50 protein-coding genes and 3 pseudogenes (2 of these 53 cut by a window edge) are annotated in these 57671 nt (G+C 37.7%); 18 read left to right on the forward strand and 35 right to left on the reverse strand.

The genetic code is table 11. The features are described from left to right. Both GCWU000282_RS05835 and GCWU000282_RS05840 read left to right on the forward strand, forming a co-directional pair. Positions 1 to 818, forward strand: partial view of a glycogen/starch/alpha-glucan phosphorylase gene (locus GCWU000282_RS05835; protein WP_023354110.1) — the final stretch only. 1681 nt of this gene lie to the left of the window's left edge; the window shows 818 of its 2499 coding nt (coding positions 1682–2499); the start codon falls outside the window, past its left edge; its stop codon occupies positions 816 to 818. A gap of 8 nt (positions 819 to 826) precedes the next feature. Then, positions 827 to 1096, forward strand: a complete 270-nt coding sequence (locus tag GCWU000282_RS05840) for a hypothetical protein (RefSeq protein WP_023354111.1) — start codon at positions 827 to 829, stop codon at positions 1094 to 1096. Between the two features lie 183 nt (positions 1097 to 1279). On the opposite strand, the gene GCWU000282_RS05845 is transcribed toward GCWU000282_RS05840, so the two are convergent. The 9 genes from GCWU000282_RS05845 to GCWU000282_RS05885 all read right to left on the reverse strand — a co-directional run bounded on the left by GCWU000282_RS05845 (position 1280) and on the right by GCWU000282_RS05885 (position 13478). After that, a complete protein-coding gene (locus GCWU000282_RS05845) occupies positions 1280 to 1975 on the reverse strand; it encodes a 5'-methylthioadenosine/adenosylhomocysteine nucleosidase (protein WP_023354112.1) in 696 nt (231 codons plus the stop codon). Between the two features lie 9 nt (positions 1976 to 1984). Next, positions 1985 to 2575 carry a hypothetical protein gene (locus GCWU000282_RS05850; protein WP_023354113.1) on the reverse strand — a complete coding sequence of 197 codons (591 nt, stop codon included), beginning with the start codon at positions 2573 to 2575 and terminating at the stop codon, positions 1985 to 1987. A gap of 18 nt (positions 2576 to 2593) precedes the next feature. Then, entirely contained in the window at positions 2594 to 4822 is a 2229-nt protein-coding gene (locus tag GCWU000282_RS05855) for a diguanylate cyclase (RefSeq protein WP_023354114.1), read from the reverse strand. A 217-nt stretch (positions 4823 to 5039) separates the two neighbouring features. Further along, entirely contained in the window at positions 5040 to 6854 is a 1815-nt protein-coding gene (gene thrS, locus GCWU000282_RS05860; protein ID WP_023354115.1) for a threonine--tRNA ligase, read from the reverse strand. A gap of 243 nt (positions 6855 to 7097) precedes the next feature. Further along, the gene (gene typA, locus GCWU000282_RS05865; protein ID WP_023354116.1) at positions 7098 to 8930 is read right to left on the reverse strand and encodes a translational GTPase TypA; all 1833 of its coding nucleotides are present in this window, start codon (positions 8928 to 8930) and stop codon (positions 7098 to 7100) included. Between the two features lie 393 nt (positions 8931 to 9323). Next, positions 9324 to 11159: an ATP-dependent zinc metalloprotease FtsH gene (ftsH, locus tag GCWU000282_RS05870; RefSeq protein ID WP_023354117.1), complete on the reverse strand. Its 1836-nt coding sequence runs from the start codon at positions 11157 to 11159 to the stop codon at positions 9324 to 9326. A 33-nt stretch (positions 11160 to 11192) separates the two neighbouring features. Beyond that, on the reverse strand, positions 11193 to 11720 hold the full coding sequence (gene hpt / locus GCWU000282_RS05875; protein WP_035039834.1) for a hypoxanthine phosphoribosyltransferase: 528 nt from the start codon (positions 11718 to 11720) through the stop codon (positions 11193 to 11195). Positions 11721 to 11731: 11 nt separating this feature from the next. Then, positions 11732 to 13126 (reverse strand): tRNA lysidine(34) synthetase TilS, encoded by a 1395-nt coding sequence (gene tilS / locus GCWU000282_RS05880; protein WP_035039637.1) that lies wholly within the window; start codon positions 13124 to 13126, stop codon positions 11732 to 11734. A 55-nt stretch (positions 13127 to 13181) separates the two neighbouring features. After that, a complete protein-coding gene (locus GCWU000282_RS05885; RefSeq protein ID WP_023354120.1) occupies positions 13182 to 13478 on the reverse strand; it encodes a hypothetical protein in 297 nt (98 codons plus the stop codon). Between the two features lie 276 nt (positions 13479 to 13754). On the opposite strand from GCWU000282_RS05885, the gene GCWU000282_RS05890 reads away from it, so the two are divergent. Continuing rightward, entirely contained in the window at positions 13755 to 14993 is a 1239-nt protein-coding gene (locus tag GCWU000282_RS05890) for a transglutaminase domain-containing protein (protein ID WP_023354122.1), read from the forward strand. 228 nt (positions 14994 to 15221) lie between these two features. On the opposite strand, the gene GCWU000282_RS15850 is transcribed toward GCWU000282_RS05890, so the two are convergent. The 5 genes from GCWU000282_RS15850 to GCWU000282_RS05915 all read right to left on the reverse strand — a co-directional run bounded on the left by GCWU000282_RS15850 (position 15222) and on the right by GCWU000282_RS05915 (position 18958). Next, entirely contained in the window at positions 15222 to 15878 is a 657-nt protein-coding gene (locus GCWU000282_RS15850; protein WP_023354123.1) for a hypothetical protein, read from the reverse strand. Beyond that, positions 15871 to 16470, reverse strand: a complete 600-nt coding sequence (locus GCWU000282_RS05900) for an RNA polymerase sigma factor (protein ID WP_023354124.1) — start codon at positions 16468 to 16470, stop codon at positions 15871 to 15873. Before GCWU000282_RS05900 ends, GCWU000282_RS15850 begins: the two co-directional genes overlap by 8 nt. A 169-nt stretch (positions 16471 to 16639) precedes the next feature. Next, on the reverse strand, positions 16640 to 17254 hold the full coding sequence (locus GCWU000282_RS05905) for a hypothetical protein (RefSeq protein ID WP_023354125.1): 615 nt from the start codon (positions 17252 to 17254) through the stop codon (positions 16640 to 16642). A gap of 101 nt (positions 17255 to 17355) precedes the next feature. Beyond that, entirely contained in the window at positions 17356 to 17712 is a 357-nt protein-coding gene (tenpIN, locus tag GCWU000282_RS05910) for a type III toxin-antitoxin system TenpIN family toxin (RefSeq protein WP_023354126.1), read from the reverse strand. Positions 17713 to 18097: 385 nt separating this feature from the next. Continuing rightward, positions 18098 to 18958 carry a hypothetical protein gene (locus tag GCWU000282_RS05915; protein WP_023354127.1) on the reverse strand — a complete coding sequence of 287 codons (861 nt, stop codon included), beginning with the start codon at positions 18956 to 18958 and terminating at the stop codon, positions 18098 to 18100. Between the two features lie 260 nt (positions 18959 to 19218). Between GCWU000282_RS05915 and GCWU000282_RS05920 the strand changes: the two genes are divergently transcribed. Beyond that, complete coding sequence (locus GCWU000282_RS05920) at positions 19219 to 20586, forward strand: MATE family efflux transporter (protein ID WP_035039639.1); 1368 nt, start codon at positions 19219 to 19221, stop codon at positions 20584 to 20586. Between the two features lie 125 nt (positions 20587 to 20711). Here GCWU000282_RS05920 and GCWU000282_RS05925 read toward each other — a convergent pair whose 3' ends face one another. The 11 genes from GCWU000282_RS05925 to GCWU000282_RS05975 form a co-directional block, all read right to left on the reverse strand. Further along, positions 20712 to 21593, reverse strand: coding sequence for a nucleoside hydrolase (locus GCWU000282_RS05925; RefSeq protein ID WP_035039641.1), 882 nt, complete (start codon positions 21591 to 21593; stop codon positions 20712 to 20714). A gap of 1 nt (position 21594) precedes the next feature. Continuing rightward, a complete protein-coding gene (locus tag GCWU000282_RS05930) occupies positions 21595 to 22626 on the reverse strand; it encodes an ABC transporter ATP-binding protein (protein WP_023354131.1) in 1032 nt (343 codons plus the stop codon). A gap of 7 nt (positions 22627 to 22633) precedes the next feature. Then, positions 22634 to 23443 (reverse strand): ABC transporter permease, encoded by an 810-nt coding sequence (locus GCWU000282_RS05935; protein ID WP_023354132.1) that lies wholly within the window; start codon positions 23441 to 23443, stop codon positions 22634 to 22636. Further along, positions 23430 to 24305: an ABC transporter permease gene (locus GCWU000282_RS05940; RefSeq protein ID WP_035039643.1), complete on the reverse strand. Its 876-nt coding sequence runs from the start codon at positions 24303 to 24305 to the stop codon at positions 23430 to 23432. Before GCWU000282_RS05940 ends, GCWU000282_RS05935 begins: the two co-directional genes overlap by 14 nt. Then, on the reverse strand, positions 24302 to 25615 hold the full coding sequence (locus GCWU000282_RS05945; RefSeq protein ID WP_023354134.1) for an ABC transporter substrate-binding protein: 1314 nt from the start codon (positions 25613 to 25615) through the stop codon (positions 24302 to 24304). Before GCWU000282_RS05945 ends, GCWU000282_RS05940 begins: the two co-directional genes overlap by 4 nt. 119 nt (positions 25616 to 25734) lie before the next feature. Continuing rightward, complete coding sequence (locus tag GCWU000282_RS05950; protein WP_023354135.1) at positions 25735 to 26754, reverse strand: aminoglycoside phosphotransferase family protein; 1020 nt, start codon at positions 26752 to 26754, stop codon at positions 25735 to 25737. 1 nt (position 26755) lies between these two features. Beyond that, complete coding sequence (locus GCWU000282_RS05955) at positions 26756 to 28093, reverse strand: TIGR04283 family arsenosugar biosynthesis glycosyltransferase (protein ID WP_023354136.1); 1338 nt, start codon at positions 28091 to 28093, stop codon at positions 26756 to 26758. A gap of 198 nt (positions 28094 to 28291) precedes the next feature. Continuing rightward, entirely contained in the window at positions 28292 to 29269 is a 978-nt protein-coding gene (locus tag GCWU000282_RS05960; RefSeq protein WP_023354137.1) for a (Fe-S)-binding protein, read from the reverse strand. A 24-nt stretch (positions 29270 to 29293) separates the two neighbouring features. Then, positions 29294 to 30007: a TVP38/TMEM64 family protein gene (locus tag GCWU000282_RS05965; protein ID WP_023354138.1), complete on the reverse strand. Its 714-nt coding sequence runs from the start codon at positions 30005 to 30007 to the stop codon at positions 29294 to 29296. After that, positions 29994 to 30428 carry a hypothetical protein gene (locus GCWU000282_RS05970; protein ID WP_035039648.1) on the reverse strand — a complete coding sequence of 145 codons (435 nt, stop codon included), beginning with the start codon at positions 30426 to 30428 and terminating at the stop codon, positions 29994 to 29996. The genes GCWU000282_RS05965 and GCWU000282_RS05970 overlap by 14 nt, the downstream gene beginning before the upstream one ends. Positions 30429 to 30525: 97 nt before the next feature. Further along, the gene (locus GCWU000282_RS05975) at positions 30526 to 31662 is read right to left on the reverse strand and encodes a sulfurtransferase (protein WP_023354140.1); all 1137 of its coding nucleotides are present in this window, start codon (positions 31660 to 31662) and stop codon (positions 30526 to 30528) included. Between the two features lie 280 nt (positions 31663 to 31942). Here GCWU000282_RS05975 and GCWU000282_RS05980 point away from each other — a divergent pair, with 280 nt between their 5' ends. Together GCWU000282_RS05980 and GCWU000282_RS17495 are read left to right on the forward strand one after the other, a co-directional pair. Continuing rightward, positions 31943 to 32674, forward strand: coding sequence for a YdjY domain-containing protein (locus tag GCWU000282_RS05980; RefSeq protein ID WP_035039650.1), 732 nt, complete (start codon positions 31943 to 31945; stop codon positions 32672 to 32674). A 723-nt stretch (positions 32675 to 33397) separates the two neighbouring features. Next, positions 33398 to 34123 carry a TVP38/TMEM64 family protein gene (locus GCWU000282_RS17495; RefSeq protein WP_408605496.1) on the forward strand — a complete coding sequence of 242 codons (726 nt, stop codon included), beginning with the start codon at positions 33398 to 33400 and terminating at the stop codon, positions 34121 to 34123. A 141-nt stretch (positions 34124 to 34264) separates the two neighbouring features. Here GCWU000282_RS17495 and GCWU000282_RS05990 read toward each other — a convergent pair whose 3' ends face one another. The 4 genes and pseudogenes from GCWU000282_RS05990 to GCWU000282_RS17500 form a co-directional block, all read right to left on the reverse strand. Then, a complete protein-coding gene (locus GCWU000282_RS05990; protein WP_035039654.1) occupies positions 34265 to 35299 on the reverse strand; it encodes a M42 family metallopeptidase in 1035 nt (344 codons plus the stop codon). A gap of 197 nt (positions 35300 to 35496) precedes the next feature. Then, positions 35497 to 36408, reverse strand: coding sequence for a DMT family transporter (locus GCWU000282_RS05995; protein WP_023354144.1), 912 nt, complete (start codon positions 36406 to 36408; stop codon positions 35497 to 35499). Between the two features lie 69 nt (positions 36409 to 36477). After that, entirely contained in the window at positions 36478 to 37752 is a 1275-nt protein-coding gene (locus GCWU000282_RS06000) for a hypothetical protein (RefSeq protein ID WP_023354145.1), read from the reverse strand. A 66-nt stretch (positions 37753 to 37818) separates the two neighbouring features. Beyond that, positions 37819 to 37989 (reverse strand): annotated as a pseudogene (locus GCWU000282_RS17500) (IS5/IS1182 family transposase); the annotation flags it as partial. An 842-nt stretch (positions 37990 to 38831) separates the two neighbouring features. Here GCWU000282_RS17500 and GCWU000282_RS06005 point away from each other — a divergent pair. The 10 genes and pseudogenes from GCWU000282_RS06005 (at position 38832) to GCWU000282_RS06040 (ending at position 47909) form a co-directional block, all read left to right on the forward strand. Further along, the gene (locus tag GCWU000282_RS06005) at positions 38832 to 39425 is read left to right on the forward strand and encodes an MptD family putative ECF transporter S component (RefSeq protein WP_023354148.1); all 594 of its coding nucleotides are present in this window, start codon (positions 38832 to 38834) and stop codon (positions 39423 to 39425) included. Next, positions 39422 to 40147, forward strand: coding sequence for an energy-coupling factor transporter transmembrane component T (locus GCWU000282_RS06010; protein WP_023354149.1), 726 nt, complete (start codon positions 39422 to 39424; stop codon positions 40145 to 40147). The genes GCWU000282_RS06005 and GCWU000282_RS06010 overlap by 4 nt, the downstream gene beginning before the upstream one ends. Further along, on the forward strand, positions 40144 to 41547 hold the full coding sequence (locus tag GCWU000282_RS06015; RefSeq protein WP_023354150.1) for an ABC transporter ATP-binding protein: 1404 nt from the start codon (positions 40144 to 40146) through the stop codon (positions 41545 to 41547). The genes GCWU000282_RS06010 and GCWU000282_RS06015 overlap by 4 nt, the downstream gene beginning before the upstream one ends. Before the next feature lies 1 nt (position 41548). Then, positions 41549 to 42571, forward strand: coding sequence for a helix-turn-helix domain-containing protein (locus GCWU000282_RS06020; RefSeq protein WP_023354151.1), 1023 nt, complete (start codon positions 41549 to 41551; stop codon positions 42569 to 42571). Positions 42572 to 42590: 19 nt separating this feature from the next. Further along, positions 42591 to 44366 (forward strand): ABC transporter ATP-binding protein, encoded by a 1776-nt coding sequence (locus GCWU000282_RS06025; RefSeq protein WP_035039656.1) that lies wholly within the window; start codon positions 42591 to 42593, stop codon positions 44364 to 44366. Beyond that, positions 44363 to 46099 (forward strand): ABC transporter ATP-binding protein, encoded by a 1737-nt coding sequence (locus GCWU000282_RS06030; RefSeq protein WP_023354153.1) that lies wholly within the window; start codon positions 44363 to 44365, stop codon positions 46097 to 46099. The genes GCWU000282_RS06025 and GCWU000282_RS06030 overlap by 4 nt, the downstream gene beginning before the upstream one ends. A gap of 77 nt (positions 46100 to 46176) precedes the next feature. Beyond that, positions 46177 to 46309 (forward strand): annotated as a pseudogene (locus GCWU000282_RS17630) (cysteine-rich KTR domain-containing protein); the annotation flags it as partial. Next, positions 46257 to 46385: pseudogene (locus GCWU000282_RS17680) on the forward strand (integrase DNA-binding domain-containing protein); the annotation flags it as partial. The pseudogenes GCWU000282_RS17630 and GCWU000282_RS17680, both read left to right, overlap by 53 nt. A 146-nt stretch (positions 46386 to 46531) precedes the next feature. Beyond that, entirely contained in the window at positions 46532 to 46651 is a 120-nt protein-coding gene (locus tag GCWU000282_RS17030) for a tyrosine-type recombinase/integrase (protein WP_023354155.1), read from the forward strand. A gap of 262 nt (positions 46652 to 46913) precedes the next feature. Then, positions 46914 to 47909 (forward strand): LacI family DNA-binding transcriptional regulator, encoded by a 996-nt coding sequence (locus tag GCWU000282_RS06040; RefSeq protein WP_035039657.1) that lies wholly within the window; start codon positions 46914 to 46916, stop codon positions 47907 to 47909. 155 nt (positions 47910 to 48064) lie between these two features. Here the strand turns inward: GCWU000282_RS06040 and GCWU000282_RS06045 are convergent, their stop codons facing one another. Then, entirely contained in the window at positions 48065 to 49237 is a 1173-nt protein-coding gene (locus tag GCWU000282_RS06045; RefSeq protein WP_023354157.1) for a WG repeat-containing protein, read from the reverse strand. A 200-nt stretch (positions 49238 to 49437) separates the two neighbouring features. On the opposite strand from GCWU000282_RS06045, the gene GCWU000282_RS06050 reads away from it, so the two are divergent. Together GCWU000282_RS06050 and GCWU000282_RS06055 are read left to right on the forward strand one after the other, a co-directional pair. Next, positions 49438 to 49716: a type II toxin-antitoxin system RelB/DinJ family antitoxin gene (locus tag GCWU000282_RS06050; protein ID WP_023354158.1), complete on the forward strand. Its 279-nt coding sequence runs from the start codon at positions 49438 to 49440 to the stop codon at positions 49714 to 49716. Then, positions 49713 to 50003, forward strand: a complete 291-nt coding sequence (locus GCWU000282_RS06055; RefSeq protein WP_023354159.1) for a type II toxin-antitoxin system YafQ family toxin — start codon at positions 49713 to 49715, stop codon at positions 50001 to 50003. The genes GCWU000282_RS06050 and GCWU000282_RS06055 overlap by 4 nt, the downstream gene beginning before the upstream one ends. A 65-nt stretch (positions 50004 to 50068) precedes the next feature. On the opposite strand, the gene GCWU000282_RS06060 is transcribed toward GCWU000282_RS06055, so the two are convergent. From GCWU000282_RS06060 to GCWU000282_RS06080, 5 genes are all read right to left on the reverse strand, one after another. Then, on the reverse strand, positions 50069 to 51862 hold the full coding sequence (locus GCWU000282_RS06060; protein ID WP_023354160.1) for a heme NO-binding domain-containing protein: 1794 nt from the start codon (positions 51860 to 51862) through the stop codon (positions 50069 to 50071). 86 nt (positions 51863 to 51948) lie between these two features. Continuing rightward, positions 51949 to 52812, reverse strand: coding sequence for a DMT family transporter (locus GCWU000282_RS06065; RefSeq protein ID WP_023354161.1), 864 nt, complete (start codon positions 52810 to 52812; stop codon positions 51949 to 51951). Then, on the reverse strand, positions 52809 to 53381 hold the full coding sequence (locus tag GCWU000282_RS06070) for a phosphatase PAP2 family protein (protein ID WP_023354162.1): 573 nt from the start codon (positions 53379 to 53381) through the stop codon (positions 52809 to 52811). Before GCWU000282_RS06070 ends, GCWU000282_RS06065 begins: the two co-directional genes overlap by 4 nt. A gap of 18 nt (positions 53382 to 53399) precedes the next feature. Next, on the reverse strand, positions 53400 to 54902 hold the full coding sequence (gene galT, locus GCWU000282_RS06075) for a UDP-glucose--hexose-1-phosphate uridylyltransferase (RefSeq protein WP_023354163.1): 1503 nt from the start codon (positions 54900 to 54902) through the stop codon (positions 53400 to 53402). A 378-nt stretch (positions 54903 to 55280) separates the two neighbouring features. Beyond that, on the reverse strand, positions 55281 to 57671 hold the 3' portion of the coding sequence (locus tag GCWU000282_RS06080; protein WP_035039658.1) for a S8 family serine peptidase. 2322 nt of this gene lie beyond the right edge of the window; the window shows 2391 of its 4713 coding nt (coding positions 2323–4713); the start codon falls outside the window, past its right edge; its stop codon occupies positions 55281 to 55283.

Consider the following 57671-nt stretch of genomic DNA (forward strand, 5'->3'; position numbering starts at 1 on the left):
CCATCTTTGATGTGCATGTAAAACGTCTCCATGAATATAAACGCCAACTCCTCAATGCATTGCAGATAATAGCACTTTATCTTGACCTTAAGGAAAACCCTAACTTAGATATAGTGCCACAGACCTATCTCTTTGCTGCAAAGGCTGCTCCCGGCTATGACAGGGCGAAGTCTATTATCCGCCTCATAGTCAACCTTGGAGAAGAAATAGCTAAAGATCCTGTAATCAGTCAGAAATTACAGGTGGTTTTCCTTGAGAATTACAGGGTTACTATGGCAGAGCATATTATGCCTGCAAGCGACATATCCGAACAGATTTCTCTTGCCGGTAAGGAAGCTTCCGGTACAGGCAATATGAAACTTATGATAAACGGAGCAATCACTATAGGAACCCTTGACGGTGCAAATGTGGAAATATCTGAGGCTGTCGGAAAAGAGAATATCTACATCTTCGGTATGACAGATAAAGATGTAGAGGATAGATGGCGTGAAGGTTATAATCCTTACAAATACTATGAGGATAATCATCGCCTGAAGAGGGCTGTGGATTATCTAAAGCATGGGATCAATGGCAATGACTTCTCTGATATCCACCACTATCTGCTGGTAGGCGACCATGGAATAGCCGATCCGTATATGTGTCTGGCTGATTTCGGCGACTACTGCAGAGCCAGATATGATATGATTAATGACTATAAGATTCAGAGAGACTGGAATAAAAAGTCCCTTGTGAATATAGCTTCTGCCGGAAGATTCGCTGCTGATACAGCTATAAGAAAGTACGCAGAAGAAATATGGGGCATCAATCCGATTGAGTAAGGTGAGTTATGTTTAGACTTTGGGCAAAAATGATAGTTTCGGGGAAGATGGTTAAGAATATGACAATCGGAAACTCCGATTCTTCCCTGAACCGTACTAAAAAGATTTTTAGTGCAATAGATGAGGTATGCTATGCTTATGACTTAAGCAAGCCTATTTGGCTGGATAAGAACATAAATGAATTCAAGAAAAACAGCAAAACCCGATTTACAAAAGACAATTTTGTGGATGATATCGACTTTGATTCCTTGGATATTGAAGTTATCGAAGAAGATTAAAAACAGCGTAGGTATTAAATAATGTGGGGCTACACACTAAGATGAGATACACAAAATACAATGGTAATTTGATATCAAATTCACTGTATTTTGTTGTACTTTTACTTATTGTGCCGGCCCCATTTATATAGGATTGCTGCGGCTCCACTTATCGCAATCCTTGTATCATTATATTTTTCAGTCTTATAATTCTTTAATTAACTCAGTCATAAGCTTCACAGTATGCTCTATTGCCTTCATTTCAAATTCGCTATAATCCACCTTGGCACTGCCGTCAGCCTTGTCTGAGATTGCCCTGACTATAATAAAAGGGACGTGGTTTAGGTAAGCTGCATGAGCTATGCCACAGCCTTCCATTTCAGTACAGTATCCATTAAATTTTTCTACCAGCCATTCTTTCTTATCCTTTTTATTTATAAACTGGTCACCGCTAACCACCCTGCCTATAAAGCATTTGATATCAGGATTTACTCTTTCACAGATTTCTTTAGCTTTTGTGGCTAATTCACCGTCTGCAACAAAGGTTGAGGTTTTCATTCTCGGTATAACACCTTCTTCATAGCCAAAACCCGTCACATCAAAATCGTGGTAAAGTGCATCATTTGAAATAACAATATCTCCTACATTTAATTCACTGTATAGACCTCCCGCAACTCCCGTATTTATAACTCTGTCCACCTTATAATCATCAATCAGAATCTGGGTGCAGACTGCGGCATTTACCTTGCCTATTCCGCTTCTGACCACCACTACATCTTTACCACAGAGTTTCCCATTTAGGAAGTCCATACTTGCTTTAGAAGCTTTCTCTGCTTTTGTCATTTCAGCTTTCAACTTAGCTACTTCCTCTTCCATAGCCCCGATTATACCTATAACCATTATCTCTCCTTATTTCTGCTTAAATGCCTTATTGAACCATCCGGCTCTTCCTTTAGATTCTTTATAGCTTTCTGACGAAGCATTATTCAAGAAGGATATTATATCCTCCGTTAGTTCTATTTTATAGAGTTTTGTACTTCCTCCCTCTTCAATAATACTGAGATAGTTTTCATCAGCGGTAGTAAAACAGGTGAGACGGGAAACTCCGGGATAAAAACGATCCATACTGTCTACAAACTCAACCATATAGCCATAACTGTCTCTCATAGCTGTATCATTATAATCTGACTGTTCTACCTCTATGCCTCTTATATCTTCCTTCTGAAAAAGATTTATCAGTTTTTCGGTCTCTTCCTGTTCCAAAGAATAACTGAGAGAGGCACCTTTCTTGTCAGCACTTAAAGCAGAAACCTTCACTTTAGAAATTTCACTTGCAAATAAAATATTGTCTAACTTAACTGCTCCGTCAAGTTCTTTACTTTCAACAGTAAATTCATTTGAAAGCTTTATGCTTTCACTTTTATTCGAATCCTTACTCCCACAGGCAGCAAAAATACCCATGGATAGAATAAGACAAAGTGTGATTATTTTACTTTTCATACACCATCCTTTTCTGTTTCAACCCATCAGCTTCATAGCCACTTTATTTTTTCCGGTTTTCTTTGCTTCGTAAAGCATTTCATCCGCCAAACTCATAATTTCAGACTTGGTGATAATATTATCCGGTTTTGCAATAGCAATACCTATACTTATACTAAGTATCCCTAATTCCGTCTTTTCGTTTTTTATTCCCATTTCAAGAATTTCTTTTCTTATCTTTTCTCCTAATTCAAAATTTTCTTCAGAAGTAAGACCTATGCAGGCACTTATAAATTCTTCTCCTCCAAAACGGGCTGCTATACCTCCACAGGCAATAATATTATTATTAATAACTCCCGCAACCTTCTTAAGTGCCTCATCACCCTCAAAATGTCCGTAAGTATCGTTATATTTCTTAAAATCATCTATATCGAACATAAATACACTGACAGTCTTTGATGATTTGTTCGCTTCTTTACGAAGCTCATGAAATTTTTCGGTAAATTCCCTTCTGTTACTTATCTGAGTAAGCGCATCAAGACCGGCTATCTTACTGAGCATATTGTTTGCTTCCTTCAGTTTTTCCTGTATTTCCTTATTCCTGTCTATCTCATCCTGCAACTTCTGAGAGTGAACAGCATTATTTAAAGCTATTACAAGATAAGGACGCAGTTCCCTCAAGAAATCTAAGGTTTCCTGACTGTAAGCTTTTTCATATCTGCTTTGAACTGAGTAAGCTCCTATAACCTTATCTCCGATACTAAGAGGAATGAAGAGGGCAGATTTCATATCTTCTTCGTCATCTGCGTGATAACCATCATCTATAGATTCAAATAAAGGTTTAAAGTCACTGTCTTCAGTACTGATTATCCGGTTATAAATACAACATCTTACAAGCGCACTTTCTTTTCTTGTCAGACTGATAGTAAATCCTGAGCCAATTACTCCCATATTATAGCTAAGAAGTGAACGTAACTGATTCTTTTCATGCTCTGCAGCCAAAAATATGAACACATCTGTCGGAATCTTCTCCCTGATATTGTTATAAATAATGTTTACAACTTCATTTAAATCTGTTGAGGAAGTGAGCTTAATTCCTATCTCATGTATCATCTTTATTCTGTTATAGGCTTTCTGAAGCTCATCCTTATTCCTTATGGCTTCTTCTGCAACCAGCTTAAATTCCTCATTCTTATCTCCTTCAATATCTACTCTGTCACTGGCCTTAAGCAGATTTTCAATTATCTGAACCGAGTCTGCCTGCGCATTACGGCTCATCCTCATATTATTTTCAAGATATTCCCTGTATTTATTTTCTACTTCTTCTATCTTTTCAGTATTTCCCTTAGAAACATAATATTTTTTAAGACCGGTATATATTACAGCCTCATCCATTGAATTCTCGTCTTTTTCAATGTTCTCAGCTTCAAGCAGTTCTTCTTCAAAAAACTCTAAATTCAGTTTATACCTGTCACATTCATCTATAAATGAGTATAAAACAACAGCCTTGTTAATAAGATTTATTTTTGCATACTCCATTGAATTAAGGTATTCCTCTTTAGCCTTATCAAAATTATTCTTCCAAAAATGATAATGCATCATGCCTAAATAATAGGTATAGGAAACATTCGGATCAATACCTTTTACATCCATACTTTTAAGCTCAGTATATGTATTTTCTATATCCTCAGAATTTGGATTATCCATTCTGGTTGTAGCTGTTAAAATATCAGATAATATATGAATCTTTTTCTCTTTAAACTTAAGATAATCCTTGTCTGAATATTCTATGTATTTAAAAGCAGATCTAAGATACTCCACTGCCTTGTCATATACCTCCAGGTTTAAGAAAATCAGACCGATATTCGCATAAGATACAGGTAATGTATTTTTTAACCCATGCTCTTTTTCATTATTAATGGCACTATAATAATACTCTAAAGCCTTTACATATAATCCTAATAAAAAATACGCATTGGCCATCATATTATAATCAAAGGACAAGATTTCCCATTCCTGAAGAATTCCGGCAATTTCAATAAGCTGACCGCATCTTCTGACCACTTCGGATGATTTGCCTGCACGGGAAAGCAGATACACTTTTGCGGTTTCAACGCTTGCCCTAAATACATGATCTTCCTTATATCTGTCTGCGGCTGTAAGCTCCTCAAGGAGTTCAGGCGCCTCATCCATATTAAACCCAATATCAGTTATAAGTCGTCGGTGAACATCCTCTGCCTTTAATGAAATATAAGTTTCTTTATCCATAATTTCCCTTACCCACCTGTTGCAATAAAGATTATATTCAGTATCTGATTTACTCTTCTCCAAATATATAATTTATCCCAAATTATTCACGAAACAACTTGTGAAACATTCTAAAACAGTAATTTTTTATTTCGAATTACCCGCAAAATGCTTATTAATATCGTTACCGGTTAAACTTCGGGCAGTAACCCTATGAATTACTGCCCTTTTAAACTAATTAAATTTCAGATATATCTTTTATAAGTTCCTGTGCCTTTGTATCCTGAAGCTTTCTTATCATCTTATAGAAGGTATCAAGAGGTACTCCATGCATCTGCTGTTTCTGTCCGCGGACAGTAATTGATACAGTTCTTTCTTCTTTCTCTTTGTCGCCGACTACTATGATATAAGGATCCTTCATAAGCTTGAAGCCCTTAATTTTCTCGTTCATATTCTTATCATCATAGTTTGCTTCTACTCTTATGCCCATCTCATAGAGCGCATCTTCTATCTCTTTAGCATATTCATTATGCTCGGTTCTGATAGGCACGATAGCAACCTGATAAGGAGATATCCAGAATGGGAATTCTCCCTTGTAGTTCTCTATAAGAATGCCTATAAATCTTTCAAATGAGCCAAAGATTGCTCTATGTATAACTACAGGTTCCTTTATAGTACCGTCGCTGTCCTGATAGGTAAGTTCAAAGTTATGCGGAAGTTGGAAGTCAAGCTGGATAGTGCCGCACTGCCATTCTCTTCCAAGAGCATCCTTCATCTGAAGGTCAATCTTAGGACCGTAGAAAGCTCCGTCACCTTCATTTACTTCGTAGCCGCCCTCACCGTATTTCTTATCAAGTATCTTCTTAAGAGCCGCTTCTGCACGATCCCATACCTCAATATCTCCCATAAAGTCTTCAGGACGTGTGGAAAGTTCTGCTCTGTAAGTAATACCGAAGGTACTGTAAATCTGGTCCGCAACCTCCATTACATCCGCAATTTCTTCTTCTATCTGAGATTCCATTACGAAGGTATGGTCATCATCCTGTCTGAATTCCTGAACTCTGAAAAGTCCGTTAAGCTGACCTGATTTTTCTTTTCTATGTATAACATCTATTTCATTATATCTGATTGGAAGCTCCTTATAGGAATGAACCGTTCTCTTATAAGTAAGCATAGCATTAGGACAGTTCATAGGCTTGGCTGCAAAGGTAGAATCCGAATCCAGCTCTATGTTCTGTAAAGTTCTCTGTGTAAGGTCATCATCAAAGCCCGGTATGATAAACATATTGTTTACATAGTGAGCCCAGTGTCCGCTTATAAGCCAGAGCTTACGGTTGTTGATAATAGGGGCTGATATTTCCTGATAGCCATGTTTAACATGTATTTTTCTCCAGAAGTTAATAAGCTCCTGATAAAGTCTCCAGCCTCTTGGAAGCCAGTAAGGCATACCCGGTGCAGTCTCATTGAACATGAAAAGGTCAAGCTTTGGTCCAAGCTTCTTATGATCTCTTTCAAGGGCTTCTCTTATGAGATTAAGATGTGCCTTCAGCTCATCCTTGGTTGGGAAGGCATATACGTAAATCCTCTGAAGTCTGTCTCTCTTTTCATCTCCTCTCCAGTAAGCACCTGAAGCTGACTTAACCTGAAAAGCTACATTAAGGAGCTCGGCAGAGTTTTCAATATGAGGTCCGCGACAAAGATCACAGAAATCATCTCCTGTGTTGTAAGTAGAGATTATGGCATCTTCCGGAAGATCATTGATAATCTCAACCTTGAACTTCTGGTCCTTGAATTTTTCCAAAGCCTCTTCCTTTGTAAGCTCTTTTCTTGTCCAATTCTCTTTACGCTTTAAGATTTCGCGCATTTTATCTTCAATGACTTTGTAATCATCCTCAGTAACTGCTCTTGGAAGCACAAAATCATAGTAAAAACCATCATCTATCTGTGGACCGATAGCTATCTGAACACTTTCACCAAATATCTCAAACACTGCTTTTGCAAGTACATGTGCAAGAGAATGACGATAAACCTGTAAAAATTCTTCTCTTTCCATTTCAACTCTCCTTGTAATATCGTTGTAAGCAAAATTAAACCAACACGTTTATACTTTGTCCCACAAAAAAACTCATTTTGAACTTAAACCACAATTATTTGGACTAAATTTTTATTTGTGACTTGTGCCCTTTTAATTTAGATATTATACACCTTTTTTCTAAATAATACAAATCTCAAAAACGGTTAAACAGGTGCTTATAACCTATTAAAACCATAGTCTTAGCTCTATAACAATCTGCTCTTAATTCTTCCTTGCAGCTCTCTTTCTTGCAAGAGGATCAAGGATTTTCTTTCTTATTCTTAAGTTCTTAGGTGTAATCTCAAGAAGCTCATCGGTTTCTATAAAATCAATAGCCTGCTCAAGACTGAGTATTCTCGGAGGAGATAATTTAAGGGCATCATCTGAGCCTGAGGAACGGGTATTGGAAAGATGTTTGGTCTTACATACATTTACCTCTACATCCTCTGCCTTTCCGTTCTGACCGATTATCATACCGCTGTAAACCTTCTCACCCGGAGAGATAAAAAGAGTTCCTCTTTCCTGCGCATTGAAAAGTCCGTACGTCACGCTCACGCCTGTTTCATAGGCTATGAGTGAGCCCTGTCCGCGATAGCTTATCTCTCCCTTAAAAGGCACATAGCCCTCAAATATAGTATTTATAACACCGTTTCCCTTGGTATCGGTAAGAAATTCTCCTCTGTAGCCTATAAGTCCACGGGAAGGGATTATAAACTCTAATCTCGTAGTTCCGCTTGCATTGGTAGTCATATTTCTAAGCTCACCCTTACGTTCTGAAAGCTTAGAGATAACCGCTCCCGAAAATTCATCCGGAACGTCTATAATAGCCTGCTCTACCGGTTCAAGGGTTCCTCCCTTTTCATCCTCTTTATAAAGTACCTCAGGCTTACTTACCGCAAATTCAAAGCCTTCACGGCGCATATTTTCAATAAGTACGGAAAGATGAAGCTCTCCCCTTCCCGATACCTTGAAAGCCTCTGTAGTACTTGTATCTTCTACCCTAAGGCTTACATCAGTATTAAGCTCTCTGTAGAGCCTATCTCTTAAATGTCTTGAAGTAACGAATTTACCCTCTGTACCTGCAAAAGGACTGTCATTTACTATAAAGTTCATAGCAAGGGTAGGCTCTGATATTTTCTGAAAAGGAATAGCTACAGGATTATTTACATCACAAAGTGTATCTCCTATATGTATTTCGCTGATTCCTGAGATAGCAACGATAGCACCTACAGTCGCACTTTCAACCTCTACCTTATTTAAGCCTTCAAATTCATAAAGTTTGGTTACCTTAACTCTCTGTTTCTTACTCTCATCATGGTGGTTTACAAGCATAACCTCACCATTTACCCTGATAGTACCGTTACTTACCTTACCTATACCTATACGACCTACATATTCGTTGTAGTCGATTGTACTGATAAGCGTCTGAAGCGGAGCCTCGCTATCTCCCTCAGGTGCAGGAATATGAGAAAGAATAGTATCAAAAAGAGGCTTCATGTCAGTTCCCTTCACATCCGCATCAAGTGAAGCATAACCTGATTTTGCGGAAGCAAATATAAACGGACAGTCAAGCTGTTCTTCATTGGCATCAAGTTCAAGGAGAAGCTCAAGTACCTCATCCACTACCTCGTGAGGACGTGCCTCAGGTCTGTCTACCTTATTTACACAGCAGATAACCGGAAGTTCCATTGCAAGAGCCTTGGTAAGCACAAATCTGGTCTGTGGCATAGCACCTTCAAAGGCATCTACCACAAGGATAACTCCGTCTACCATCTTAAGTACACGCTCAACCTCACCGCCGAAATCAGCATGTCCCGGTGTATCTATAATATTTATCTTTACATCGCCGTATGTAACTGCGGTATTCTTTGCAAGTATTGTAATTCCTCTCTCACGCTCTATATCGTTAGAGTCCATTACACGTTCTGCCACTTCCTGATTCGCTCTGAATACACCGCTCTGTTTTAGAAGTTCGTCTACAAGTGTAGTCTTACCATGGTCTACATGGGCTATAATTGCAATATTTCTTATATCATTTCTTTTAGCTAAAGCCATTATTTTTTACCTCATTCCAAATGCTTTATAGTAGATTAACTTTATAATTTTATCATATATAGGGAAAATTTCAAGAAAAAATTTTCCTATAAAAGTGGGTGCCCCCACACAATTATTTAAAAGTAAAGAGGCCGGCTTGGGGGAGCCGACCTCTTCGGAGAAGGTATTTTTGTTACTTATGGGGTGTAGCAAAAACTATATAATGTATTGGGGTTTACGAGTATCATTATAGCAGAGAAATCGAAATAAGTCTGCACAAAGATTAATTTTTTCTAAAGTTTTTTCTATTAATTATTACCCAAGTTTTATAATTACGTCAAAAAATCCCCTATCATTTTAAACTATAAAGTATTATTTTTGCTAACAACGATTAATATGTGCCATTTCTAAGTATCATTCATTAAACAATGCTTCAAACTCTTCTCTTGTAATTCTTTCTTTTTCCATAAGCAGCTTTGCACTTGCATGAAGTACATCCATATGCTCGGAAATAATACGCTTTGCTTCCAGATAGCATTCATCTATTATCTTCTTAACTTCTTCGTCTATTCTTCCTGCGGTTGCTTCACTGTAAGTTCTGGTATGAGCAAGATCTCTGCCTATGAAGACTTCATCATCATCATTATCATAGTTAATCAGACCTATTTCATTGGTAAATCCAAAACGTGTAACCATAGATCTCGCAACCTTGGTCGCTTGTTTAATATCACCCGAAGCTCCCGTTGTTATATCATCCAAAATAAGTTCCTCCGCAACACGGCCTCCGAGAGTAACTATAATTTCCTGTTTCATCTTGCCCTTGGTATTAAACATCTCATCTTTTTCCGGAAGCGGCATAGTATAACCTGCTGCCCCGTTTCCTGTAGGAATAACTGACACAGTATATACAGGTCCTACATCAGGAAGCACATGGAAAAGAATAGCATGACCCGATTCGTGGTAAGCCGTAATCCTCTTTTCCTTCTCGGAAATAATATGACTCTTTTTCTCAGTTCCTATACCTACTTTAATAAATGACTTCTTAATATCCTCGGCAACTATGAACTGTCTGTTCTCTGCCGCTGCCTTTATAGCCGCCTCATTTAAGAGGTTCTCAAGATCGGCACCGGTAAAGCCGGCTGTAGTGCGGGCAACCTGCTCAAGGTCAACATCATCACCGAGAGGCTTGCCTGCAGAATGTACCTTCAAGATTTCCTCTCTTCCCCTTACATCAGGATAGCCAACCTGAACCTTACGGTCAAATCTACCCGGACGGAGGATGGCAGGATCAAGGATATCCACCCTGTTAGTAGCTGCCATTACTATAATTCCCTCATTTACACCGAAGCCGTCCATTTCCACAAGCATCTGGTTGAGAGTCTGTTCTCTTTCATCATGTCCGCCTCCGAGGCCCGTACCTCTTCTTCTCGCTACGGCATCTATCTCGTCTATAAACACTATACAAGGTGCATTTTTCTTTGCATCACTAAATAAATCACGAACTCTTGAAGCACCTACACCTACAAACATTTCCACAAAGTCGGAACCTGATATTGAGAAAAATGGTACTCCCGCCTCTCCCGCAACAGCCTTTGCAAGCAGGGTTTTACCTGTTCCCGGAGGGCCTGTAAGTATAACTCCCTTAGGAATTCTTGCTCCTATCCCATTGTACTTAGCAGGGTTCTTAAGGAAATCCACTATTTCTTCCAATTCTTCTTTTTCTTCCTTAAGTCCCGCAACGTCCTTAAAGGTTACCTTTTTATCATTTTCAGATGACATTCTGGCTCTGCTCTTTCCAAAATTCATCATCTTGGAATTGCCGGCACCTCCGCCCGTAACTCCCGGACCTGCTGTCATTATCATCATCATGACAAAGAACATAACCAGCATAAGCAGGTAAGGCATCATTGTAACCACCCAGCTCTGCTTGGTTACATCATGTACATAATATTTCGTAAAACTCTTTTCCCTAAGCAGGGAAACCACCTCATTTACATCCGAGGTATAAAAGCTTTCAGTCTTTTTATTTTCATTAACTCCGAGTGTAACTTCTATCTCGCCGGTTGGCGCTGTCTGATTCTGATATATGTCTACTGCTGATATTGTTTTATTATTTAAATCTGAACTAAAACTTTCAAAATTATAATTATTGCGGTTCATCTTGTAAAGGTTATCTGACAAAAACATTACCAGTACAATTATTGCCAGTATAATAATGTAGGTTCCTATTCCTCTTGTCTGCTTTCTCACTTTATTCTCCTGTTCACTTTAATTTCGTTTTTCTTAATCAAGATGTACCACACCTATATATGGAAGATTTCTATATCTCTGCATATAATCAAGTCCATAACCTACCACAAATTCATCCGGAATTACAAAGCCCACATAGTCAACATTTATTCCTTCCACTACCCTGCGCTCAGGCTTGTCAAGAAGGGTACAAAGCTTAAGCGAGTTTGGCTTCTTGGTCCAAAGCATGTCTTTAAGGAAGCTGAGTGTATTGCCGGAGTCTATAATGTCCTCTATCAAAAGCACATCTTTACCTTCAATACCTTCATCCAAGTCCTTAACTATCCTTACTCTTCCGCTGCTCTCGGTTCCGTTGCCATAACTTGAAACAGACATAAAGTCCATGGTAAGAGGTACTGTTATATACTTTGCAAGTTCGGTAGTGAAGAACACACTTCCTTTAAGAATACAGATTAAATGCACCTCTCTGCTCGCATAATCTCTGTTAATCTCCTCAGCCAGTTCCTTGATACGGCTTGCAACCTGCTCCTCATCAAGTAATTTAGTAATCTTTGCTTCCATCTTTTCCTCCATCATTTCCATTTTAGTTCCATTTTTAACAGTTTTTTTGTTGCCCTTGTAATCCTTGCCCCTTCACCGGTTCTGTAACCAACCACCCACAGAATCTCATTGCCACAGGCTATTACAGGAATATTATCTCTTTTTTCCGAAGGAATCTTGCTGTCTGTAAAATATTTTTTCAGTTTTTTTCTATCGCCTTTATCAGAAATAATAATATAATCTCCGTCTTTTCTATAACGTAAAAGGACATTCTCTGATATTTTATCATAATCGAACCATCTGATACAACTGTTTTGCAGAAGATTTTTTATACTTCCGTCATCCATAGTCAGTTGTATATTATCTCCTTCTGTTAGAACCTCCGAAATTCCGTCTATTTCTAAGATTGTGAGCTCCGGTTCAGGCATGATTAACCTGTCATTATCTGCATTTTCCTTATTATTTGCAGATATCAGCCTGACTCCTTCATAATCCCTATAAGCCCTGATTTCATAGGGAAGATTAATCTCCCTTCCTACCTGTTTGGAAAAAAGTTCATTCAGATAAGATATATGAATACTTCCTATATCGCGGGCCTTTCCTGCAACCTCTGTTAAAGCCCTGTGAAGTACTTCCTCTATAAGTACCGCATCAATTTCCGTTATAGCATTTTTAATAAGAAGGGTTTCCTTCGCATCCACATATTTTTTATAAGCTTTTTCACTTTCCCTCAGAAGATATCCTTCTATTTTACCGAGTTTATCCGCCGCTTCATTTATATGTCTTACCGCCTGCTCATTTACCTGAGAAAGTTCAGGCAGTACCTTGTTCCTTATTCTGTTTCTTGCGTAAATAAGTGAGTTATTGGTACTGTCTGTAATAAATGCCTCTCCGTAGTATTCCGCTATTTTTTCAATCTCATCCCTGCTTGTTTTTATAAGCGGTCTGATTATCCTGCTATTACTTATTTTTATACCTGTAAGTCCTGTTATTCCGCTTCCCCTCGAAAGATTAAGTAAAAATGTTTCGGCAGTATCATTCATATTATGGGCAACAGCTATTTTATCTGCATTTTTTTCTTGCCTTATTTCTTCAAAAACCTCGTATCTAAGTATACGCCCGGCTTCTTCTTCTGATATTTTATGTTTTTTTGAATACTCCGGTATGCTCAAATGCCTTATCTCAAGACAGATGTTATACTTCTCACAGAGTTTCTTTACAAACTCTTCATCTCTTGCAGCTTCTTCTCCTCTAATTCCATGGTTTATATGAACTGCAACTATATTTTCCGGATTTAAAATGTCCTTAAGCACAAGTAAAAGGCAGACTGAATCAGCTCCGCCCGAAACACCTGCAACTATCTTTTCATTTTCATGTAACAGCTTGTTTTCTTTAATCAGTTTCTTAATCCTATCTATACTGTCCATTCTAACCTCATATCGACAATCAAAGGTCTGACTCCCCATAGGTTGTCAGACCTTTTTATTTTTCCGGTTCAAATACTATTTCATTTTCATAAGTCAACCCAAATTTTTCTCTGGCAGTATCCTCAATGAATTTTTTAGTTTTCATCTCATGTTTTAAATGTTCAAGCTCTTCAGCCCTGTTCTTTTCTTCCTTCAAATAGCTCTTTGCCGACTCATTTTTCATCTTTGCCTGTACCAGTCTGTCATCCAACATAAATTTATTTATACTTATAACAGCAAGACATAGGGCTGCAAATATAACATACAGTATTTTAGAAATTTTACTGATACTCCTTCTTTTTCTACCTGCCATAGACCGTCTCTCCAAATAATATAGTAATGTACTAATTATTTTAGCTTAATTAAATACATTTTACAAGCCACTACATATTGTCCCTGTCTGCTTTCCAAACACAATTATTCTTATATTACCAAACATCTGCAAAATATAATAATTGGGGGAGTTTCGGCTTAATTGCGGTATTTTACAGATGTTTCGTGAATAATTGGGATAATTTATGTTTATATTTTTCACAAGTTGTGATAGAATAGGTTCCTAAACTTAGCAAATACAGAAATGAGGTAGAGAATGGAAAGAAGAAAATTTAAACTGTTTATTTTAATTTTAGCCCTCCTAAGTATATTAATCACCTCGCCTAATGTCGGTGACGTATATGCCGATAACTTAAATCTTCCTGCTACGGTGCACAGCAGGGGTGATGTTGCATATTCAGGACTTATAACTACAAGAAAACAGCTTGTTAACGCTTTTATTAAGCATGTCAAAAATCTGGATACAAACTTTACACTCAAAATAAGTTACAGGGCTATTTCTAATAACCAAACAGCTCTCAGAGGTTTATGGCATGATTTTAATAAACATCCGGACTTTAATGAGATAATGGAGCATGCTAAGATCAGAAATTCGGTTACTTATAATTATAGCAGCTATTTTCTCCTGAAAATGGATATGAAGTACAATATATCCAAGAAACAGGCGAAGAAGCTCTTAAAAAAAGTCACTCCAATAATAAAGAGTAAGAAGCAGCTTATTAAGGTAATGAGGAAGCATGTAGAAAGGCTGGATAAAAACTTTTATATTAACATAGACAGAAAAGTTTTAAATATCAATAACAAAAAGCAATATGATGCGTTTTGGAATGAGTTATACGATATACCTGAGTTTAATGATGTAAGCCGGTATTTTAAGAATTTTAAGTCATATCAGCATGATTATAAAAATTATTATAAATGGATAATAAAAACCAAGTACAGCATTAGCAAAAAAGAACTGAATTACACAAAGAATTTTGTAAAAAACTGGGTAAAAGAAAACATAAACGGCGGAATGAGCGAAGAAGCAAAAGTAAGAGCCATAAATGATTTTATGGTGGATAACTACCGCTATACCTACGGAGATAAGGGACAGTCTCCTAAAACTAGTAAAAAACGCTTCGAAGAAAAGCTTGGAAAGTATTCTGTTCACAGCTGCTTTTCTTTACTTTACGGAGGTGGCGGCGTATGTGATGCCAAGTCAAAGCTTTTTTACAGACTTGCAAAAGAAGCCGGACTTAAGGTAATTTTCATAACCGGGTACGTAAACGGAAATACCTTACATGCCTGGAATATGGTAAAGGTTGACGGAAACTGGTACCACCTTGACAATACCTGGAATCGTGCAACCCGCGTAGGTATGACTGAAGACGAATACTTCAATTCAAGAGATTATTATTTAAAAAGTGATGCTACTATGAGAAAAGAATATCATACCTGGAAGACAGGAAAGTATCCTAAAGCCAACTCTGATTATCCTCTTACAGAGGGCTAAGCTTTCTTACAAGTTATTTACAAGACAGGTAAAAAATGAGTGAATTACGAATATTTTTATAAGGATTGCAAAAAATAAATCTATAAAATGGTGCTGTCACAATTTTCTTTAATGCGACAGCACCTAATTTTATTTAACCCTAATTATCAACTGATTTTTATCCTACTGTACTATACAGAATAAGAGGTCTTTGACCTATGACGTGAAAAATTTGGGCTTAATACACCTTTATGAACCGGACTTTTCTTTTTCTGTAACTTCCATAACCAAATCTTTCATCTCTTTCTGTGTGACAGCCTTATCCAAAGAAATTGAATATGAATATTTTCCATCCGTCCAAAAAGCAAGCTTTAATGACTCCGCCTCCCCTTTTACCGTAACCTTGATCTTATTTATCTCTGTTTCTCCCACATAATCATAAATATTATAATCACCCGAATTATCTTCAGTACCTACAGACTTCCTGTAAGTAAGGCTGTTCTCTTCTCCGGAATAATTTATTTCTGCAAAGTCCTTATCTATGGCAATATAGTTTGTTTCTTTAGCCTTAAACGGCAGGTTGTTTATCTCAAACACATTAAATCCAACTGCTTTAGACAGTTCTTCTGCTGAAGAATATTCTTCACCAAATCCCCCCTGTTCCATAATTGGAGGCTGCTTGCCGGTTATCGGAGGATTTTGTCCTACAGGAGAATTACTGCCTTCCCAAGGCCTTATTATTAACATTAACATGGCTACAGCTGCCACTCCGCCAAAAACCGGATACCATAATTTTCTGCGAGAGCTTTTTCTGCCTGAAAAATGATTTCCCACGTTTTTTAAAATACGACTCTGCATTTCATCCGTAACTTCAATTTTATCCATAATTTCATTATATTTAGCCAAAGTCGTACACCTCCTTTAGTATAACTTTAAGCTTCTCCCTGGCACGCTTTAAGTCAGACCTTACTGTTGCTTCTTTTCTGCCTAAGATGTCTGCAATTTCCGCCGTCTGATAGCCTTCTTCATAAAAAAGATGGATTACATCCCTTTGGGTGTCAGGAAGGCTTTTTACTGCTTCCCATACAAATGAAAGGTCAGTCTTCTCCTCTGCCACAAGTTCTTCGTTAAGCTCATCAGTTTCATGTCTTTTATTGGCAGAAATATGATTTTTGGCTATATTTGAAGCAGTACGCAGGAAGTAAGCCTTGATGTATTCTTCGTTATCTGTCTCCAGCCTTACCTCCAGAATCTTAATAAGTGTTTCCTGCAATATATCCTCTGCCTCATCCATATTGTGTACATAAGCATAAGCCATCCTAAGCACCTGATTGCCGTACTTTTTCATAAATTGCTCGGCTCGTTCATTTAATAATGCCCTTTCATTCTCTTCCTTCTTAAACGGCAGAATGACAGCCCTTTTTAGAGCTGCCATCTTAAACCGATAAATCAATTCTTCCGCAAGTGATAAGCCAAAACTTTCTGAAGTTAATTCCATAAATTTCCCTTTTCCAAAGATATTTTCGCTATTATGTCAAGTGCGAGTCTTTACCTGCAAATGCTTTACTTAAGCCTGTTCAGGCTATGATAAAGGCTACTTATGAATTCGAGTTTAACACTTTATAACATTAATTTCAAGAAATAATAGAAGTTTTTATGGATTATATTTACTTAACCTGACCAATAATGTTCTTAATCTGCTTAAGGCTCATCCCCTTTTTGTTCTCGTTATAAATACCTACTGAATAAGAATATTTACCTTTTGTCCAAGTTGCAAGTGAATAAGTCTTATCGTTACCCTGTAATTTTACCTTGTAACTCTTCACTGTAATTTTCTTGGTGTTCTTGTACTTATTATAATCTCCGCTTACATCCTTTTGGGTTTCAGCCTTTCTGATAGTGATTGAGTTATTGTCATCTTTTCTGTAGTTCACCTGGATGAACTTATCTTTTTTAACTATCTCATAGTTTATTTCATCATATCCCTTTATCTTCTTAGGAGTCGTCATCTTAACACCGGTCTTTTTCTCTGCCTCTTTAAGACTTTTAACTTCTGTAAAAGGACTAGGCATGCCTACTTTTTCATCCTGTCCTTCAATAGGATATGGGCTCCAGGTTGATTCATCCTCGCCTAATCTTACATCAGCATTAGCTGTAAATTCAATTGGATATGGACTCCAGGTTGACTTGTCTTCTCCCACAATCACATCTGCCCTTGCTATACTGCTCATAAGGCTTCCTGCTGCTACGATACCTGCCATCACTGTTAACATCTTCTTCATTTTAATTTCCTCCGTTTGGTTTAATATTTTTTAGGCTCATTTGCCCTTTCACTATATATACAAATAAGAGGATTAAAATGTTGCAGATGAAAATAAATTTTTTATAAATATTCATTTAATGGGATTTTTAAGGATATTATGAAAAATTCATCTTTATCAATTATTGCATCTATAGAATCAATATATTCCGCTCTATCAATAATCACTATTTTACTGTAATCAAGTCCTGACCTATGCAGTTTAGCTCTTTCTGTAGAAATAAAATGATATGCATATTTATGTGTGATTTCACTTCGATAAGGTATACAGATAAAATAATCATAATGTGATTGAAAAAGCAGGCAATTGTATGCTCTTTGGTTTTTCTTAAGAATTTCAGTATAAGGCGGATTGGGGTAAGCACTATAAAATGCATTAGTAAGTTTTAATATCTGATAGTCATTTTCCGGAAGATTCATCAAATAGTTCTCCTTAGATATAAATAAGAAATAAACGAGAGGCTTTGATACCTCTCGTTAAAGACTTCATCACTCGGTCAGTTTTTATTTTACCGTCCTGTCAGAACCGTCACAGGACTCATCACTCGGTCAGTTTTTATTTTACCGTCCTGTCATAACCGTCACAGGACTCATCTTTGATGAAGAAGAACATCTCTGTTCTTACCTTTATTATATCATAGAATCTATTAAATTCAATATTATTTTAACTACATCACTATTGTATTTAATTTAATTTTCTCAGTTGCCAAAATATATTTTCCTTATCAACTTCCCTTATCTAACCTTTTTAATTATTTTCTTCTTTTAAGTTTATTTTCCGGTTCTGTTTCTCATTCGGCTTTACTTAATGCGGCAGCTGTATATTAATAGATACGCTTCTTCCGGAAATTTTATCCGGCGGAAGAAATCCTCTTTCCATCCAATCCTCTTCAGAGGGACCGTAATGCCAGATTACATAGTTTTTATTACAGGTAATCTTTAGCCTTGTTCCGTACAAAATGAAATAAAAATATCTGATATACCTTATCTCGCGTATTTCATTCAGTGGAACAATATTTAAGTTTCCATCCCAGTTAATTAAAAATTTTCGGGTAAATACATAACCTACCTGTCTTTCTTTTATACTGTCAATCTTTGCCATCTCCTTACCTGACAGGGAGTCATATATTTCTCTTAGCATATCCAGATTATGTCTGCTTGAAAAATAGACTTTAATACTTATGAAAACCGGTATTACAATTACCGGCAAAAACGCAAGCTGCATTGGCCTCTGATTAAACATCATCAGTACTGCCTCTTTGGTCAGCACTCCTTTGGTCGCAATAGGAATAAAAACCACCAGTACCAAAATATAGAGAGCAGGAATTAATAAAGGCAGGCAGATTCTCCTTATGCTTAGTCTCCGGTACATCTGTATAAATGCATATTTTTCTGCTTCATCTTTAAGTATTTTATTTTCCTGATTTCCCAGATATGAAAGACACAACTGTCTTATATTGGCATAAACCTTCTTTATATTTACCAATATGAATACAGGTATCAATATAAGGAAAATCAATTCTTCTACACCCGTAGAAATACCGCTGATTCTTCTTTGCAACAACTTCCCAAACACAATCAAAAGAGCTCCAAATATAAGCACATTCCAAATAACCAGGCACCAAAGAGAAAATTTATTATTCTTATCCCGATTTTCTTTATCCACAACTTATCTCCTTTTTTATTCATAATATAGCACACCTTTTTAGTTTCATCAAATTAACATAAGGCTTGATTTCATTCAATGTATAACTATTCAATCCATTTTTGGTTAATTTCTCTATTACACCCCAATTATTCACGCCATAGGTCACAGACCTCTTATTTCACATAGTAAAGTAGGATAAGATATTTCGTGAATAATTGGGGTTACATTAATTTTTTATATATGCTATAATCTTGAACACGATTTTAATGGGAGGTTATATGAGCACAAAAGAAAATAAAATGGGTACCATGCCCGTAAAGAAACTTATAATAAATATGTCCCTGCCTATGATAATATCTATGATGGTACAGGCTCTCTATAACGTAGTGGACAGTATCTTTGTGGCTAAACTTTCCGAAAATGCACTGACCGCTGTAACCTTGGTTTTTCCTATGCAAAACCTTATGATAGCCCTTGCTGCCGGAACCGGTGTAGGCTTCAATGTTTTACTTTCTCAGGGATTGGGTGCAAAAAATCTCGAAAAGTCAGATTCTGCAGCTAATAACGGCATTTTCCTTGTTTTAGTAAATACAATTATTTTCATATTAATAGGCTTGTTTGCAGCAGCCCCTTTTATACACAGCCAGACAAGCGATGCTTCCATACAGGCTGACGGAATAGCTTATTTACAGATAATCTGCTTCCTTTCTGCCGGAGCATTTATGCAGATTACCATGGAACGACTGCTTCAGGCTACAGGGCGTACTCTGCTTAGTATGGTCAGTCAGATAACCGGTGCAGTTACCAACATTATCCTTGATCCAATAATGATATTCGGACTCTTTGGTTTTCCAAAAATGGGAGTTGCGGGTGCAGCCTTAGCTACTGTAATAGGCCAGTTTTTGGGTGCGTCTGTGGGTACTTTTCTGAATCTTAAATATAATAAGGAAATCCATATTTCCTTAAAGCGTATTATTAAACCTCGTTTGCATACTATAAAACCGATATATTTTATAGCTATCCCAAGTATTTTAATGATGTCCATAGGCTCTATTATGACCTATGCCATGAATGTCATACTTATTGCATTTTCAACCACTGCTACCGCTGTATTCGGAGTATACTTTAAGCTCCAGTCCTTCTTCTTTATGCCTGTATTCGGGCTTAATAACGGACTTATACCGGTACTTTCATTTAACTTCGGAGCCAAGAATAAAAAGAGGATAGACGAATCCCTGCGTTTTGCACTAAGCCTTGCCTTCGTAATAATGTTAATCGGAACTATAACCTTCGAGCTTATTCCCGGAACTCTCCTTGATCTGTTCAATGCTTCCGATGATATGAAGGGTATGGGAATAACAGCACTCCGTACAATAGCTGTCCACTTCCCGCTTGCGGCTGTCGGCATAGTATTAAGTTCTGTTTTCCAGGCCTTCGGACAAAGCATATACTCACTGATAGTATCTGTTATGAGACAGCTTGTAGTTCTTATTCCTGCTGCCTGGCTGCTTGCTCAGACAGGGACTGTAAATAATGTATGGTGGGCATTCTTAATTGCAGAGGTAATTTCACTTATTACTTCCATTTTCTTCTTTAAGAAAGTATATAGGAAGATGATAAAACCGTTTGCAGAAAAATATTCGTAATAGGCTCATTTTCTCAAAATGGCTATTAACAAATATTTTTTTGTATGCGAAAAGATAATAAAAACAATCCCACAATCAACATATTATAAAAAACTATGCCGGTTGTGGGATTTTCCTTTGTTTTTCTATACTTCAAGCTTTATATCAGCACTTTCAAGCCCTCTGTAAACTTCATCCATAAAGCCTTTTTCATTATTTATTTGTGGAAGATTCAGCTTCGCATTATAATCACGTTCATTGCCTTTTCTAAGAAACCCCGTCTTTAAGTCCTCTTCCGAAAGTTTATAACAGGCTTTATCATAAGTAAAATTCTCAGGTTTTACAAGATATGAACCTGCGGTCACATCCCAGTTACAGAAAGCTTTGATGCCAAATTTCTTTTCGTTCCTCTCAAACCAATAATTTGTCTTATCTATGATATACTTCCCTGTCTTGTCACCCTCCTTAATAAGCCTTTCCCTAAATTCCTCTACTCCGACAATTACCTTCAGACAATTATTTCCCGTAGCAATACTTATAGGTACTCCAGATGTAAGAACCTTGTAAGAAGCCTTATAATCAACGGAGAAATTCAATTCATTTATTGTTAAATCATTCACAACCAGAGGCGATGTTATTCCACCCATAAGTGTAACGGACTTTACCTTCCTAAAAGCAGCCTCATCCTTTACAAAAGCACCTGCCAGGTTTGTAAGTGAGCCTGTTGCAAGTATATGTACATCCTCAACTGAGTTCAAGGTATCTACTATGAAATCAGTGGCTGCATTATCATAATCTTCCGGAGTAAGACCGCCTTTATATACTCTTATATCCGCCCTTCCAATTTCTTTAAGAAAATTTATGGTATTCTCATACACTCTTTCAGTTTCATTGTTTCCAAAACAATTTGTAATTCCCAAAACTTCTACATCTTTACAGCCTAAAAGATATAAAAGAGTTAAGCCGTCATCCACATCACAGCCTTCAATACCTATGGTATTGTCACAGTCAAATATTATTTTTTTCATATCATCCCTCCAAAAGTATAAAATCATTATTTTTCTTACTTACAAGTCCTGCCTCATCACCGGGCTTAACGTCCAACCTTATAAAATCTCCGTAAGGAAGCCTTGCTTTATACTCTTTATTACCTGCTTCAAATATCAGCTCAGTAATTTCTCCTCTGAATGCGGTCTGCCTTAATTTCACCTTCATCCCCATTTTGCCTGATTTATCCACAGTCAGTTCACTTGGGCGAAGTAAAAGCTTGTACTCTCCATCTTTTTTATCTGTATTAAAATTAATTATATCAGAACTGAAAGCCCCGGCATCTACTCTACCTTCAAACAGATTTACATCACCTAACATAGCTGCAATTCTGCTGTCATCAGGAAAGTTGTACAGCTTTGCAGGTGTGTCAAAAGCCAGTATCCTGCCTTCTTCCATCAGTGCAAGCCTGTCTGAAAGCTCCATAGCCTCTTCTTTATCATGGGTTATCATCACTGTCGTTATCCCGTTTTCCTTATGAAGCCTTCTTACAAGCTCTCCCATTTCCTTTCTTAAATCCTCATCAAGACTTGCAAAAGGCTCATCTAAGAGTAAAAGCTTCGGCTCAGCTCCTAAAGCCCTAGCAAGTGCCACACGCTGCATCTGCCCACCTGAAAGCCTGCTGACCTTTCTTTTCTCATATCCTGATAATCTCACCTGCTCCAAGAGCTTCTTTACTTTTTCTTTAATCAATACCTTGTCAAGCTTTTTTAGTTTCATCGCAAAGGCAATATTATCCTCTACATTCATATGAGGAAACAGTCTTAAGTCCTGAAACACTATCACAGTCTGACGTTTTTCAGGCGGAAGCTTAGCCACATTTTCATCAAAAATACTTATATCTCCGCTATCTGTATCTAAGAGCCCTGCTATACTCTTAATGAGAGTAGTTTTGCCACAGCCGCTTTTACCAAGTACAGACACAAATTCTCCGCTGTTTATACTAAGATTAACATCTTTAAGTATATGATTTTTCCCATAACTTACATTCAACCCATTTATTATTAAACTCATAACCCACCTACCTGTGATACTCTATTTCTGCATTTTTTAGGAAAAGCTTAGCAAGTCTGTCAAACCCTGCAAATATTACTATGGTAACAATCATAAATACCAGACTGTATATACTTGCAAAGTTTCTCTCTCCACCCTGAATATAAGGCACCATAATAACTGCGAATGTATTTACATTCCCCCCGCCTATTAAAAGAGTCAAAAAGTATTGGCTGAAAGAAATAAGATATGCCATAGTAAAGGCTGATAGTATAACCGGTACCAGATTTGGAAGGCTGACTCTAAAAAACGCTTTTACCGGTGAACAGCCTAATACCCTCGCCTGTTCCTCAAGCTTTAACGAAAGTGCTCTTGTACCCTCTTCTATCAGTCTGGTTGCATAGGGTGCAGAGTAAATTACATGGCAGAGAATAACTCCCCAGATATTACCTGCAAGTCCTATCCTAAGCAGAGACACCTGTATTCCCATAGCAAACACTGTGGTAGGCACAAGGAAGGGAAACATTACCAAAAAGCTTACCAGGCCTTTAAGCTTAAACTCATAAAAGCTTAAAGCTCTGGAAGTCATAATTCCAATAACAACAGAAATTCCTGCCACAGTTAGAGAAATCACTATACTGAGAGCAAAGGTTTTCATTAATTCTGAATTCATTCTGATAAGGCTGTTTACCGCCCTTAATGAAAATGTCTGCGGAATAAGTGAAGGCCAGGTAAATCTTTCCGTAAATACCCACAAAAATAGTGTGAGAGTAGGAAGTATTATTATTAGTGAAAAAATCATCAAGATTATCTTTCCAAAAACATTATTTCTTTTCATTCACCGCTCCATATCTCTCACTGCTTTTTTTCATCAATCTGAAGTAAATGATGGCAGCAAAAACTGATATCATTGTAAGTATCCCATTGTAGGCCATAGCATAAGGACGAAGCCTGAGATCAGGCTTTTGAAATTCTATATAACTAAGTATCGGCAGAGCCTTTGGCAATGTTGCCCCTAAAATTTGCGGTAACTCATAGGCTCCGAGTGCATACACAAAAATGATAAGAAAGGCGCTCAAAATATTACCTATGCATAGTGGCAGGCTAACCTTTAAAAATGCTGTAAGTCTGCTCGCTCCAAGATTAACTGCTGCCTCTCCAAGATTACTGCTGATTGCAGCCATAAGGGTTATTACAAAATAAATGACAAAAGGGGCTTCTTTCCACATATAGGCAAGTATTACCCCCACCCCTCCGGCGTCATTTATAAGGAGAGGAAAATCACTCTGATCTTTAATTATGTTAAGGTGGAATAAAACTCTGGCTAAAAGTCCGTTTTGCGACATTACATTTACAATCATAAGTGCAACTATGGTATGCGGAACTATTATCGGGAGTTTCACAATAGCATTAATAATCCCGTTTCTCTTTGAATTTATAAGAACATAGCACATAAATATTCCTATAAGTATAGATAAAACGGCGGATACTCCGGCTATCTTAAAACTATACATGAATGCCTGTAAGCTTACCTCTCTTCCAAGTATTTCCTTATAATAATCAAGTGTCGGTGTATATAAGTTAAAAATCGGAATTACCCCAAGACTTTGAGTAATTCCGATTACTATTCCGGTAATAAATACTGTTCCGAGTATAAGCTGAGGCACCAAAAGTAAATATGGTGTCAGTTTTTTCATTATTTTCCTACCACTTCTTCATTCCAAATCTCTTCGATAATAGGAACAAGACCTGCAGGCATTTCAGGAAGTCTCTTTGAAAGCAGTTCAGCCTGGCTGATTACTCCCTTACCGATATCTACACTGTCAAAAGCCTTCTTCTGTTCATCATTAAGCTTGTCATAATGAACTACAGGAATTGTTCTAAGTGTCTTATATCTGTCAGCCTGAACTTCAGGATCCATCATTTCATTGATAGCTACCTGTGCTCCTGCACTGTTTGCTGAGTTAGCAGCTATGGCTATGTAGTTGGTATTTCCGATAGTTCCCTTGTCAAACTGGAAGGTTCTGGTTGTATCTGTAAATGTGCCGTTTTCAATATTGGTAGCTACACCAAAGGCTGAGTAGCTCATTCCCATTACAAGCTCACCATCTGCAAACATCTTGGTAACTGCAGGGTTATCAGATGGGAAGGTCTTTCCCTCCTGCCATAAATATGGGTTAAGCTTTCTAAGATACTCCAAAGCCGGCTCAATAGCTGCCTTCACAGTTTCCTTATCTGCCTTCATATCTGCAAACTGCTCATAACCTACTATATCATAGATTACATTTCTTACAAAAGCTGAAGCTGTAAAGTCAGGAAGGGCTGCATAAGTAACTTTTCCCTTGTATTTTTTTGCAAATTCAAGAAGTTCATCTGTATTCTTAGGAGTTTCCTCTGTAACTTTGCTGTCATTAAAGAATACAAGCTGTGCCTTTCCATAAGGTGCCTCATAACCCTCAATAGGGAAGGCAAAATCATTGTAAGTCTCCTTATCATCTTTGTTAATATAAGCTTCAAAATTAGGGAGTGTTTCAGCAAATGGACCGAAAAGCATATTGTTTTCTTTGGTTGTCTTGAAATTTTCTCCGTTTATCCAAATCATATCAATATCGCCGTCTTTTTTACCTGCCTGCAGCTCACCTGAAAGCTGGCTGAGTATCTTGTCGATATCCATAGGAACTCTCTTTAAGGTAATATCATACTTTTCTTTTAATCTCTTTGCGTAGTAATCATCAAGCCAGGCATTTAACTTGTCATCTCCGCCCCATCCATAGAAGCTTACTTCTGTACCTTTTGCTGCCTCTACAAGCTTGTCAAAATCACTTCCTGCTGTCTGTGAAGCAGAAGCTGACATGTTTGATGCATAACTCTTTGTAGAAGCTACACTTGCAGTACTGCTCTTTGCAGAAGTGCTTGTCTTGCTCGATGTAGCATCATTCTTACTTCCACAGGCTGTAAGTGAAGCAACCATTGCGAGTGATAAAATACCTGCCAACAATTTCTTTTTCATTTAATTCTCCTTTTTCTTTACATAGTAATCATATTGTTTAAGTCGCCATTATCTTACATATTTATCCAATTAAAGTCAAATAGATAAAGCCAATAAATAAAATTTTTATAGCATTTTTACTATTTATCATTTTCAAATAAAGCTTCTACCTGTTTCAGAAATTTATCATCTAAATATGCATCCAACTTCACCCTAGTACTTTCATTCATCAGGTCTTTATCCGCCTCTTTGTACTGTACATAAGCCATGGCGCACCAGCTTAAGCCCCTAAGGCAGTTTATTTTAATAAAAGCAAGACCGGTTTCCTTTATTCCCTTAGTATCAAAGTATAGAGAAGCCTTACTTATATAATTTTCAATAAATCCTTCTATTTCATCCCTGGTTAATATAATGTCAGTTTTCCAGAAAGTACTTGTCGGTGCCAGAAAATGTCCGATATCCTGTGCGGGAAAGCCAAGCACTGCCTTTTCCCAGTCTATAAGATAGTTCTTACCATCCTCATTTATCAGAAAATTAGTTGAGTTAAGCTCTGTGTTTATCAGACATTTATATAATCCGTTAAAACTATCTTTCCGGTTCTCTGACATTTCATGCCCCTTATCAAGCAGTTTTCTTATTCTGTTCGCTACCTCTTCATCGGCATAACTACTTTGTGTGTAGTGCTTAAACATTTCCTCACATTCATCCAGTACAAAGTTAAATCCTGCTCCTGCCTCTATAAGGCCTGTGTTTTCAGGCAAACTCTGTCTGTGTATGTCTACCAGTATGTCTGCTGCCTTGTATAAGTCATTTGTATAATCAAGTGCAACTCCCGGTAAATACTCCATTACAAGAATGCCTTTATCAAGGTATTTTTTACTTCCATCCACATAATAAAGCTTTGGTGTTCTGCCTGAATTTTGAAGCAGTTTCAATGTATTAGCCTCGTATTCAATCTGATTATCAAGATGCATCTGTGAGCCCTGATTTATCCTTAATACAAGCTTCTTGCCTGTAACAGGATGGGTAAAGCTCAGGTTCACATTGTATTCTCCTGCTGCAAGCATTCTGTACTCTTCTTCTATAACTTCAGGAAGTCCAAGTCCCTCCCTGTACTCCCTGCTTTTTATAAGCGGTTCAATATACTTAATATAATCCATCTTACCTCACATCCTTATACATAGCTGAAATTATCTCTATATCAACACCTTTTCTGTATTTAGCCCTAAGCCGATTCATTTTCCACATAAGCTTCAGCTTTCTTACAGGTCCTCCCTTAAATCTCCTTGCACTGGTATAGATTCTGTGCTTTGCCATACCAAGTTTTATACCTTTTTCTTTCAGAGTAAGGGATAGCTGGTAATCCTCCATTATAGGCAGGTCCGGGTACATTCCTATTTCCATAAACAAATCTTTTTCAATAATTATACCCTGGTCACCGAACATTACCTTTCTGTCAAACACCCTGTGGTTGCTTATATATCTGCAAATAAACATAAGAGGAGAAAGGCTTTTAAAAGCTATTCCAAAACAGCCAGCCCTGTACTTCTCCATCAAATCAAGGATTTCTTCCAGTGGGTTAGGCGGCAGTATGCTGTCGCAGTGTAAGAAAAATAAAATATCAGCTTCCACACTTTCCGCTCCCAGATTCATCTGATTGTTCCTGCCTTTTTTAGAATGAAGCAGTCTATATTTGGAAGTATCAATAAGTTCAACTGTCTTATCAGTGCTTCCTCCGTCTACAAAGACAATCTTACATCTTCCTCTGAGGTTTTCAAGCTGTTTTTGGAGGCTTACCACTGTTTCCTCTTCATTGTAGGTTGGAATAATTATCCCTATCTTTTTATTTTCTTTTAAAAATCTTGCAGTATGAGTTTTTCTAAAATTCTCATCAGTACGCATTACTTCATAATAAGCTTTAATATCCTCTTTTGTATCTATATCTCTGTGAACCCTGCCTACTCCGAGACTTAATCCCAAGCCCCCTATCTTTGCCGCAGTTTTTTCAAATACATTATTACCGCCGTAGCCTTCTATATCAAAGATAGTTTTATCAGCCTTTTTCATTCCGACCAGATAATAGCCTCCGTCTTCGGTTGGAAATAATACAATATCCTTATCAATAAGTAGCTTAAAAGACTTTTCTACATCAGTAGAAGATAACTCAGGTATATCAGTACCGCTAAGGCTTACCATTTCGGCTCCGTCTGATAAAACCTCAAAAATTGCATTGTACATCTTATCTCCAAGGCTCTCACCGGTTTGCTTTCTGTATTCGGCTTTCTCTCCGAAAATATTCTTAAGTATGCTTAAGTCTCCCTCAGGGAGATAGTAAATATATGTCTTTATCGAAGTATCCAGTTTTTCTATAGTTTCTGCCATATCGTAAAGCATGGCAGTATGAAGTCCCACGCACTGCTTTCCGGTATAATAAGGCAGGAGGCGGGTTTTAGTTTTATTTTCCACAGGTATTCTTGTAAATACAATAAAAGCCTTCATAAAATCTGCCTCCTTCCCACATAAATTTTCAGAATTAATTCAAATTATTCACTCCATAGGTCATAGTTCTCTTATTTTGATAGTGCAGCAGGATAAACAGCTCTAAGTCTGTGACTATGGGGTGATATTTCACAAGATATTTCACGAATAATCCGGTTAAATCATAGGTGCTGTATCTTCTTCATTAAGGCAAAAATCTTACTTAAATTTAGTCTTTGCCCTGTTTGTCCAGGAATGCTTGTAATCAGCTGTCTCTCCTGTTCCAAGTATATGAGACAGAAAGTGATCCATACTGCATCCCCTGCCGGAAAGAGTGCCTGCACAGGTACCGCAATAGCTGATAAGTCCTTCATGCCCCTGTTCTTTCAATTTCTTAGGCATATCATCAGCCAGCTCTCTTTCTTTAACTATGGCACAACCGCCCATTCCACAGCACTGTATGCCCTTTACAAAGTTCATTTCTTCACTTAAAAACGGTTTCAGGTATTCCATCCATTTTTTATTTTCTCTGTCGGGACAGGGCAGGAAAATATCTGAATTTACATTTATCTTATTGCCAAGTCCAAGTTCAGCAAGCTTTTCATATATAACTGTAATCTTCACATTTAATCTGTCACCAAAGTGATAAAAACAGTTCGGACAAAGTAAGATTAGCTCCTCTATTCCATGCTTTGTAAAATAATCATTTATTCTGTCAATTATCTTATTCTCTTCTTTTACCAGACCAAGCTCGGCTATAGGCTTGCCACAACAGTCATAGACTGTATCTATATCCGCCCTGTCCTTTAGGAGCTTTGAAAGGTAAGCCATAGTCTTAGGAAAGTATGAAGGAAAGTTACAACCCGGAAAAAGCAGACTTTTTGACTTCCCGCTTCTATAATTTCTAAATATATAATTCTTTTTCTCTAAAAGCAATGCCCCATAGCCCTTCTGCTTCAAGCCGTACTTTCCTTCATTAACCTCATCCGTCCTCATATCAAGGATAATCTGTCTCCCGTCTATATCCTTCGGACAGACTCTTGTACATTCGCCACAGAGGAAACAACTGTATTTCAGTTCTCTAAGTCTGTCAACATCCCCTATGGTAATTCCGTATTTAGTCAAAAATGAGCAGTGCTTTGTGCATAAATGGCAGTTTATACATTTACTTGCATCAGTATGCTTAATTTTACCCATTTCTTTACCTTCCTTTCAATAAATTTATTCTACCTTTGTAGTATCAACCCCGGTTTCCGGCATTTCTTTATCCACTACAAACTTTCTAAACAGATAAGCCGTAAGAAAAACTACCACAGCGAGAGCTATGGCTATACCTATATAAAGCACTCTGTTTTTACTGTCTGCAAAGCCTGCTGTTCCGACCGTATACATAGCCGTACCCGGAAGGATGAAAATAAAGGTAAATATCGAATAGGTAGAAAGCTTTATATCGGTAATTCCATAGGCAAAGTTCTGCAAGTTAAATGGAAATAAGGGTACAAGCCTGGTTATCATAAGCACGAAAATACCGTTCTTCTTCATATCATCAAACAGATATTTCTTAAGATACTTATTCTTCATGGCCATAGGTTTAATCTGGTCTCTAAGGAAGAATCTGCCTGCTATAAAAGCCACCATAGCACCAATGCTTGCTGCCAAGGTACAAAGTACGGTTCCCCAAAATGCTCCGAATAATATACCCGCAGCTATGGCAAAGCTTACTCCGGGGAGGGCAAGAAGCACACTTCCTGCCACAGTTGCCACTACATAGATAATGGCTGCCCATAAGAAATTGTCCTCAACCACACTCTTTAATTCCATAAGTTTATCCATTTTAAGATAAGAGGACAGTCCCAGAAAATGGTTTGCAATTACAACAGCAATTATTATCAGAGCAAATATTATTATCTTTTTTGTAGATTTATTTAACTTCATTTCTTCTCCTTAAAATTATTACCAGAATTATAATAAGTAAAATCCCCGCCACTATATAAACTATACTGTTTAAATAATAGTCCCTGGCTTTTTCTCTGTCAAAAGCAACTATGTAGAATAATGAAAACGCATTTATAACACAGGCTATATCAGCAGAAATTTTACTTGGCAGACTTCCTCTTAAATTCTTAAATGTAAGAATTATCAAAGTTATGGTTATTACTGATATAATAATTATAAGTATTATAAACAATATTTTCCCCTTGCCAAAACCACCGAGCCTGTCATCTATCTTTCCGTTAAAATGGACCATGTATCTCGCCATACCCATTTTGGCTTTTGTAAAATAGTGTAATACATATGTTCCTGCCAGTAATAATGCAGTCATAAAGTATAACACTATTAAAATTATTTTTTTCATCTTAATACCTTTCATCTAAGCAATTATAAAAATGCCATATTCACACAAGAACATAGACTTAGTTACAAAAGCCTATGTTCCTTTGAATTAAATTTATTTATTTCTTAGCCTTATCCGTACTGAGATCCTTAACCTTTACTTCCTTGTAGTCTGCACTGCCGGGTGCACCAAGCTGAACAGGATTCTCACCGTCCTTCTGCCACTGGAACCAGCCGCCATCGTACACACTTACATTCTTAATACCGTTTTCATACTCAATAAGGAAAGGAATTGCAGCTCTCCAACCGGTACCACAGTAGTAAGATGTCTCATTCTCTGTTGAAGCTCCTGACTCTTTAAGATATTCGTTAAGCTTATCAAGACCAACTACTGTACCATCTTCATTATTATAAGAACCATCATCTGTGTCATGTCCCCAGATTGCTCCAAGAGGTTCACCGGCTCTGTCGATATATCCATAACCTGAAGTCTTGCCCTCAAACTCGTCTCTTGAACGAATACTTACAAGCTTGAAATTCTTATCATTCTTAAGTTTATCCTTAACCTGGTCAATACTTAAGATATATTCAGGATGTGCAGGAATTGTTACACCAAAATCTTTATCTGTAGCCTTAGGCTCATTAACTGTAGTCTCAAGCTCATAGCCCGCATTCTTCCATGCATCTATACCGCCACTTAAGTTCTTTACATTCTCAACACCTGCCCAAAGCAAGGTCATGGCAACCCTGTCATCGGCAGCAATTACAGGTGTATTACCATAAGTAATAACTGTTGTATCCTTTGTAATACCATATTTCTTCATAAGCTCTGTTATTTCCTCAGGTGTACGGATATTCCACATTTCCTCAGATTCTACATAATCTGTATTCATGTGAAGAGCACCCGGAATATGACCATCTGTATAAGCCTTATCATCAGCTACTTCACCCCAGCCGGCTTCAAGGATAACAAAGTCCTTGCTTTCTTCCTGTTTGCCGTCAATTACTGACTTAACCCATTCAGGGCTTACAAATACCTTTGTTTTCTCTACAGGTGCAACTTCTGCTGTCTCGCTCACCTTACTTGTGGCACTTGATGACTGTGAACCTGTAACTATCTGGCTTACCTGACTTGCAGGTACTGACTCTGATTTAACTGCAGATGACTTGGTTACATTCTGTCCTGAACCGCCGCAAGCTGTAAGCAAGCCTACAGCTACTGCTAAACTTAGCATTGATACTACTGACTTTTTCATTTTTCTCTCCTTAATGATTATTTATCCCAAATTGAGATTTATTACATGATGCAATCCTATATCATATTTGCGGACATATTTTTTAAGTTTACACTTACAGACTTAAATATTCAAATAGATTTTACCTATATATCATATTATTTATACCAAATTACAATGAACAATCTTATATTTTCTACTGGTATTTAAATTAAAATATGATATAATCCACTAATTGAACAGGCTTTAATAAATAAGGCCATTTAATCTATTAAAATCATTAAAAATGGAGGGAATCAGAATGAAAACAAAGAAAACTTTAGTGACTGCAATACTTTGTGCAACTATTTTGTTGACAGCAGGTTGTGGCGGACAGGCTTCTACAACAAAGAGTACCGGTAGCGCCGCTGCTTCAAGTAAGGCTACAAGTGCTGCAACAAGCACCGCTTCTAATACTGCTGCTGATGCAGTTGATGGAGTATCTCTTACTAACCCTATCAAGGTTGACAAGGAAGCTAAAACAATTACTGTATTATGCAGCATAAACGGACAGTACTTAACACAGCCAACCAGACATGCTTCAATATTTAAGGATGGTGGATTCGGTACAAAATCTATCTTCACTGCTTACGGTAAGCCACTTGATTTCTATGACGCACTTATTGAAATTGGTGCTAAAGAAGGCGGAAATATGACAGCAGATAATAAGGAAACCACACATGTTGAGGGTGATCCTATCAAGTGTGAAGTTACCTGGAATGGTGCAGGAAAGTACTATGACTTCAACGAAGTAATTATCGACAGTAACAAGAAACCTATTGAAATGAGATTTGGTGGAAACCGCAAGGCTTCGGAAGCTAAGAACACAGGTTGTTTATCCTGTCTTGATTCCTGTCCTGTTGGTATCATTTCCAATACTACTTATACATACGGTGCCGTAGAGACCAGAGGTGAAGTCGGATTTACAGGAAATGCCGAAATCCTTCCTGATGACGGAACTTATGTAGCTGTTAGATATACACTTATGAAGTAATTTATATAACGATACAAGGCTAAAAGTATGAGTAATTAGCTATTTTCAAAAAAATGAGCGAATTACGAATATTTTTGCAGGGATTGCATGAAGCGTAGCTGTAGCAATCCTGTATCAGTGGGTGTCACATAATTTTGACACCCACATCATATAACTATAGTCACAGACTGAAAACAGTTTATACTGCTGTAATACGAGGAATACGAAGTCTGTGACTTATCTATGTCAAAGGAGGACATCTTGAAAAAGTTAAGAGCCATATTCTACAATACAACTATGTGCTTACCTATAGGATATATACTCGGTATTTTATTTTCATTAAGCAATAAATACCAGATGATGATTAACCTTGCCCTTGTTATGTATATCCCTGTAGCTTTCGGTATTATGCTCGGTATAGCTTTCAACAAAATAACAACAAAATATCTTTTCTTTGTATATGAAGGTATTTTGCTTGTCATGGCACTTGTTTTTGGCAAGCTTCCAAATATACTTTATTTAACTAAGGAAGCTCTGAATTTGCCTGCCAACGTATCTGTTAATTCTATGAAACTGCCATTTATAATCTTTGTGGTTGTTGTAAATATCATTAACATTTACATAACTCTTACACTTGGTAAATACCAGAAGATATATACCAAAGAAGAGCTTAAGGAAATTAAAGAAAAAGAGGCTAAACTCAGTGACCTCAGAGAAGAAAAAAGTGAAGAGGAAATTCGTGAAATCAAGAATAAGAGAAAGAAACTCAGATATATTGCCATTGCAGGTCTTGTAGTTTTCTTTATTGTTTACTTTGTTTTTGCAGACTTTAGAAATAATCTTAACAAAGCTTTTGCTACTATATCTAAACTTGATACAAATGTAGTTATAGACTATCTTAAGTCATTTGGTCCTCTTACTGCTGTTGTTTCCTTCATACTTATGATACTTCAGTCAATAGCGGCCCCTATTCCTGCCTTTCTTATCACCCTTTCAAATGCAGCTATTTTTGGCTGGGTTTGGGGAGCAGTGCTCTCCTGGTCTTCAGCAATGGTGGGTGCAGCCCTCTGTTTCTTCCTCGCAAGAGCACTCGGTAGAGACGTTGTAGAGAAACTTACAAGTAAGGGTGCTATGGAAAGCGTTGACGTATTCTTCGAAAGATATGGAAAGTACGCAATCTTAATTTGTCGTCTCCTTCCTTTTGTTTCCTTCGACTTCGTAAGCTATGGTGCAGGTCTTACAAACATGGGCTTCTGGGCATTTTGGATTGCAACAGGTATTGGTCAGCTTCCTGCAACCATCGTTTACTCCTATGTAGGTGGTACACTTTCAGGCGGCGCACAGAAACTTTTCGTTGGTCTGCTCTCACTTTTTGCCCTCTCAATTGTAATCGGAATAATCAAGAAGATTTATAATGACAAGCACAAGGTTGAGAAAGAAAAAGGAATTGAACTTCCTACTGAAGAATAATTAGGATATAAAATTGAATCTCTTAAAATTTTTAGAGCTGTTCGCAATATGATATGCGGACAGCTCTTTTTATGTATTATATTTATTTAATTCCAAATTATACATTGAGGGTTAATTTATACTACATTTGTAGTAAGCATTTTACTGTATATAATGTAAAATAAGCTCAACCGTAGCCATAAGTCCCTGAATATGGGTTCTTTCCATTCCATGTGAAGCTGCAACACCCGGTCCTATAAGGGCACAGCGTGTATCATAACCGGCTCTCCATACTGCAAGAGCATCTGAAAAGTACATAGGGTAAATATCTGTTACATAAGGGAGATTATGCTCCTTGCTAAGTGCAACCAACCTGCTTGTCATAGCATAGTCATAAGGTCCTGAGCTGTCTTTTACACAGATGGACACATTAGTCTCCTTGCAGGAAAGATCATCACCTATACAGCCCATATCTACTACAAGCAGCTCCTTCATATCACGTGGAAGGGTTGCACCGCCGTATCCTATTTCCTCATGTACTGAGAAACAGATATAGGTCTTATGTTTTGGCTTAATATTAAGCTCCTTGAAAATGGTAAGCAATGTGAGGAAGATACCCGCACAAGCCTTATCATCTATAAAGCGTGACTTAAGGAAACCTGACGAAGTAAACACAGTCTTTGTATCGTAGCAGACAAAATCTCCGGCAGCTATGCCAAGTTTTTCCACATCTTCTTTGCTACGGACTATCTCATCAAGGCGGATAACCATATCCCTTTCTTCTCTCGGATGAGTGTTGGCATCCTTAAATACATGTTTTGCAGGAGTTTCAGATATTACGGTTCCTTCGTATACCTTTCCTTCTCTTGTGTATATACGGCAGTATTCACCATCTAAGCTAGGAGTAACGGGTGAGCCAATTACAGTAAAGGCTAAATCACCATTATCCTTTATGGAACGTACCATAAGACCAAGGGTATCAAGATGTGCTGACATACCAAGAGGCGCGGTATCATCTTCACCCTCAATTTCTACAACCACATTTCCTGAGTTATTCTGAGTATACTTATACCCAAGGTCAGTTATCATTTTTTTAACCAGCTCTGTTGCATTATGAGTGAAGCCTGATGGGCTGTCCACTCCCATAAGGGTTTTGATGTTTTCAATCAAAAGTTCCTCATACTTTTTCAGTTCCATAGCGCAAACCTCCATAAATGTAAAAAATTATGTCAAACTTGTACAATATCCCAACAAACAATTTACCACATTTAGGAGTAATTGACAAGGAGTTCTAAAAGCAAAACTACAGTAATCGGTAACTAATTCAGCCTTGTAATAAATATATTGAGAAATGCCACATAAGTTTACTTATATTGGTATTCAAGATATATTCATCAATCTCCCTCAATAGCAGCCAAGGTAAGTATCCCGAGTATAACCAGTATAAGGAAGAAATACTGTAATTTTGTAAGTTTTTCCTTCAAAAATATTCTTGAAAGTAAGAGTGAGACCACACAAACTGCTGAAATGATAGGGGCTGCTATTGCTCCGTTGCCGCTCATTGCATATACATAGGTAAACTGTCCAGATGTCTCAAATACAGCCGCCAGTACCTTGTCACGCTGTCCTGAAACTCCAAATTTTACCTTCTTTATCCACATAAATATAAGTAAGATTACAGCACAGATTGCAAAGGTAAATTCATAGGAAGTATTTGCTACAGCTTCGATTGTATCCTCAGTTACATTTACAAGAGGCGAGAGTTCTATATCTAAATAGTAGATATCTAAAAATGAACCGATGGCATCTATAATAGCATAACAAAACGGCATGGCAAAGGCTATTATTGCCATCTTTTTCCCAAGCTTTTTCTTTCTGTCAGTATCTCCATGTCCTTCAAGGAAGCCTATTCCCAGGATACCAATCACGATAACTATGATGGCAACTACAGAAGTTCCCGAAATCACCTTGCCGAGAATAGCTACCGATAAGATTGATGTTATTGCGCCTGAGGTATTCTCAATCGGATCTGATATTGACTCCTCTATAAAGCGCATACCAAAAAACGATAGAGCCATAGACACTATATAGCAAAGCGACACAGGCAGGTAGCGTATCATATTGACAGGATCATAGTTTATATCCTGAGTTGCAAGTATAAAGGTGGCATGAAGCCCCATCACTATACCTACACATACAGCAATTTTAAGGTGAGAAAACTTCTCTTCGGGACGTGCTCCCTTCTTATAAAAGAGCTCTGCCAGGCCCCAAAGAAAGGTAGTTGCAAGTGTAAAAAATAACCACATAAATTTAATTCTCTTTCTATTTATATTTTAGCCACAATATGTTATCACAGATTATTTCCTACTGCAACACTATGCTTTGTTTTTATCAAAATACACTTCTTTCATTCTCACCCTGTCCTTACCCAAATAGATGAAAAATCTCTTTCCCTTTTCAACGCAGACTCCCACTATCCCTCTATATCCCCACTCCGCAAGCTTTTTCTCCTCAGAAACTCTAATTATATAATTCTCTTTACTTTTAGCTTTAATCTTCTTTATAGTTATCATAAAATATTCATTTTTTGATGAAGGATAAATAAGCCTTACTTCTCTGTTTCCCTCAATATATACAGGTAATGCTTCTCTTACAAAAGATGGTAGATCGGTATTTTTACCAATAGTTTTTTTGATTTTGCCATTTTCATCAATCAATAGAATCTTACCGTTTCCCGCTGAATCAGTATAATTTACCACAAAAACGCCTAAATTTTCTGACCATACCGCATTATAATTATAATATGAGGTTTTAGTTCCCTTTATTATATGCGGTTTTGTATACCTGCTCTTTTTACCGCTTTTACCCACAAAATCATTTTTCACAGGATCATATACAGCTGTACAAAGCAAGGCATACTTCTCATCTTTTATGAATCTCTGCCAAAGTAAAAGCACTTTTTTCTTTGAAGCTGCTGCCATAGGCCACCAGTCTCTGGTTTTTTCACCTACAGCTATTTTTTTCGTGTTTAGAATATCTCCTTTGGTAGTAAGTACAGTTACCCATACATCATCACCTGAACCTAAGTTATCTACTCCACCACCGCCTACCCAGCCCTCACTCCAAAATACAACATGTCTGTTATCAGTGGATGCGGCATGCCCTGAATGACCTCCTAAAGCTATAGTTTGTGGATATTTTTTTATTACATTCATATTTTCATCATAAACGGCGTATCTTTGCGCAAGCTCATTATCTCCTGCATTGTCTCCATCCTCAAAGGTTACAATGATTTTACCGTCTCCCGATACGGACGCACTTGCAGGTTCTTGTGCCTCATTTGCTTTTATCAAAAGTTTTTTACCTGAATTTATCTCCTCTTCATTTATATTTTCTGTGATTTCCTTATAGTAGATATCATGTTCCCAGGCCTCTTTTTCAGAATCTCCGCCATAATTATCTGCCCAGATTAAAAACCTCTTCCCATTTACGGGATTATTAATAATACTTAATCCATGTGCTGATTTTCTGTCATCTTCCTTAGCATAAATTTTTAACCCATAAGAAGCAAAATTAAATAAGACAGTTACAGATAAAATAACTGAAAATATATATTTTCTATAGTTTCTATATATTATGATATTTTTCATATAATGTTTTAACCCTTTTTTTCAACTATTATAACTAAATTTTTAATGAATATATAGCATTCCCATTATTATGTTTATTCTTTCATAAGTTGAATATAAATCAGTCAGATCCATTCCCTCCACAAACTGACTGAGCAACCGCACAGAATCATTTTCAGGAATAATTGTTTCAATATTTAGCGGAAGTTTTAGTTGATATATTCCGCCATTCAGGGTATAACCTTTGTGTGTTATAATGGTACTGAAACTGCAGGGAATATTGTTTTGAAATTTTTAACTTTAGCCATGATTAAATCTCCTTTTCTTATACATTTTTTCATTTCCTGCGCGCGCTACATTTTTTGTACAATCGTTTGCACATCATCTGTTTATATTATTATCATGATTTTATTTTTATTTCAACAAAACATAGATAAACTACAATTTTTTGCATATTGTCTGCAATATTTTGCACATATCAAGAAACTATACAGTTATAAATATTATCTTTTACACAAAACTTTAACTATTAACCCTCAAACCCTTTGAAATACAGGGATATTTGCAAGAGTACAAGCTGAATTTACTACCAATTTACTACTTTTAAGGAAAAAGCCTTGATGTGCTGTAAAAACTCTTGCAGATAAAAGTATTTTACCACAGATACGAAAGACATGTTATGGGAATCAAAATTAAATAGGAAATCGTAAAAGCGGTGATTTTTCGCCTCTGTCAAAGGAAGCATAAGGACACCGCTTTTTTCATGGCCATGTTACGAGGTTAAGGTATATACAGGTTTGAAATATAAGGCTTTCAGAGGGCGGTTTTGATAAAACAAGGGCAATATACCTTTTCTTTCAAAATCGCCCTTTTACTGCGTAACAAATCCCTTAATCTCTACAACAATGGAAATTCATTTTTTGCCAAAGATGGCAAAGAAAAATAAAAATGTAATTTCAATTCGCACTTGAAAAATTTTATCATCTAAATGGCATAAAAACGACTAAATAGAATATGCCTGAATGCAAATCTGATGTTATAATAGATAAAGAATATTAGTAATATCTAACTGAATAGAATTTAGAAAGGATTAAATTATTATGAGTAAACAGGAATCAGTAAACAAATTGAACGGACGAGACTTCATAAACATTGGCATTTATACAGCTATCTATTTTGTTATTGTAATGGTATTGGCTATGACAGGTCTTATTCCGATTTTTCTTGTTCTGTTATCATCCATGATAGGCATTATCGGTGGAATCCCGTTTATGTTGTTTCTAACCAAGGTGAAAAAGCCCGGCATGATCCTAATCATGAGTACGATTATGGGTATTTTGATGTTTATCACAGGTATGACTTGGATGCCCATCCCCTTTTCTATCGTTACAGGTTTGATTGCAGAGTTTATATATTTCAGCGGTAAATACAAAAGTATGAGGTCGGCTATTTTGACAGCGGGCATATTCCCGCTCTGGGCATGTGGAAACTATCTTCCGCTTTTTTTTCAGAGGGAGCAGTATTTTGCAAGCAGAACTAACTATGGTCAGGAGTACGCAGATGCGGTCATGAGATATACGCCGAACTGGATGTTCCTTATTCTTCTTGCTGCGACTTTAGCCTGCGGAATTATCGGCGGCTTTATTGGAAAAGCTCTCCTAAAAAAACACTTTGAAAGGGCCGGTATCGCATGAACAAGAAAAATTGCACACAATATAAGAAAAAGAGCCTATTTGATCCAAGAACAAAGCTCCTTCTCATATTCATGGAAGCAATTCTTGTTCTTGCATCTGCAGGAGGAGAGCGCCTGTTTTGGTTTAGAACCGTTTTCACAGTTTTACCTTTTTTATTGCTCGTTACAACAAAAAGATACAAGAACTGCATCATAGGCTTGATTGTAATTGCTATTATTTATATTTTGGAAGCCCTGATTTTCCCTTATGTAAGAGGGGTAGCGGCAAGTATTATGCTGATTGTAATCATGATTGTGGGACGATTCTTTCCGGCATATCTGACAGGTGTGTATGTCATCAATACTACTACAGTCAGTGAGTTCAAGGCTGCAATGGATAAGCTGCATATGCCGGACGCTCTGACAATCCCAATGTGTGTAATGTTTCGATTTTTTCCGACGATCCGTGAAGAAAACAACTCCATCCGTGCTGCCATGAAGATGCGCGGCATCCGTTTCGGTGGTGGAAAAATGATGCAGATACTGGAATATCGCATTGTACCAATGATCACCTGTACAGCGAAGATAGGGGAGGAACTATCAGCCTCTGCACTTACAAGAGGGCTTAGCAGTCAGAAAAAGAGGACAAATATCTGCCACATCGGATTCGGCAGGCTTGATTGGATGTTCTTTTTGCTTGTGGCAGCGATGTTGATTTACTGGGGGTTGGGGGTGTTTGCATGATTGAGCTTGAAAAAGTCAGTTTCTCCTATGACGCAACACCTGAAGAAAAAAGCCTGTCTAACCTTTCTTTAACCGTGAATACCGGAGAATTTGTTTTGTTAACAGGTCCCTCCGGGTGCGGAAAAACTACGCTACTCCGCCTCTTAAACGGCTTGATTCCGGAGTTTTACAGCGGAAATGTCAAGGGTATCATCAGGATAGATGGTCAGGATATTAAGGGACGAAGGATAGAAGATCAGGCGGGAAAAATCGGCACGGTCTTTCAAAATCCCCGTTCGCAGTTCTTTAATGTGGACACGACCAGTGAGCTTGCGTTCGGTCCGGAGAACTTAGGATTGCCGGAGGATGAAATTATAGCGCGCATATCTAAAACAGTTAAAAACTTTCATATTGAATCACTAATGAATCGGAGTATTTTTGAGCTTTCAGGCGGAGAAAAACAGAAAATCGCATGCGCATCTGTGAATGTGCTCCAACCGGAAATTCTACTTTTGGACGAGCCCTCTGCAAATCTGGACTATGAAGCGACTGATAACTTGCGTAAGATACTCCTCGCATGGAAAGATGCGGGAAAGACAATCCTTATTGCAGAGCATAGGATAAATTATGTATGGGATTTGGTGGATAGGGTGATCATACTGGAAAACGGATCTCTAAAAAAAGATCTGCATCACGGTGAAATAACCGGTTTTACAGAGGAAGATGCCGCGCGATATGGGCTAAGGTCAATGCAAAGAATTCCTCCGACAAATATGGTGAAAAAAATCGCGGAATGTGCTATGAAACCGGAAGAATGTATTTGCCTTAAAAATTTTCACTACTCCTATAACAAAAAACAGGAGATATATTCTATCCCTGAAATAAAAATTCACATAAATAAGGTTACAGCTATTGTTGGTGCCAATGGTGCAGGAAAAACCACATTTTTAGAATCAGTGTGCGGCATCCGAAAGAATGATGGCATCATGCTACTGAACGGAGTTTCATACACTTACAAAAAGCGAATCGGCATGATATTCATGGTTATGCAGGACGTGAACCACCAGCTGTTCACCGAGTCGGTTCTTGACGAGGTGCTTATAAGTCAGCCAAAGGAGAATAAGGAGGAGGCAAAAGAAATCCTTGCTGAGGTCGGATTGACATCCCTTGCAAACAGGCATCCTATGTCGCTTTCCGGCGGGCAAAAGCAGCGAATCGCACTTGCCTGTGCTATTGCCTCGAAGCTACCAATCCTGCTGTTGGATGAGCCGACGAGCGGACTGGGATATGCGCAGATGCTCGTTATAGCGGGCATTTTGAATAGACTGAAGGAAGAAGGAAGAACTGTAATTACTGTGACACATGACAGTGAGTTTATCAAGCACTGCTGTGACGATGTTATTCGTATGGAGGAGGCATAGCATGAAATACGACACCTCAATATTTAAGGGTTCAGAAGAGGATCCTAACAAAGTACCGGGCGCATTATGGAAAACCTTCCATAATTTCGGAGAGCTTGGTGAATACCGTATCCTTGCGCAGACAGAAGAATGCGTTGTCATACGACTTGAAAATGAGACTGGCGAGGGTGATATGGTTCTTTATCAGGTCTTTGACGGCATTTTTCTTATGTATAATGATTTTCATATGTCACAGTACCATTCTATATACCAAGCGGTGGATACAATGCTTGCAGTAGATTATTGCCGTGAGGGTAATATTACCATGGAGTTGGAGAACGGAAGATGCTGTATGAAAAAAACGGGAAATATCTGCATCGATTCGCGCGTCCACCATAAAGGCATGTCCTACTTCCCGACAAATCATTACCACGGCATTACAATAGGTTTTGTCAGCTCCCTTGCAGAAAAAGCCTTAGAAGAGAACGCGGCAGGTATACCAATCGATTTAAAGGCCATACGAAAAAAATTCTGCGACAATGACGGATACTTCATTATTCAAGAAAATGAGACCTTAAAGCGTTTGTTTACCGATCTGTATCGTGTACCGGAAAATGCGAAATTTCCATATTTCCGCACGAAAGTTTTAGAAATGCTGGTCTGCCTTTCCGTGATGAATGCAAGGGAAGCGAAAGATGGCGGAACTTACTTCTACAAGGATAAGGTTGAAAAAACACGGGCGGTACAAAAGTTAATCTCTGAAAACATAGATCGGGATTACACCATCAAAAATTTGTCGGTGATATTTGATATTTCACAGACAACGCTTAAGGACTGTTTTAAGAGCCTTTACGGGAAACCTCTTTATACATGGCTGAAAGAATATCGCATCGGAAGAGCCAGAGAGTATCTAACAGAACGTGACGATATGACCATTTGCGATATTTCAGAGGCGGTCGGGTACAAAAGTCAGGCGAAATTTGGTGCAGTTTTTAAGAAAATGTGCGGTATGACACCGAATGAATATCGAAATCAGAAACATTAAGCAAAGGAGGGATTTTGTTATGGATGCTGAAACTAAGAAACAGAAAGGAATACTGGATTACATCTTCCGGTTTGCGGGTGAGTACAAGGGTGCATATATCAAAAGCCTTGTTTTTGCCGTATTCGGCGTAGCATTTTCCCTTGCACCCTATGCGTTGATGGGAGATATGGTAAAGAAACTTTTATCGGGAGAGCAAAATTTTAATATTTATCTTATAGAAGGATTCGTTATGGCGATATTTTGGATTCTGCGTGTGCTTTTTCACACACTTTCCACTAAGACTTCACACAAAACAACATTCAAGTTGATTGGCAATGTTCGAATTGCACTTGTCGATAAGTTGTCACGTCTACCGCTTGGAACGGTACAGGGAATGCCATCCGGTGCACTTAAGAACATCATTTGTGAACGTACAGATTCAATGGAGCCGACTTTGGCACATGTCGTGCCGGAGTTTACAGCCAACCTCTGCGCACCAATCATGCTGTTCATCTATACTCTAACTGTCGACTGGCGGATAGCATTGCTCTCGCTCGCTACTCTTCCTGTTGCGGGGATTGCAATGGTATGGATGCTTAAGGACAGCAGTGTAAGATTTCAAAGAACGCAGGACACAACGAAAGACCTAAACGATACGGCGGTAGAATATATCGGCGGCATCGAGGTCATTAAGGCATTCGGAAAAGTACAAAGCTCGTATCAACGGTTTGCGGATGCCGCCAGAAAAAACTCAAACAGCTTTATTGACTGGATGTACAGTTGTATCGTCCCGTTCTCTCTTAGTATGGTAATCGCTCCGGCTACACTGCTTGCAGTTCTGCCAATCGGTGCAATATTCACAATGCATGGGTCCTTGTCACTTCCTGATTTCATTATGACTGTAATTCTCTCCTGTGGACTGATTACACCGCTTATTACGGTGATGAGTTATAACGATGATGTGACAAAGGCGACATCCATTTTCAGAGAAATCAACAATATTTTAGAACTGCCGGAACTCAAACGACCTGCTACGAGTATAACTCTGCCTGAAAACCATAATATCACTCTGCAAAATGTTCATTTCGGATATGGGGATAAGGAGATTCTTCACGGAATTGATCTCAACATCCCGGATGGCAGCGTTCTCGCTCTGGTGGGTCCGAGCGGCAGTGGAAAATCTACGATAGCGAGGCTCATTGCATCACTTTGGGATGTAAAAAACGGGAGCATTAAAATCGGGGGTGTCGATATAAGGGATATGTCCATTTCCGACTACAATACACAGATTGCATATGTTTCGCAGGACAGCTTCCTGTTTGATATATCGGTTCGTGAGAATATACGAATGGGAAGACCGTCTGCCACGGACGCCGAGGTAGAAGAGGTCTCAAAAAAAAGTGGATGCTATGACTTTATCATGGATTTAGAGAACGGCTTCGACACAGTCGCCGGTGGCAGTGGAACGCATTTATCCGGAGGAGAAAGACAACTAATTTCTATCGCACGGGCAATGATGAAAAACGCACCGATTTTGATTCTTGATGAAGCAACCGCTTATACTGATCCTGAAAATGAGGCTATTATTCAGAAATCGGTTTCCGAGCTTTCCAAGGGGAAAACACTGATCGTAATTGCTCACAGACTATCTACAATTATTGATTCTGATCAGATTGTTGTGATAAACGCCGGGAATGTTGAGGCGAAAGGTACACATACTGAACTTCTCGAATCTTGCGAGCTGTACCGAAATATGTGGGATGCTCATGTTTACGCAAAGGATGTAGATGAAATGGAAGGAGGTACACTGGCATGATTACAACCCTAAAGAAATTCTTTGATTTTTGTGATAATAAGAACCGCCGCATGTTTTATCGGGCACTTGCTGTCGGCGTGTTCATTGCCGTCTGCGAAGCGGCGAAGTTTCCGGCAATCTATTTGGTACTTGACGGATTCTTGTCCGATGCCATATCCGGTGGCAGAATACTTGTAGGGTTCTTAATTTTGTTTGTTTCTGTTATTTTGGAGTCCTTCTTCCGAGGCATTTCGACAATGCTGCAGTGCAAAGCCGGATATCGTGAATGTGCAGGAAAGCGCATTGAAATAGCGGAACATTTGAGATACCTGCCGATGGGATATTTTAATGAAAACAGTCTTGGTGAGATCACAACTATCACAACCAATATCATGGAGCAACTTGGCGATGTGGCAACCCGTGTTGTTATGCTTACGACGCAGGGGATTTTGAACACGGCAATCATTATGCTTTTAATTCTCGTTTTCGACTGGAGGATCGGTCTCATATGTATTGTCGGAATTGTAGTGTTTGCTTTTATCAATCGAGCCATGCGCAAAGCAAACGAGGAAACGGCCGTGAAAAAAGTGGAGATAGACACAAAGGTAATTTCCAGTGTTCTGGAATATATTCAAGGGATCTCGGAAGTGAGGGCCTACAACATGATCGGTAAAGCAAGAAAAAAACTTGACAATACCATTCGAGAGGCATCTAATACAAATACGAAACTTGAAATGATCTGTAATCGATATATTCCTTTCCAAAATATCGTGCTGAAGTTGACCGGTGTTTCTATCCTGATTGCCTCAATAGGTTTTCATCTGAACGGCACAATGGAATTGCTCACGTCAGTCATAATGATGATCATGTCGTTTATTGTTTTTTCCGGATTGGAATCAATGGGTGCGTATTCCTCGTTACTTCGAGTAGTTGATCTGTGCGTAGATCGCGGTAAGGAAGTACTGGATCTTGAACCAATGGATATTGCCGGTGATAGGGTTGTGCCGCAGACGAACAACATCAATGTATCTGACATCGACTTTGCCTATGATAAAAAAAAGATTATTGACGATGTATCGCTCTGTATACCCGAGAAAACAATATCTGCCTTTGTAGGCCCATCCGGCGGCGGAAAGACTACACTCTGTCATTTGATTGCACGATTCTGGGATGTGAGCAATGGTACAGTGTCACTTGACGGGAAGAATGTTAAAGAATATTCGATGGACTCCTTAATGGAGAACTTCAGTTTTGTATTTCAAAATGTGTTCTTATTCCATGATACGATTGCCAATAATATTCGCTTCGGGCAGCCCAATGCGCCGATGGACGATGTGATCGCCGCTGCAAAGAAAGCTTGCTGCCACGACTTCATTACGGCTCTCCCCGACGGATATGATACCATTATCGTGGAAAACGGTGCTTCTCTGTCCGGAGGCGAGAAACAACGCATCTCCATAGCGAGAGCTATCATGAAGAACGCACCTATTATCATTCTCGATGAGGCCACTGCCAATGTCGATCCTGAGAACGAAAAAGATCTAATGGAGGCTATTGAGGCGTTGACAAAAGAAAAGACAATTTTGATGATCGCTCATCGCCTAAAAACGGTACGAAATGCAGATCAAATCTTTGTTGTGGACAAAGGACGCATTGCACAGCGCGGAACACACGATGAGCTGATAAAGCAGGACGGTATCTACCTCCGTTTTGTCAATTCCAGGCGGAAGGCGATAGGTTGGAAGATTGGATAGTTTGCTCTCATGAGATGAATTATATAAACAGCGAACGACAATGATTACTATACCCCGTTTGCTGAAATAAAACACAGGTGCAAATCAGAGAAGATACGGAGTTAAAAAATTTTCCTCTGTTCTGTCCAAAATGCAAACAGGAAATACATACTAATCAATGTCAAAAATTTTAATGTATCAGTCATCAAAGAGCCAGAGAAAAGACGGGAGATATGCTTACAAATATACAGATACCTTTGAAAAGCCGCAGTTTGTGTACGCATGGAAATTAGTTCCTACAGATAAGCCACTAAGAGTAGGCGTGAGGATAAATCCTTTTGACTTTCATATCAATACAGTTATTGAGGACGGCACCGAACCGAAAGTACCTCTTTCACCCACGCAGGAAGAAAGCCTGCTTTCCTTTTCTATACCAATATGGCAAATGCGGGAATGAATCCGAAAGCCTTACAGTATCTTATGGGGCACGCCAACATTACCATGACCCTGAACTATTACGCACATGCCAATTTTGACAGCGCACAGGCGGAATTTCTCAGACTGGCGGCTTAAAGGGAAAGAGAGGTTTTACTACTTCTTTACTACTTTTCAAAGCCAAAACACAAGCAGATTTAAGAAAATATGTGAGTATCTCCCGATACACAAAATGCCGAAAATGCCTGAAACAACAGGCTATACTGGCATATAAGAACTTTTGAAAAGTTAGTTAAAAATCATATTAGAGTTTACACAAAAATTTATGTTTTCTCTATATTAATTATATATATAATGATATACTATATATACAATTTTTTGCATTATAATGGAGGAAACTATGGCAACCTTAAAAGATGTAGCAAAACTTGCAAACGTAGACATAAGTACTGTTTCCAGAGCTTTAAATAACACCTCTTATGTACATCCTGATACAAAGGCAAAAATACTTGATGCTGTAAAAACTCTCAGTTACAGACCAAATATCATTGCACAAAGCCTCAAACAAGGCAAAAGACATACTATAGGAGTAGTGATTCCCAGACTTTCATTTTCTGTATTCGCAGATATAACCCAAGGTATAGAAGAGACAGCACATAAAAGGGGCTATGAAACTCTTATTTGTAATACTAATGATAATATAAATACCGAAAAGGATTGCCTGAACAGGCTTAGAAACGGTTTCATAGATGGACTGATTATTGCAGGTACTGGAGGAAATAACCGTATAATTAGAGATTTGGTAAGCAGTGATATACCTGTTACCCAAATTGTTAGGAAACAAGATCTTCGTATCAGCAGCATTACTGTAAACTACGAAAACTGTGGTTATGAGGCTGTGAAATATCTTGCTGGAAAAGGAGCAAAGAATATAGGATTAATCAATGGTTCTATGAAGTTAATGCCATATAAAGATAGATATATGGGCTACAAACGTGCACTTGAAGAGCTTGAATTGGAAGAAACTACCGCTGAAATTCCCAATATTAATGTAAACAGCTTTGAATACGGATATAATTGTGCCCTGAAACTCATAGACTCCAATTCATCCCTTGATGCCATTATGGTCGCTGCAGATATACAAGGTATAGGTGCGATGCGTGCAATTCTTGAAAATGGACTTTCAATCCCTAACCAAATTAAGCTAATAAGTCTTACAGGCCACAGCATAGGAAGTATGCTGTGGCCTGCTATGACTGCCATGGAAATGCCCGGTTTTGAAATAGGAAGCCAAGCAGCAACCATGAATATAGATGAGATAGAAAATCTATCTAAAAAAGACTTGCCTAAACATTTAACTTTTTCTTCAACCCTGATTGAAAGAGAAAGTTGTTAGTTTTCATCAATCTCCCTCAATAGCTGCCAAGGTCAGCATTCCGAGAATAACCAGCATAAGGAAGAAATACTGCAATTTTGTAAGTTTTTCCTTCTGTCAGTATCTCCATGACCTTCAAGAAAGCCTATGCCCAATTAATTTATCCCAAATCAGGCTTAATCCCCCATACTCTCAAAAGATTCCACAGGTTTTCCATCCACAATCTCCAAATATCCCTTTCTGCCTTTAAGTGTAATATTGGCATATCCATCCCTTATCACAGTTGCAGTATCATACTTAAATTCTGTTATAGGCTTGCCGTCTTTATCTATATATCCCCATTTTCCGTCTTTCATTACATTTACATAGTCATCTGAAAAGAAACCTCTATCATCATATATTGCAGGAATACATAGTATGCCTTCCTTGTTGATAAACCCATATTTTCCCTTGATTCTTACTGCAGCACGGTCATTCATAAAATCCTCTAAATAACCATACTTAACAGGTATCACTTCTTCACCTGTAGTATTTATAAACCCCCACTTCTTACCCTTTCTTACTTTAGCCAAACCAAGAATGAAGCTTTCCGTTTCATCATACTTAGGTTCAGTTATAAATTCTCCTTTTTTATTTATAAATCCAAACTTTCCTTTAGTTTTTACACTCGTAAATCCTTCACTGTAAAAAAGGGCGGCATCATATTTTACCGGTACAACTACTTTTCCTGTTTTATCTGCAAAGCCCCATTTATTGCCTTTTTTCAACTTAGCCATTCCTTCAACAAAAGTATCAACAGCATCATATTCTATCGGTATTATAACTTTGTTCTTTTTGTTTATCAGTCCCCACTTACCGCCGTTCTTTTGGACTTCTGCAAAGCCATCATTAAACGGATAGATAAATTCATATTCGGCAGGGATAAAGAGTTTTCCTTTTATATTTACGATTCCGTATTTCCCATTAAGCACGACTACGGCATTCTCTTCAATAAACTCTTCAATTTTATCATACTTAATGGGAACTATAACTTTTCCCTTTTTATTTATTACTCCAACCTTCCCGTTTAATTCTACCTTTGCTGTTTTCCCATTATAAAAACTCTCCGCATTATGATACTTGAGAGGAATTACCAGCTTGCCTTTTTCATTTATATATCCCCAATAGTTTTTCCACCTTACTGCCGCCAGTCCACCGTAAAACTCTTTTTGTTCGTTGTATTTCTTTTTCGTTGCAGCCTGAGTGCTTATCTTAAATGTCTCCCCGGTGCCTATTCCCTGTACCATTCCTGTTACAAGCCCTAAACTCAGTATGGCAGCAATCACTTTCCTTTTTAATTCATTCTTCATTATTTTCCTCCTTATTAATATTCTGAAAATATATGTTAAATGTAAATATTTTTAGATATTTTTATTTTAGCACATTATAAGATTTTTGTAAAAGAGTTTTATACCTTTCTTGCTATTCTTCATTATTCGTGCAAAATATTGATTTATTCGTGCAAATAAAGTATAATATATTAAATAGAGTATAGAGAGGAGATGATTATATGGCTGCCAATACAACAAATATCAGCATCCGTATGGATTCTGCTTTAAAAACGCAGGCTGATAAATTATTTAGCGAACTGGGCATGAACCTATCAACAGCATTCAATATTTTTGTAAGACAGTCACTTCGTGAAGGTAGAATTCCCTTTGATATTTCATTAAATCAGCCAAATCAGGATACAATAGAAGCTATGCTGGAGGCAGAAAGGATTGCAAAAGATACTTCGGTAAAGGGATATACTGATTTGAATGAACTATTTGCAGATCTTAAATCATGAAAAAAACTAAATATATTGTTAAGTACACAAATAAATTCAAAAAAGACTTTAAACTAGCTATTAAACGTGGTCTAGATATTAGTTTATTAGAGGATATCATCGCAAAACTTTCAATGGGTGAAACTCTACCGGAGAAAAATTTAGACCATAATTTAACCGGAAATTGGATGGGCCATCGTGAATGCCACATTCTACCTAACTGGCTGCTTATTTACAGAATTGAAGATAATGTACTTGTACTAACTTTATCAAGAACCGGAACTCACAGTGACCTGTTTGGAAAATAAAATTTAATCAAAAAATAGTCCCCGGGGAAGTTCAATTTCCCCAGGGACTGATTTCTGCTTATAAGTTATATATGATACTTATTTAATCTTTTTTTGAAATCTTCTATCATAGTATCAAATACACCTATCTGGTGCGAAAGTTCCTTAATCTGCTCTATATAAGAGCCAACGCTTATATTTACCTCACTTACTGCCTCTGAATTCTCGTCAGCTATTGTTGTAAGCGTTTGAATATTCTCAAAGAGTTCGGAGATAGACTCTGCCTCGCTCTTAAGTTTCTGCGAATTGTCAATCATAAGCACAGACACAGCCTGTAAGTTATCATTTGATACCTGTGATATATCCACAGCTTTATCCAGTGATTCATTTTCAGTAGCAAGCACTTTATACTGATTGTCTATACCTGATACAACCTCCTTCATATTAGACACAAAGCCTGTAAGATTCCGGTTTATTTCCTCAACTGCATTATCTGTCTCTACCGAAAGTTTTCTTACTTCCTCCGCCACAACCGCAAATCCTTTTCCTGCCTCTCCTGCCCTTGCCGCCTCTATGGATGCATTAAGCGCAAGAAGATTTATCTGGTTTGCTATGCCTGAAACTATGGATACTATCTGAACCATCTTGTCTGCATCATCCTGGAGGGCTGCACCGCTTTCTCTGATTGTACCAAGCCCGTCAAGAACTCCGTTTATCTCGGAGGCAGTCTTTTTAACTCCTGAAAAGCTTTCCCTGATACCGTTCATGGCATCTTCTATCTTTGCCTTATTATCCTGACTTTCCTCAGAAATTTCAGTAATATTGTTTACACTTCCGTTCAATACATTTACAAGGCGTTCCGTCTCACTTGCCTGTCTGCTTGTATCGTCTGTAACCTTATTCATAATACCTTTAATATTATCAGAGGTATTCATCATATTACCTGAAATATTACCCAAAGAAACATTAAATCCATGCATCTCATCTACTACAGCATTGAAGTCAATGAAATCCTTTTGCACAGTCTCTTTAACCTTAGTAATGTCTCCGGCAAGCTCCTGATACTCATCTCCGCTTTCAAGTATCATATGACTGATAAATTTTCTCTGTTTTAAATCATTTAGTTCTTCCTGTACTTCTTTTATAGGTCTTGCAAAAATCAATCCCAGTACAGCGGGCAGAATTCCCGAAACCAAGGTAACTACTACCGGTTCCCAGCCAAGTCCAAAGGTGGCAAAGCTTGCTATTCCGACTCCCAGCATTGTGAACAGCGAAGTTTTATACACTGAACTTTTAATAAAGCCCAATGAGAGAATCTTATTTAACTTATATGATTTTGTATAAGAAATAGGTTTAGAGAATGTCAATTCTATTTTAATTTCAGGGCCGTTCTTACTTATGAGCTTCACCTCAACTTTTTCATTAAAGTGTTCAAATACTCCTTTTAGAAGTCCCATAAGATAATCACCCATCTGTCTTTTTGAGCGGTAAACAAGTAAGGCGGTGTTGGAATCTGTCGGGCTCAGGTCAAGTACCGGAGGAGTTGCACCCTTAAATCTTTTCATAACTATTGCATGTACATCATTCATTGACTTAAGAAAGTGATATGCATTTTCATGTCTGAAAAAGCCGGGATAGAACTCAGCAAAGGTTCTGATATTTTCCTTACCCATTATTTCCCAAATCTGTTCGGTATTCTTGCCGACTTTCTGTCCAATAAAATCAACCATTCCTACTGCCATCTTGTCGTCTACATCTTCAAGCGGAGAAAAAATATGGTCAGGCTTTAAACCATATTTTTCAAAAGCCTTATCTACAATATCATCTCCGAAAAGTCTTCTTCCTGAAGTCATCCAGGAAGCTACAACAGTACCTTTCATAAGTCATTTCTCCTCGTATAATATTTTTTCAATATAAAATAAGTATGCTTAAATAAAAATCAATTCAATTCAATCCAATATAGAGGTTAATTTTTCTTATTCTTATTATAAAAATACATCCAGATTCCCATAGCAAAAATTATAATATAGCCTAAAAAGCTATACATATCCGGAAGTTGATTCAGGAACACAAATCCCAAAACAGTTGATATTATTATCTGATTGTAATCATAGATGGATATTTCCTTGGCGGGAGCATAGAAATATGCTTTTGTAATTGAGAGCTGTCCAACCGCTGCCGCAACTCCGCTTAAAATTAACATACAAGTCTGATAAAGGCTCATCGGTGTAAAACGGACAATTAAAAACGGAAGGCAAACCAGGCTGGAAAAGGCTGAAAAAAAGAACACAATTAACTTTCCGTTTACTCCTCTTTTACCAAGTGCCCTGACCATAGTATAAGCAGCTCCTGCACCTACTCCTCCCAAAGCTCCTATAATTGCCGGGAATATAGCCACATTACCGGTAGGCTTTATAATAAACATTGCACCCGCAAAGGCTCCGAAAACCGCTATTCCCTGAAATATGCTTATCCTTTCTTTTAATATAAAAAAGGAAAATATAATCACAAAAAACGGAGCCAGTTTATTCAACATATTTGCATCTGAAAGTTTCAAATGGTCTAAGGCATAAAAATTACAGATTAAACCTGCCGTACCGAAAGAGGCTCTTAATATAAGAAACAGAAAATCACCTTTATTAATGCGTATTTTTTCTCCTAATTTCTTAAGTCCCGCTCCCGCTATAAACACAGGAACTATATTTCTAAAAAATGCTTTTTGCATGGTAGGGACATTTCCCGCAAGGTTGACAAACAAGCCCATCAAAGCAAAGCCTGCACCTGCTAAAAGAATGAATAAAATTCCCTTCTGCTTATCAGATATGTTCATTCATTATCCCTCTTTTGCTGTAAGAATTTTTGCATTAACCACGATGAATCAGGGAAGCATTTAACTGCAATTATTGAAGATATAACTCCCAAAACTATACCTCCAAGTACGTCACTTGGGTAGTGTATGCCTACATAGAGCCTTGAAAATCCCATTAAAGATGCCAGCACAAGAGCTATAATTCCGTATTTTCTCTCCATCACCATAAAAACTACCACAGCAAGTGCAAAGGCACTGCCTGTATGCCCCGACGGAAAAGACAAGTCATTGGCCTTTCCTACTAACAACGTAAGTCCGTCAATCGCATCATAAGGTCTTATTCGTGCCACCCAGTTCTTAAGGATAAGGTTGGTCACTATAAATTCCAATATAAGTGATATAGTCATAAGAATCCCTACTTTTCTGAGCTTCTTAAAATATAGGAATAAGGCTATAATTACAAAACATAATATGCCCGAATTGTTTGACAACGTAAACGGAATTAACAATGCATTAAGTATAGGATTTCTCACATATTCCTGTAAAAACAGGAGAATATTACTGTCTAAATTCATTAAGTTTTCTATCATTCACTACCTGAACCTGACCTACAGAGAATTTACCTTCTCTACAAACCTAAGTATTCCCTTTCTTCCGTTTTCATCATCCTTATAGACACCCGCATCTTTAAGCACTTCCGAGAACACAAGTCCTATCTCCTGTCTGATGATTTCTTCTGCATTATCTTTGTTAAAATTTTCATATTTAGCCATAAATTCATCCACCCAGTCAGCATGCTTTGCAAGTACTTCATCTTTTCTTATATCTTTACCCTCAAGAAGAGCTGTTCTTAAGCTGTCCATTTCACCTTTAAGCCTTCCCGGAAGAACTGCAAGTCCCATAACTTCTATAAGACCTATGTTTTCCTTCTTTATATGGTGAAGTTTGTCATGCGGATGGAAGATACCAAGAGGATATTCTTCTGTCGTTCTGTTGTTTCTAAGCACAAGGTCAATCTCAAAGTCAGAACCTCTGCGCCTTGCAATAGGGGTGATAGTATTATGAGGCTCCCCGTCACTTTCTGCAAGTACATCTACCTCTTCATCAGAGTATCTTCTCCAAGTCCCAAGTATTATATCGGCAAGTTCTGCTATTTTATTATAGTCAGCACCTGTTAATCTTATAACTGACATAGGCCAGTTTACTATTCCTGCCTTAATATCTTCATAGCCCTTAAATTCCACTTTTTCTCTGAGTTCTGCCCTCGCCATAGGGAACTCGTAGTTTCCTCCCTGAAAATGGTCATGTGTAAGGATAGAGCCTCCGACTATAGGCAAATCAGCATTGGAACCTGCCATATAATGTGGGAATTTCTCTGTAAATTCAAGGAGCTTAAGAAAAACTGCCTTGTTTATCTTCATTGGTACATGACCTTCATTTAATATAATACAATGCTCATTATAGTACACATAAGGGGAATACTGTAAGAAATAATTCTCTCCTCCGAGTGTTAAAGGTATGATTCTGTGATTTTCCCTTGCAGGCTTGTTCATATCACCTGCAAAACCCTCATTTTCCCTGCAAAGGAGACATTTTGGATAACCTGTCTGAACTAACTTCTTAGCCGCCGCTATAGCCTTAGGATCTTTCTCAGGCTTTGACAAATTGATGGTGATGTCAAGCTTTCCATAAGGTGAATCTGCCTGCCATTTCACATCTTTTACTATCCTGTCTTCCCTTATATAATTAGTAGCCTTGCTGAAGTCATAGTACCAGTCCGTGGCTTCCTTAGGACTTTTTTCCAGCAGACTTTCAAATTTCCTTATTATATCCGAAGGCCTGCCAAGTAAGCAGTCCATAAGCTTTGTGTCAAAAAGATCCTGTTCTGTGATTGAGTCACTTACCAATCCCTTTTCCATGGCAAATTTTAATATATCACTGAGAATATCCGAAAGCTCCTCTTTGCATTCCCCTATTTCGCCGTTTCCCTCGTAATCGGAAAGTTCCAATGTATATAAAAGCTTGTTCCTTGTATAAGAAATATCCTCTTTCTCAAGCAAACCTTTTTTAAGCCCGAAGGCAATTAATCTGTCAATAGCATTATAAATCATAACTGTTCTCCTTAGTAATCTTAATTAATCTGATATTATTCAGGCATCTCTAGCGTTTACCGCCTAATGAACAGGATTATTCAAACTTCGTTTCTTGCAATCCTAATATATATTATCTACAATTATTAACTTAGGTCAAGAACTAATTTATCACCAAATCATTCCATAAACCTGTGCCATATTGGATAAATAATTTGGACTTGTTTTATCGCCATGAAAAAAGGAGCTGTCGCACCGGGAAAAGATATACAAAATGCTGTGAACAGTTAAACCATATTTTGCAGTGTTTCCCTTTAATGCGACAGCTCCTAAACAGTTAATAATGTACAACCTATCGTTACACGATAATTTATCCCAAATTTGGGTTTACTATAATTATTATTTAGAGAGTTTTACTGTTTTTGTGAAAGTTCCTTTAAACTTGCCTTTTCCGACAATAAGTATCTGTACCTTTCCTTTTACCTTTTTGAAGAATACATCATAATCTTTTCCCTGCTTCATTCCTTTAATACTAATCTTAATATTCTCAATATCCTTTGTTGTTTTAAATGAGTCCAGATTAATCCTGATACTGTCTGCCTTCTTTTTTAAGATAGTGCTTATGTTGTTATTCTTCTTGTCCCTTTGACCGGAAGTTTTAAATTTCTTTTCAATTTTTTCAAGAGCTTTGATTTTCTTTTCAAGAAAGGCAATTTGTTTTTCAATCTTTTCTTCTATTTCCTGAACTTTATTTGTAACTTTCTCAGTTTCCTTTTTATCTTCTTTTTTTCCGTCTTCTTTCTTTCCTTTTTCTTCTTTTACATCAGAAGAAGGAACATAAGAATAACCCGGATTATCGGAAGGCGTTGAAGGCTTTACAGGTGGTTTTGAAGGTGCTACGGAAGAAACTTTCTCTGCTTCTATCCTTACCATATACATTCCAAGTTCACTCGCTTCATTCCAGGCGCCGTTTATCAACTTGAAAGTTTTTCCTTCACCCTTTGTGCTTTCATCAACTGCCATTCTCGGTACATTATTTCCTGAACCGACTTGGGTATAAGCAACATAAATATCACCTTTTACAAACAAATCAGGAATATTTATATCTGTAAAATTGTTATCGGCTGTAACAGTAGTTGTAACAGGTCCAAGAAGAATATCCCCCGGATAACCATCTTTCGTATTTTCACCATAAATACTGTATATAAATGATTTCCCTACAATACTTTCTTGACCTGCCCGCATTAATCCAAAGCGAACCTTCTTTAATATCTGTTCTTTATCAAAATGGTACTTCACAGCAAGACTTCCACCTTCTTTTAATGATAATACAGCTTTTGCCTTTGCAAAGTCACCATTATCATTTGAAAGTTCTTCTCTCTTTCCGTCTGTTGTGAGTTTAGTAAGAACAATTGTAGGAAGTGTGGTATTCCCGGTAATAGAAACCATCTGTTCTTTGGTTCTGTATCCTGCTGCCATAACAATGATTTTGTACTCTCCCTCAGGGATATTTGCGAGGATTACTGTTGATTTTGAAGAGGAAATATATTTTGGAACATTGCTTCCCTTTTCATAAATCTTCACATCACTGTTTACACTATTCCCACTTGTATCCTTGATATCAAAAGACAGGCCAAAGGTTTCAAGTGAAGGCATTACTATATCCTGTTCAAGCTTTTCACCCTCTTTAAGAGTTATATTAAAAGGTTTTGACTTATATTTTTCATTATATGCCACAGCCGTATAGGTGCCTGCAGGATGCTTTATCTCGAATTTACCGCTTCCCGTTTCACTTCTCACATAGGTATTTGTTTCTAAAATCTTTACAATAGCAGAAACAGGGATTGCAAACTTTGCAGGTGCAGTTTCATTTGTCTTATAAACCGCTGTTCCAAGCAAAGTAAATTTCCCATCTGATAAATCAGGTAAAGTGGTCAGTTCTTCTGTTTTATTCGTCAGAACTTCTTCTCCATTTAAAGCATAAGTACTGTTATCTTCAGTAGTTGCTAAAGTTTCAGGAGAGCTTGCAGATTCATTAACATTAGAGGTGTCATAAACAGCAACATCATCAATGTACCAGCCCGGTTCAGAATAATCATTACTGGCACTTAACTTAAACTTCATTTGGAAGGAATTTGTCAAGAATTTTGGTTCTATAGCCATACCATCAAGCACCCAGGTATTTTTTGCTCTTTTATGACCATTAATATTATTGATATCAATATTGTTATTTAAGTTAAATACCCTTTCCCAGTCATCATTATCTTTCTTAAACCAAATTTCATGAATATCCTGTGTTTCGCTGGTAAAATTGTACCAGTTCTGATAATAAATATTTGCCTTTTTCATATTGCTTAAGTCGATGACGGGAGATATCAATTCATAAGTTTTATTTACGGTTCTGGCTTTGTTTAAACCTGTCATAAACACATTAGGGCTGTCAGGGTTTTTAGTCTTCATAGAATAGGATGAAGGTCCGTCTGAATAATTATCATAATCTATCACACCTCTTTCCCATTTGCCGTCAGATGTAGATGTCCAGCCCTGTTCTCCATTTTCGAAGTTAAATTTTTTAACTTCTTTTCCTATGGTATAAGTAACGGACATCGGTTTGCTGAGCGCGCTTTCCATATCTCCTTTAACAGAAGCAATTTTATAATAATAACTGCCTTCCTGAGGTAAAGGAATATCTTCAATAAATGAGTACTTGGCAACATCTTCCTTTATTTTTTTATATTCTCCGTCTTTGGTCCCGGAGCGATAAAGAGCGTATTTTGTAACTTCCGGATT

The organism is Catonella morbi ATCC 51271 (assembly GCF_000160035.2).
GTDB lineage: Bacteria > Bacillota > Clostridia > Lachnospirales > Lachnospiraceae > Catonella > Catonella morbi.

Coding starts and splice junctions, on each gene's coding strand:
- GCWU000282_RS06005 (WP_023354148.1), top strand. CDS start 38,832: ATGAGTAAACAGGAATCAGTAAACAAATTGAACGGACGAGACTTCATA.
- GCWU000282_RS05855 (WP_023354114.1), bottom strand. CDS start 4,822: ATGGATAAAGAAACTTATATTTCATTAAAGGCAGAGGATGTTCACCGA.
- GCWU000282_RS06050 (WP_023354158.1), top strand. CDS start 49,438: ATGGCTGCCAATACAACAAATATCAGCATCCGTATGGATTCTGCTTTA.
- GCWU000282_RS05965 (WP_023354138.1), bottom strand. CDS start 30,007: ATGAAGTTAAATAAATCTACAAAAAAGATAATAATATTTGCTCTGATA.
- GCWU000282_RS06040 (WP_035039657.1), top strand. CDS start 46,914: ATGGCAACCTTAAAAGATGTAGCAAAACTTGCAAACGTAGACATAAGT.
- GCWU000282_RS06020 (WP_023354151.1), top strand. CDS start 41,549: ATGAAATACGACACCTCAATATTTAAGGGTTCAGAAGAGGATCCTAAC.
- GCWU000282_RS06010 (WP_023354149.1), top strand. CDS start 39,422: ATGAACAAGAAAAATTGCACACAATATAAGAAAAAGAGCCTATTTGAT.
- galT (WP_023354163.1), bottom strand. CDS start 54,902: ATGATTTATAATGCTATTGACAGATTAATTGCCTTCGGGCTTAAAAAA.
- GCWU000282_RS05905 (WP_023354125.1), bottom strand. CDS start 17,254: ATGAAGAAGATGTTAACAGTGATGGCAGGTATCGTAGCAGCAGGAAGC.
- GCWU000282_RS05850 (WP_023354113.1), bottom strand. CDS start 2,575: ATGAAAAGTAAAATAATCACACTTTGTCTTATTCTATCCATGGGTATT.
- GCWU000282_RS06070 (WP_023354162.1), bottom strand. CDS start 53,381: ATGATAGAAAACTTAATGAATTTAGACAGTAATATTCTCCTGTTTTTA.
- GCWU000282_RS06055 (WP_023354159.1), top strand. CDS start 49,713: ATGAAAAAAACTAAATATATTGTTAAGTACACAAATAAATTCAAAAAA.
- GCWU000282_RS05970 (WP_035039648.1), bottom strand. CDS start 30,428: ATGAAAAAAATAATTTTAATAGTGTTATACTTTATGACTGCATTATTA.
- GCWU000282_RS06060 (WP_023354160.1), bottom strand. CDS start 51,862: ATGAAAGGTACTGTTGTAGCTTCCTGGATGACTTCAGGAAGAAGACTT.
- GCWU000282_RS05995 (WP_023354144.1), bottom strand. CDS start 36,408: ATGTGGTTATTTTTTACACTTGCAACTACCTTTCTTTGGGGCCTGGCA.
- GCWU000282_RS05885 (WP_023354120.1), bottom strand. CDS start 13,478: ATGGCAGGTAGAAAAAGAAGGAGTATCAGTAAAATTTCTAAAATACTG.
- GCWU000282_RS05845 (WP_023354112.1), bottom strand. CDS start 1,975: ATGGTTATAGGTATAATCGGGGCTATGGAAGAGGAAGTAGCTAAGTTG.
- GCWU000282_RS06015 (WP_023354150.1), top strand. CDS start 40,144: ATGATTGAGCTTGAAAAAGTCAGTTTCTCCTATGACGCAACACCTGAA.
- GCWU000282_RS05840 (WP_023354111.1), top strand. CDS start 827: ATGTTTAGACTTTGGGCAAAAATGATAGTTTCGGGGAAGATGGTTAAG.
- GCWU000282_RS05935 (WP_023354132.1), bottom strand. CDS start 23,443: ATGAAAAGAAATAATGTTTTTGGAAAGATAATCTTGATGATTTTTTCA.
- tenpIN (WP_023354126.1), bottom strand. CDS start 17,712: ATGAATCTTCCGGAAAATGACTATCAGATATTAAAACTTACTAATGCA.
- GCWU000282_RS05980 (WP_035039650.1), top strand. CDS start 31,943: ATGAAAACAAAGAAAACTTTAGTGACTGCAATACTTTGTGCAACTATT.
- GCWU000282_RS05930 (WP_023354131.1), bottom strand. CDS start 22,626: ATGAGTTTAATAATAAATGGGTTGAATGTAAGTTATGGGAAAAATCAT.
- GCWU000282_RS17030 (WP_023354155.1), top strand. CDS start 46,532: ATGAATCCGAAAGCCTTACAGTATCTTATGGGGCACGCCAACATTACC.
- tilS (WP_035039637.1), bottom strand. CDS start 13,126: ATGGACAGTATAGATAGGATTAAGAAACTGATTAAAGAAAACAAGCTG.
- GCWU000282_RS05955 (WP_023354136.1), bottom strand. CDS start 28,093: ATGAAGGCTTTTATTGTATTTACAAGAATACCTGTGGAAAATAAAACT.
- GCWU000282_RS05960 (WP_023354137.1), bottom strand. CDS start 29,269: ATGGGTAAAATTAAGCATACTGATGCAAGTAAATGTATAAACTGCCAT.
- hpt (WP_035039834.1), bottom strand. CDS start 11,720: ATGGAAGCAAAGATTACTAAATTACTTGATGAGGAGCAGGTTGCAAGC.
- GCWU000282_RS05950 (WP_023354135.1), bottom strand. CDS start 26,754: ATGGATTATATTAAGTATATTGAACCGCTTATAAAAAGCAGGGAGTAC.
- GCWU000282_RS05945 (WP_023354134.1), bottom strand. CDS start 25,615: ATGAAAAAGAAATTGTTGGCAGGTATTTTATCACTCGCAATGGTTGCT.
- typA (WP_023354116.1), bottom strand. CDS start 8,930: ATGGCTTTAGCTAAAAGAAATGATATAAGAAATATTGCAATTATAGCC.
- GCWU000282_RS05900 (WP_023354124.1), bottom strand. CDS start 16,470: ATGGAATTAACTTCAGAAAGTTTTGGCTTATCACTTGCGGAAGAATTG.
- GCWU000282_RS05920 (WP_035039639.1), top strand. CDS start 19,219: ATGAGCACAAAAGAAAATAAAATGGGTACCATGCCCGTAAAGAAACTT.
- GCWU000282_RS06065 (WP_023354161.1), bottom strand. CDS start 52,812: ATGAACATATCTGATAAGCAGAAGGGAATTTTATTCATTCTTTTAGCA.
- GCWU000282_RS05925 (WP_035039641.1), bottom strand. CDS start 21,593: ATGAAAAAAATAATATTTGACTGTGACAATACCATAGGTATTGAAGGC.
- GCWU000282_RS06045 (WP_023354157.1), bottom strand. CDS start 49,237: ATGAAGAATGAATTAAAAAGGAAAGTGATTGCTGCCATACTGAGTTTA.
- GCWU000282_RS05975 (WP_023354140.1), bottom strand. CDS start 31,662: ATGAAAAAGTCAGTAGTATCAATGCTAAGTTTAGCAGTAGCTGTAGGC.
- thrS (WP_023354115.1), bottom strand. CDS start 6,854: ATGGAAAGAGAAGAATTTTTACAGGTTTATCGTCATTCTCTTGCACAT.
- GCWU000282_RS05990 (WP_035039654.1), bottom strand. CDS start 35,299: ATGGAACTGAAAAAGTATGAGGAACTTTTGATTGAAAACATCAAAACC.
- GCWU000282_RS06030 (WP_023354153.1), top strand. CDS start 44,363: ATGATTACAACCCTAAAGAAATTCTTTGATTTTTGTGATAATAAGAAC.
- GCWU000282_RS06025 (WP_035039656.1), top strand. CDS start 42,591: ATGGATGCTGAAACTAAGAAACAGAAAGGAATACTGGATTACATCTTC.
- GCWU000282_RS06000 (WP_023354145.1), bottom strand. CDS start 37,752: ATGAAAAATATCATAATATATAGAAACTATAGAAAATATATATTTTCA.
- GCWU000282_RS05890 (WP_023354122.1), top strand. CDS start 13,755: ATGGAAAGAAGAAAATTTAAACTGTTTATTTTAATTTTAGCCCTCCTA.